Consider the following 57,671-nt stretch of genomic DNA (forward strand, 5'->3'; position numbering starts at 1 on the left):
ATTGTGAAAGGCGGGCAGGAAGCGGCTTGGCGAGTGGTGGATGCGACCCAAATGCTCTCCATTACCGCGAATCTGGGGGATGCGAAAACCACGATTACGCACCCTGCCACCACCACGCACGGGCGTTTAACCCCGGAGCAAAAACAGCAAGCAGGCATCGCCGCCGGTTTATTGCGGGTGTCGGTGGGCTTGGAAAGTGTGCGTGATATTCAACGTGATCTGGCTCGCGGCTTGGATGCGCTTTAAGGCAGGCGGAAGGTGGGAAGTTTAAATTCCCGCCTGGCTTCGTTCAGTTCTAAAAACGTTGGCGAATTCGTATCATAAGTGCATAGCCCGTTAATCGAGGCGGGATGCGATTTTCCTCATCAGGTCAGCGGCAAGATGTGGTAAAAAGCATCCCGAAAAACCACTGACAGGAGAGCTTCATGGCTTACACACACCTTACCTCTGAGGAGAGGCATTATATCGAAACCCGGCACAAGATGAAGGAATCGACGGCAACAATCGCGTTAACCTTGGGGCGCAGTCAATCGACGATCAGTCGTGAACTGACCCGCAACCGAGGGCAACGCGGCTATCGGCACAAGCAAGCGCACGCCAAAGCGCAACAACGCCATGCGGACAAGCCCAAAGCGGTCAAGTTGACCCCGGAACTGGCGGTCAGCATTGATACGCTGCTGGAACAGCAATGGAGTCCTGAGCAGATCAGCGGTCGACTGAAAGCGGAAGGCAAAACGACTATTTGCCATGAAGCCATCTACCAGCATGTACTCAGGGACAAGCGTGCGGGCGGCAAGCTGTACCTGAACCTGCGCCGCCATACGAAGAAATACCGCCAGCGTTACGGCAGTAAAACGGGCAGCGTCAAAGGCATCCCCAACCGAGTGGACATTGACGAACGCCCAGCGGTAGCCAACCAGCGTGAACGGCTCGGTGACTGGGAAGCCGACACCATGATCGGCAAGGGACACCAAGGCGCACTGGTGACACTGGATGAACGCAAATCCAAGCTACGCCTAGCTTTTCCAGTGGCAAACAAGACCGCAGAAGCCGTAACCAGCAGCATTATCACCTTGCTGGACAGCTTCAAGGATTGGGTGCACACGCTCACCTTCGACAACGGCAAAGAGTTTGCCAAACATGAGCAAGTTGCCCAAGCCCTTGGGTGCGAAACGTATTTCGCCAAGCCCTACCATTCGTGGGAGCGTGGGCAAAATGAGAACGCCAATGGGCTGTTACGCCAATACTTCCCCAAGGCAATGGGGCTATTGGACGTGACCACCCGACAGGTACTGGAGGCTGTACATAAACTCAACAACAGACCAAGGAAGTGTCTGGGATTCAAGACACCTTACGAGGTGTTCCGAGAACTATCCGGCATAGAGGCCGAAAAGTTGGTGGGTTATGCACTTATTACTTGAATTCACTGTTTCTAATTCTTCAGGAACCAAGCGGAAGCGATAGCCGTTATCACCGGGGTATGGCTCGGTATGGTCGCATTTGCCATCCATGATGGCGCTTGGTATTTCCACAAAGGCTTGGCACTCTCGGTCAGGGTCATCTTCCAAGAAGTGCTGACAAAATACGCAGACGGGAGGGAGTACACAGCTCATGGTTCTGCCTCTTCTTCAGCCGGATCGTCTGGCTGTGTGTTGGGGATACGGTATTTTTCTAACAAAGCGTCGTGTTCCTTCTCTGCCAATTGACGATTAATAACTACCTGATAACTGGTTTCATTTTCCAATACAATGGTTTTTTGTGAGCCATCTTTGACTAAAGATTGAAAATATGTCCAGCTACTGAAGGTTTCACCATTGATGGTACTAAGGGTCATGGGGGCGACATCATGAAAACCAATATTACTCGCCGCAGGAAGCACTTGCACGATTTGTACGGTGTCGGCTTCGATAGGTGGTGCGCCGGTTTCTTCTTCGGTGGCGGGTACACATTCGGGCAGTTTGCGGCTGGCTAGGAAGACAAAACCACTATTCAAGCGCTCAAGGAATGGCAGAAAAAGAAGCCAGATTTGTTCAAAAAGAAAGTCTATGATCTATCGGGACTTGACAAGATGGCAGATACCTTGGACATTGCCGAATCCACCGTCAAGATTCACGTATCCAAACTAATTGCGGCACTAGCGGTTCACAATCGGTTGGCGTGTGTGATGGAAGCGCAGCGTTTAGGCATTCTGTAATTCAGGCAGCGGTGTGGTATTGCTTGCCCAATTCATGCACGGCATCTACCAGCACGCCGACATTTTCGGGGTTAATATGCTGGTGAATCCCGTGCCCAAGATTAAACACATGCCCGGAACCTTGCCCGTAACTCGCGAGAATATCAGCGACTTGCTGACGAATCACCTCCGGTGACGCATACAGCACACAAGGATCCATATTGCCTTGCAGCGCAACTCTGTCACCCACACGGGCGCGAGCATCGGCAATATTAATCGTCCAATCCAGCCCTAAGCCATCGCAACCGGTATCCGCCATCGGTTCGAGCCATTGCGCCCCGCCTTTGGTGAACAGAATGACAGGAACTTTGCGCCCGTCGTTTTCACGGGTCACGCCATCGACGATTTTCTGCATGTAACGCAGGGAGAATTCACGGTAAGTCGTGGGTGTCAACGAACCGCCCCACGTATCAAAGATCATGGCGGCTTGCGCCCCGGCTGCAATCTGCGCATTCAGATAGAGGATAATGCTGTCTGCCAGCTTGTCTAGCAACAAGTGCAGGGCTTTGGGGTCGTCATACAACATGCCCTTCACCTTGGCGAATTCCTTGCTGGAACTGCCTTCCACCATGTATGTCGCCAGTGTCCACGGGCTGCCGGTGAAACCGATCAAGGGAACACGCCCGTCGAGTTCGCGGCGGATGGTGCGTACCGCATTCATTACGTACTGCAATTCGCCTTCGGGGTCGGGAATGCCGATCTTTTCAATATCCGCCATGCTTTGCACGGGGTTGGTGAAACGCGGGCCTTCGCCTTCCGAGAAGTACAAGCCTAAGCCCATGGCATCAGGAACGGTGAGGATGTCAGAAAACAGGATGGCCGCATCCAGCGCGTAACGCTCCAGCGGTTGCAGGGTGACTTCGCAGGCAAGATCGGCATTTTTGCACAAATCCATGAAACTACCGGCGCGGGCGCGGGTAGCACGGTATTCAGGCAAATAACGCCCAGCTTGACGCATAATCCATATGGGCGTGGTATCGACTGGCTGTTTCAGGAGTGCGCGTAAGAAACGGTCGTTTTTGAGTTCGGTCATATCGACACCCCTGAATGCGTAAAAGATTGGCTGGTGTTAGCCGCCGAGACGGGTTTTGATGAGTCCGCTCACTTGCCCCATATCCGTGCGACCTTGTGCTTTGGGTTTTAGCCACGTCATGACTTTGCCCATATCACGCACGGATGTCGCGCCGGTTTCAGTAATCGCTTGTTGAATGAGGTCATCCAATTCGGCGACGCTGAGGGGTTGCGGAAGGTAGGTCTGGATAATACCCAGTTCATATTCTTCCTGCGCGACCAAATCGGTGCGACCTGCGTCACCGTATTGGCGGATGGATTCGCGACGCTGTTTACACATTTTGTCCAACACCACCAAGACGGCGGTATCGTCCATTTCGGCACGCGTATCCACTTCCTGCTGCTTAATCGCAGCGAGAATCAGACGGATAACACCAAGCTGCGCCTTTTCATGCGCACGCATGGCAGTTTTCATGTCTTCGGTGATTTGTGCCTTGAGGCTCATATCAGAACAGACGCACGCGACGGTTCAGGTCACGGGAAATGCGCTTCAGGTTGCGCTTAACAGCCGCAGCACGCATACGCTTGCGCACCGAGGTAGGCTTTTCATAGAATTCACGGGCGCGGACATCAGCTACAACGCCAGCTTTTTCACAGGTGCGCTTGAAACGGCGCAGAGCAACTTCAAAAGGTTCGGTATCACGTACTTTTACACTAGGCATACAAATCTGTCTCAAATCCACAATTGAGTAAAGCGCGAGATTATACCCGCCTGCCAGCTAAATGCAAAACAATAAGTAGACGACGGGTAAAAGTAGTGGGGGCAACCTTGCCCCCACTGTATCGCCTTGTTAATGCTGCTGGTTAGCCAAACAAGTGTCTGGTTTCCTCGCAAGACTTGGCGGAAAGTGCCTGAAGTTGTTTCAAGCCTTCAGCCGTCCCTTCCAGCAGGTGTTTTTCCAAGCGCTCTGGCTTCATTTCCAGCATGAGTTTTAGCCCAGCTTCTAAGCCACCGCCATTGGCGAACAGGGCGGCTGACGTCGCCCGGATAGCACCGCCCAATATTACAGCTTCGAACAGTTCCGGTGGCGGGCAACTCAGGCAAGGGTCAGGGCGGGGCGGAATCGGGCGGTTAGGCATGGGCAGCAACAGGTAGCGCTCAATCAAGCGTTCCCGCAACTTCAGGTCTAACAGACCCAGCCAGTCGAACACGAATTGTGTGACCCAGCACGGGCCATACAATCCGATTAAGCGTTTGCGGAATACCAGCCCGGCATCCAACAGATTGACTTTGGGGTGGAATTCTTCAATGCCGGGGTAAGAATACAGGCTTTCCAGCGTATGGAAGAAGAAGCAATGGCGCGGAATTTCCGGTGGGGCTAACCAGACCGCCAGATTCAGGTAATAGCGTTTGATCTTTTCCCAGTTAGCGCCGCCAGCCGCTTCGATTTGGGTGATATTGATATTCATCCAGTGATGCCAGGTGGAATCGGTCGCTACCCGCCCGACATTGGCACGATGACCGTCATACACATTGATCATGGCAAACCGCTTGGCAGGTGAATCCCCTTTTTCATGCTGCAAGGGTGGGTCAGCTAAGGTTGTCCCGTGCGCAATGACCATCGGCAGGGGTTGTACCCCGCCTGCTGTGGGGTATTCTGCTCCCGTAACCCCCGCCCCGAAATTGTAGTTATTGCCCAAGGTGATAGCCGCTAACCGTTATTTCAAACCTACCCAAATCTACCTATAGCTAACTAAAAGTAGTCATGGTGTTGAATTCCTGCTTCACGGGGGCTGGTTTCGTCTTCGGCTTGCGCCCAAGACCAGAGCCTTCCCCTCCACAGGCAGACACCGTGTAACTCACGGCGTATTCTTCTAAATTCTTGGCGGCATTTACGTCACGGTCATGGACTGCACCGCAAACGGGGCAAGTCCATTCACGTACCGACAGTGGCAGCTTCTCCACTTTATGCCCACAGCCAGAAGCAGAACAGGTTTTGCTGGAGGCAAAAAACCGATCAGCCACCACGACCACCGCACCGCGCATTCCCGCCTTGTATTCCAGTTGCCGCCGGAACTCGAAAAACCCCATATCACTGATGGCACGGGATAAATGACGGTTTTTCACCATGCCCGACACGTTCAAATCTTCAATGCCGATGGTGTGAAAACGGCGGGTTAAATCCGTAGTGAGTTGGTGCAAACTGTCTTGGCGAATGTTGGCAATACGTGCGTGAAGTGTTGCCAGTTTTTGTTTTGCCTTGTGGCGGTTGGCACTGCTTTTGACCTTGCGGGACAGGCTGCGCGAGAGCCGTTTTAGGCGGGAAAGCAAGGCTTTATGCGGCTTCGCCCCAACCACTTTTTCCCCCGTTGATAGGGTTGCCAGTGCAGATACGCCCAAATCCACCCCTACCGTGCCTTGGTTTTTGGCAGGCGGGAGGTGGTTTGAGGTGGTGTCCACGGTGATGCTGGCGAACCACTGATCAGCGGTGCGGGAAATCGTGGCAGAGAGAATTTTACCGGAAAAGCGTAACGTTTCCCGCATCCGTACTAACCCAAGGTTGGGAATGCGGATGCGGCAACCGTCAAGGCTGAACTGGTCGTTAGTGAGGGTGAAACTGTCGCGGCTTTTACCTTTCTTTTTGAATTGCGGGTACTTGGCTCGTCCCGCAAAGAAGTTTTTGAAGGCTACGCCGAGTTGGATAATTGCCATTTGCGGGGCGTTTTTGGTGACTTCCAGCATCCAGGGGAATTGTTCGCGTTTGATGGCGTTCAATTGGCGGCGCAAGCCCATTTGGTTGGGTTTTGGCTGGGTGTTATCGTCTTTCCATGCGGCGTATTGGGTTTGCCATTCTGCCAACGCCCAGTTGTAGGCGAACCGTGCTGTGCCTGCGGCTTTCGCCAAGTACGTCGCTTGCTTATGGTTGGGGTCAAGGCGGATTTTGTGGCTGATGATCATGGCAAACAGAATGCAGCACGGTGTGATAGTTGTCTAGTCATCCGTGCTTTTGCTGCTATCGTTTACGGATAAACGGCACTACGCTTTTATAAACCTAACCAAAATGATAAAGTTTGAATAGATTTATATAGATTTTATGGTAACTGTTTCAAACCCCACATCGGGTTGTGGCACATGATCAAACACCACCCCTTCATGAGGATGGTCGGGCATCACATCAATCGGGCCTAAAGTGGGGTGGCACAATACCGGATGCGGGCGTTTGCGGATATGCAAAGGGGAAGAGGAGAAGGATAACCACGCCTTCCATTGAATAGGTTGTGGTACTGCATCGCTTTGACGGTCGAATTCAATGGTTTCTGTACCTGCCATTTCTGCGGCATTGGCAGGGCGATTGGTATCAATCCGCAACGCTGTACCAATCGGTGGTACGCCCTGCGCATTTGTCCAGGCTCGCATAGTGCCGACACGCGGAATGCGGTGACACATGGAAGCCCCTAAGTAATCATGGTCGCCAGTGGCAAATACTCCGCCTTTACGGTTATTCATCCAGGTGGTCAGCACGGCTAATTCGGCGTTGCTGGCAGGTAACGCGCCCGGTGCGGTGATATTTGCATCAGAACCGCCGAAATTGTCCGGTTTGAAGCCAAAGCACCACACCTCATCATACGCATCAATCACCCGCCCACCGGCAGGCAGCGTGCTGTCAAAGCGAAACCCCAGGTATTTAGCCGCCGTGCCAACGGGACTGGCAACGACGCTAAAGGGTACATTGGAACGTACCCCAACATCGACCTGGAAGTGCATACAACCAACGGATGTGTCACGCAGCAAACGGATCACGCGCTCAATCCCGAAGGCATTTGCCCCCGGTGACAGGCTGATTTCGTTATCCACAACGATTAAAATATTTACCCGGCTACGCAGGTATTTCAGCAAATAATCAGACAATGCCGGGCGGGCAATGTCTATCACATGATGTAAGTCCATTCGGAAAGCCCTCGCATTAGTGGTGAGAAAGGTGCAGGTTGACCTGCCCTTGCATTATCGGTTGCTTTAGCGAGGTAAAAAATGACGCAAACACGGGATTTTTCAGGCGGCTTATCCCTAGGTTAAGGGAGGTGTTTGCTACGGCTGTCCCATAAAAAAACCGCCACACAGTTACCCATGTGGCGGTCAAGGTGCAGATTGTTGTATTCCCCAATACACGCTGTTCGTATGGATAACAATAGCATTCGTTTGGTGGAGAGCGAATCCCCCATCCTAGTGAAATGCGCGTCGAGAAAAATACCTAGTATGCGTGATAACCAACCGGGCTGCTGAATGCTTAAACTCAGCTAGACTTAAATGATCAGCCACTACCCAAGCCGCATTACTATGAGCAAGCCCATTAGCATCATTGTTGTGGAAGACGATCCGTTAGTCCTCAACCGTTTCATGACCATGTTTACGACTGACCCTGCGTTTCGTCTGATTGCGGCGTGTAGCAATGCCACCAGCGCCCGCAGTGTCATTCACAGTGAACAGGCTGATGTGTTACTCACCGATCTTGGGTTGCCGGACGGTAATGGCTTGGATTTGATTCGTTTAAGCAGCCAGTTATACCCGGATACCCACGTTATGGTGATCAGCGTATTTGGTGATGAAAAACACGTTATTACCGCGATTGAAGCCGGTGCAACGGGTTATATCCTCAAAGATGATGATTCGATGGAAGTGGTGCAAGCTATCCAGCAAATGTGCGCAGGCGGTGCGCCCATCAGCCCGGCGGTTGCCAGCCACCTGCTCAAGCGTCTTCGTCCCGAAGCGGATGAGGTCAAACTGACAAAATCGGAAATAGACATTCTCCGTTTCATTGCCAAAGGTTATACCGCACAGGAAGCCGCCGACCTCAAACACATTTCCTACCACACCGTCACGTCGCATATTAAAAGTATCTACCGCAAGTTACACATTACTACCCGTGCTGAAGCGGTTCACGAAGCAGTGAAAAGGCATTTGCTGTGAATAGCGTGGTGCGGTTACGGATTTTCTGGTGGTTGCCGCTTTACCTGTTGCTGTTGTATTGGCTCAGCCTGCAATTGGATCATCTGACGTTTGCACCTGATCCACGTTGGCAAGCCGCTGTTCGTGTGGATGAGCAGGGAGTAGCGCGTACCCATGGAACTATCCGTATTCCGGATACTATTCTCAGGCTTGATGAGCCGATGTTACTGATCCTCAATGTGAGTCAGAATCTGGTGGTGCGTTACCCGGATGGTGATATTGTCGGTACAGGCGGCAGCATGGAAACCCCCATTGCCCGCAATAAACACCGCCCACTCTTGTTCCGTCTGCACCAGCGAGCCATGCTTCCCGGTGATAATTTGCACTTTGAACTGGCAGCACCACGCGGCGCTGCTAGGGTCGCTAATGCCTACATCGGCCCCGCCGCCGCCTTAGAAACCGCTTGGCAATACAATAACCTGATGCGTCAGGGGGTCGTCAAAACGGTCGCTATTGTGTTGCTGATTACCGCCTTGTTGATTAGTAGCATCTGGCTGTTTTATCCGCATCGGAAGGAATACCTGTGGTATGCGCTTGGCTCGGCGCTGTGGGCAATACACAGTACCAATCACCTCATTCGTGACATTCCGGTCAGTGATCGCTTATGGGCAGCCTTGATTCCTTTCACCATTGGCTTGAGCATTCTGTCGATCATGACCATGATCTATTACTACATGCCGTTGGGGGCAAAAGGGGAACGTCCGTATAGCAGCTCACTGCGTTACTTATGGGCAGCATCATTGTTACTGGCGTTGCCGTTGTTTTTATTGCCTTATGAATCTGGCGCACAAGCACGCTACCATAGCGTTTGGTACGGTCTATTGGTCATCTTGTTCGCTTTGGTGTTGGCGTATGTGGTGCAATTGTATTGGGAGCAGCAAACTACCAAGCGTTTGTTGTTTGTGCTTTGCGGCTTTGCGATGTTGGTCTTTGGTATTCATGATATTTGGGTGTTTGATAATGCAGAACTGACACGTCCGTACTTGCTGCATATTGCGGCTTTGTTCACACTGCTGAGCCAGTATTTTTTGTTGGTGCGGCGTTTTGTGCTGAGTTTGCGTGAAACCCAGTATTACGCTCACCATCTGGAGGAGTTGGTGGATGAACGTGAGCAAGCCTTAGCGGCCAATTACCAGAAAATGCGGATGCTGGAGCAGGAAAAAGCGGTGGTGGACGAGCGCGAGCGTATTATGCGTGACATCCATGACGGTTTTGGTGGGCATCTGGTTTCCACCTTGGCGATGTTAGAACAGCCCAATGCGGCATTACCTGCGGTTAAGGAAAACATTCAGGATGCGCTTAACGATTTGCGCTTGGTCATTGATTCACTGGATTTCGATTCACAAGACATTACCACGGCATTAGGAATGTTCCGCAGTCGCAATCGGCGCAAGATCAAGCAGGCAGGGTTTGAATTGCACTGGGTGATAGATGACATTGACACCCCAACGGGGTTCGGTGCGGAAAAAACCTTGCAATTGTTGCGTATTGTGCAAGAGGCGATTACCAACAGCATCAAACACAGCGGCGGGGATCGGATCACGGTGAGTACCGGGATGGAAGCTGACGGCAGTAGTTTCGTGCAAATTGCTGACAATGGTCGCGGTATTGCCGACACTGACCAACCCGGTAAAGGGTTGGCGAGTATGCGTAAACGCGCAGAGCGTATTGGTGCACAGATTGTTATCAGTCCTAATCTGACAGTTTCTGGGACCCGCGTTCGTATTAGCCTGAGGTAGGCGCTATGCCTGATTCTCCTCTTCTGAAAATTCACCGTAAATAATCAAGGAATGGTCTTTGATGCGGAAGTTATGCAGCTTGGCGATTTCACGTTGGCGTTGTTCGATAATTTCATCATAGAACTCGACGACTTTGCCGGTTTTCATGCAGACCATATGATCGTGATGTTCTTCTGTGGCGAGTTCAAATACGGCTTGCCCGCCTTCAAAATGGTGGCGATTAACTAAGCCAGCCGCCTCAAACTGGGTCAGTACCCGATAAACGGTAGCCAGCCCGATTTCTTCGCCATTACCCAGCAACGACTTATAAATGTCTTCAGCACTGAGGTGATGTTCGTGTGCACTGCTCAATAGATCAAGAATTTTCACTCTCGGTTGAGTAATCTTTAATCCAGCACGTTTAATATCCTTTTCTTCCACCCTGCACTCTCCATCGTGAATAGTCTATTATGATGCCCATGTTTACTTTGGACAATGCAAGACTAACATGATAAAGCCTATCATTTCACTTACCCTTAGCAGCGTTTTGTTGTTAGGCGGCTGTAGTTCGTACAAAATGGAAATTCAGCAGGGTAATTATATTACCCGTGAGGAGCTGGCGCTGGTGCAGCCGGGTATGAGTGCTGCGCAAGTACAGGATACACTGGGGACGCCATTACTGGTGGATGATTTCCATAAAGACCGTTGGGACTATGTGTTTTACCTAAAATCACCCGATGGAACTGTACAGCGTAGTAGCTTAACAGTGTTTTTCCAAAATGGTGTGGTGCGTGACATTCGTAATGAGGTGGTACCTGTTCAGGTAAAACCTAAATAAACGCTGGTGTTATAGCCACTGCCGCAAGTAAAAAATGTATTGTCCTTCAGAAGATTTAGAGGGACCTTGCACCATGGCGGCAAAACGTTTGTCATCATGACGGGCTGCGTCAACGGCTTCCTGCGCGGTTGCATACAATGTAATGCAACTGGCCGGAAATCGGTTGCGGCTGGCTTTGAATTTGGGCATGTAAACCGTGGCGTAGGCCGTTTGTGAAACGCCTTCACCCGATGGATCAGGGGGAACCATGCCGTGCATTAGCTTTCACCTTTTTTCATGGTTTTGCCCTCGGCGGCACGCTGTTTGCGCACTGCTTTGGGGTCAGCAATCAAGGGGCGGTAAATTTCGATGCGATCACGTTCGCGTAAGGGGGTATCCAATTTGGCGAGTTTGCCGAAAATACCCGCTTCCAGTGTTTCAAGATTGAGCTCTGGGTAATGCTGCAAAATACCGGAGGCTTGAATACCCTCACGGATACTGCTGCCTTCTGGCACTTGTGCTTTCATGAGTAATTGCTCATGAGGCAGGGGGTAAACCACTTCAATATGAAGAGTATTAAGCGTTTCCATAAACTTTCTTCGCTCTTTCGACAAAAGAATCGACCAATGTGTTGGCGACTTGGTTGAATATCGGGCCAACGACAAGGCTAATAATCTTGTTGGAAAACTCAAAGTCGAGATCCAGTGAAACTTTACACGCGCCTGCTTTCAACTCATCAAAACGCCAGAAACCGTGTAAGTGTTGAAAAGGTCCGTCAACCAGACGCATTTCAATGGTTTTGTTTTTTTGCAGGCGATTGAGGGTGGTGAACTGCTTGTTCACTGCTCCCTTGGCAATTTCAATACTGGCTTTTACTTGATCGGCATCGCGTTGGTGTTCAACCGCTGTCCTGCACCATGGCAGGAACTGCGGGTAAAGCTTAATGCCATCAACCAGTTGGTACATTTGCGCCGCGCTATACGGTACTAATGCACTACGACTAATGTGTGCCATGTGTAGACTTATTGTGCTGTGGTTGCCGGAGCTGGTGCAGGGGCAGTTGTCGGTGTTGGTGCAGCCGCTGCTGGTGGCGGTGGAGCATCAGCAGGTTCAAAGATGCTGAAACCAGTGGGGACGCTGAAATCAGCATCTACCAGTGCTTCTTTGGATAAATTGCTAAGTTCACTACGCGGCCCTTCGGGAAGTGCCTGAATCCGTAAAGCTAGACCTTCACGGTGTAGGCTGGCAGAACCTTCGGAGGGTGGGGTCATGCCTTGTGCTTTAGCAGATTCAACCGCAATGCCATCCATGTATTCAAACATGGTGACGAGCATTTTGTGATCGGCAGGATCCATGCTGCCAGCGCCTGCAATACAGACATCACGTACTGGTTTATCATCCATTTTGACAGTAGAAATAGTGCATTCCATGCCCTGAATGGTTTCTTTGCGCTCGGTTTTTTCTAACTTAATCGCAGGAGCAGGGGCTTTCATGGCTGCTTCGCTTTGCTGGATGCGTTCTTCTAAGGCTTTGCGCTGATCTTCTGGCATAGAAGCCATTTGCTTTTTCATTTCTTCTTTGAACTGATTTTGCATTTCGACCACTTTGGTCATGCGTTCGCGGATTTTGTCGGGCGTGGTTTCAATGAATTGTTTGGTTTTGGTGTTGACGGTGTACAGGGTTTTTTTGCTGTCGTCATACAAAGAATAAATGTCGTTGCCCACTTCCCCCATACGGACTTTATCGCCGTGAATCTGGATGACCGTTTGGCGTTCTTGGGGGGCAAACCCTGTATCGGTATAGGTTAATTTGGTATCGGCGTGAGCGGTGCCGATGAGGCTAATGAAAAGGGCTGTCATCAGGCAAACTGACAAAGGATTAAGGTGCATTTTCAACTCCATGTTTTTCTGAGCAATCAAGCAGCGCTTGAATCCTCGCTAACGGTAAACTTTCATTGAAACGAACTGTTACATAAGGTTCATTATCCTGCAATGGTTTGTAATGAGTTAATTGCTGCTGCAACACAGCAATATCGGCATCGGAGGCATCATTGCCTGCTTGTTGGCGGCGCGTAATGTTTGCTGCCAGTTGGGCGGGTGTGCCACTAAAATGCAGAATCAGAAACGCCACGTGTTGTTGTGCGGCTAATGTCCGAAAGCGCTGACGTTGCTCGATAGACAGAAAAGTGGCATCAATGACCACTGAGTAGCCGCTTTGCAGGGCAAGCGTTGCCAGTTCCGCTAGGTGTTCATAGGTGCGGATGCTCATGTCATCGCTGTAAAGATCTTGGTTCAACCCTGCGCTAGAATTCTCGGTGGCTTGCATGGCAGCGAGGCGTTTGCGCTCCACATCCGAACGTAATTGGATGTAGCCCAGTTGTTCCACCAAGGGACGGCAGCCCCACGATTTGCCAGAACCGCTTAAGCCATGTGTAATCAACAACGCGGGATGACTTGCTTGAGTATAGGATGCAGCCAAATTCAGGTAGTTAACACAATGGTGTAAGCAATCGGCACGTGCAGCGGCATCTTCAACTTGAGTGAGGCGCAACGCATGGACTTTGGCACGTACCATGGCGCGATAGACTTTGTAAAAACGCAGAATGGATAAAGCTGCATAATCCCCGGTTTCCGTCAGCCAGATATTAAGCAAACGGTTTGCCCATGCGGGCTTACCCTTGTCTTCTAAATCCATCAACAAGAATGCGCAGTCACTGGCGGTATCGATCCAGCGTAACGCCTCGCTAAATTCAATACCGTCGAAAAAAGTGATTTCACCGTCAATCAGGGCTATATTCCCCAGATGTAAATCACCGTGACAGGCGCGGATATGGCCTTTTTGTTGACGCTGGGATAAGTGAGCATGGCAACGGGAATATTCCTGTTGTGTCCAATCTTCCAGTAGACTCAGGCGCCTTAGAAGTGCGGTGTCAGATAATTGCTGACGCAACAGCGTGAAGTTTTGTTGCATGGGTGTGAGAATATTAGCGGGTTTCCCCCACGGACTTTCTGTTGGTGCAACCTCTGCTTGCTGATGAAATTGGGCGAGTCGGGTGGCGATGTTGTCCACTTGTTCTACAGCCAACAAACCAGCGGATAGCAAGCGATCCAGTTGTTGAGTGGGATCAAACTGCCGCATTTTGACAGCATATTCGACCACAGTGCTACCGGCATTCAGTGTTGCTGGATCCAGTTGGAAAGTATTACCTATCTGTACAATGGGGACAACTTCTAGGTAAAGTTGTGGTGCAAGACGGCGGTTAAGGCGTATTTCTTCTTCACAAAAATGTTGCCTGGCTGCCAGTTGCGTAAAGTCTAGAAAACCGAAGTTGACTGGCTTTTTTATCTTGTAAGCGAACTCGCCGGTCAGGAAAATGGTCGATATGTGGGTGTGAATTACTTGTATATTGTGTGTTGTATGGGGGTAGAATGCGGGGTTACGCATCGCCGCCCACAGAGTGTCGGATGTAGGTGAGGACATGCCTTGTCTCTATATATGACCCGAAAATATAAGCATAGCAGGAAAATAGTTTGAGTCAGGAAGTAAAACAGGAATCGGCATTGCGGCGTTTCTTCAGTGGGTTATGGTTTGCTATGACACTGTTTGGGCGGGTGTTTCGTATCCTGCTATTGGTCGCCTTGGTACTCGGTTTGTTATTGGGGATTGTCTACGCCTTGGAGCTGGACGAAAAAGTTCGAGAGCAGTTTGAAGGACGGCGTTGGGAGTTACCGGCGCGGGTGTTTGCGCGGCCTTTAGATCTTTATGAGGGGCAGCAATTATTTGCCGATCACTTAGAGCAAGAATTGAAGCTACTTAATTACCGTTCCGTTGATAAACCTGTTGAAACCGGGCAATACCAGCGGCAAGGCAGCAAGTTTGTGATCAATACCCGTGGTTTCCAGTTTGCGGATGACAAGGAGCCTGCGCGTAGCATCAATGTGAGTGTTGCTGACGGCAAGATTTCAACGCTCGCTTATGCTGATGGTAAAAACCCGCTGGATCTTATGCGCTTGGAGCCGGTATTGATCGGCAATTTCTACCCGCGTCAAAATGAAGACCGGGTATTGGTGCGCCAACAAGATGTTCCGCCGCTGTTGCTGAGTGGTTTGGTGGCTGTTGAAGACAAAAAGTTTTACGAGCATCAAGGTGTTAATCCGATGGCGATTGCCCGTGCCTTGGTTGCTAACCTCAAGGCAGGCCATACCGTGCAGGGGGGCAGTACCCTGACACAGCAGTTGGTAAAAAACTTTTATCTGACCAACGAACGTAGCTGGCATCGCAAGCTCAAGGAGGCCACCATGGCTTTCCTGCTGGAAATGCGCTACACCAAGCAAGATATTATGGAAGCCTACCTGAACGAAATTCATTTGGGGCAAGATGGCGACCGTGCGATTCACGGTTTCGGTTTGGCAGCACAGTTTTACTTCAATCGCCCGGTTTGGGAATTGAAACCTGACCAAATTGCCTTGTTGATTGGTTTGGCGAAGGGAGCGGGCTACTACGACCCCCGTTTGCACCCTGATCGGGCATTGGCGCGGCGTAATCTGGTATTGCAGGTCATGCTTAATGAAAAAGTGTTGACCCCTGCTGTGTATCAGGAAGCTCTGGCTCAACCGTTGGGTGTCAATGAGAAAAAACCTTCTGGCAATAGCCCATTCCCGGCTTATTTGGATTTGGTGCGTCAACAGTTGCAGCGTGATTACAAGGAAGAGGATGTCCGTAGCCAAGGCTTGATGATTTTTACTGCAATGGAGCCTATTGTGCAGTTAACGGCTGAAACTATCTTGCAAAATCGGGTGCAGCGTTTGGAACGTGCTGAGCGTATTCCGAAGGGTAAACTCAATGGGGCGCTGATCATTAGCAGTGTCCAGGGCGGTGAAGTGATGGCCTTGGTGGGCAGCAGGGATGTCCGTTATGCGGGGTATAATCGTGCTTTAACGGCACAACGTCAGATTGGTTCCTTGGTCAAGCCCGCCATTTACTTAGCAGCATTGCAGAACGCCAAAAAATACAACCTTGCGACACGTATCAGCGATGGGCCTGTGACGGTGAAACTGGGTTCCAAGAAATTCTGGCAACCGCAAAACTACGACCGTTCCAACATGGGAGCCGTCACCTTGCTGAAAGCCATTACACTGTCACGTAATACCCCGGCAGTACGGGTTGGCGTGGGAGTTGGGTTGGATACTATTGTGCAAACGCTGCATGATTTGGGGATTGCGAAGGAAATACCGGCTTATCCTTCCATTTTGCTCGGAGCATTGGAAATGGCACCGATTGATGTGCAGCAAATGTACCAAACCTTGGCGTCGGGTGGTTCCTATTCCCCACTGAAAGCGATTCGCAGTGTGATGAATCCGCGTGGTCAGGTGCTAACCCGTTACCCGTTGACTGTCAAGCAAGTCGCCAGCCCGGAAGCCGCCGATTTATTGGCTTATGCCTTACACCGTGTGACCGTTGAAGGAACAGCGAAAGAACTGGCTTCGACGTTGCCTGCTTGGAAAAAAGTGGCAGGTAAAACGGGCACAACCAACGACAAAAAAGATAGCTGGTTTGCAGGCTTTTCGGGTCAGCATGTCGTTACCGTATGGGTGGGACGTGACGATAACAAGCCTACTAATATGACTGGCGGTACAGGGGCGTTGAAAGTCTGGTCAGACTTATTCAAAGTTTTGCCGACTAAGCCGCTGCAAGTCGCCAGTTCCTCACGTCTGGTCTGGGTTGATGTTGATCAGGCTACCGGATTACGGTTTAATCCCGCGTGCGGTAAGTCGGTGCGAACCCCCTTTATCAAAGGGACACAGCCCCAAGAAACCAATTATTGTGCACCGCCGCGACCTGTGGAGCCGGTTGTGCCTAGTACGCCAGCGTCGCCTGCTGCTGCGCCAGTGCCTGCACCACCTACAGGACGGCCTGACCCCTCCGGTTGGATCGATAATTTGATGCGATGAGAGTAAATATGACCCTGAACCCCCGTTGTTCCGTAGCATTCACGGCTTTGTTAGCCATGCTGTTGTCTGCTTGTTCACCTAACCCGACTGTGCTGCAAGATCGCGTTTATGGTAGCCGCTCAGTGGTGATTCCGCCTAAGGTGGTGAAGCAGGCTCCTGTTAACGTTCCTGTACCCGCTAAACCTAAGCCTTCTGCATCACCGGTGATTACGCAATCTGCACCGGTGAGCAAACCCGTGATAAGCCATCCACCAACGCCGCCAGCGCCTGTCGTTAAGCCTGAGGATACAAGTGCTGCTGCACCTGAGGTTGTGGAGGTATTAACCCCTAAGGTTTACCCGTCTTCACCTGCGGTCAAAGCCTTGATGAGAACGGCTGATTCTGAGATGGCTAAGGGTAATCTCGACAAAGCAGCGGATACCCTTGAGCGAGCCTTGCGCATTGAAGCTGACAATCCAGATTTATGGATGAAATTGGCAACAATCAATGAACGCCAAGGCAACCATGATCAAGCCGTCAATATGCTCAGTAAAGCAAAAGCCTACCAGGAGCAGCTCAATTAGTTCGTCAGACACGCTGTCAACGGGACTGGATTTGCCGGATTTATTGGGTGAATCCGGGCCGTTTGCACAACTGATTGATGGTTTTCAAGCCAGACCACAACAGCAGGCGATGCTGCAAGCGGTGCAAACCGTGATGCAAACGCAAGGCACTGCGGTGATTGAAGCCGGTACTGGGGTTGGAAAAACGTTTGCTTACCTTGCGCCTGCGTTGTTGTGTGATGAGCGCGTGATCATTTCCACTGGCAGTAAAACCCTGCAAGATCAGCTTTACCACAAAGATTTGCCCTTGGTACGCAAGGCGTTGAAAAGTGCGGTCAAGACGGCTTTGCTGAAAGGACGTGCAAACTACCTGTGCTTGCATCGTCTGCAAGCTACTTTGGATGAAGGGCGTTTGCCTGACCGTAAAAGTGTCACTTGGTTGCACCGGATTCGTGATTGGTCGGAATTGACCGGCAAGGGTGATATTGCTGAATTGTCCGCAGTTCCACACGATGCTGAAATCTGGGGGCGGGTTACGTCTACCACTGAGAATTGCTTGGGCGCAGAGTGCAACGAGTATCAGGATTGTTACGTGGTAAAAGCCCGGCGAGCCGCACAGGAAGCCGATGTGGTGGTGGTCAATCATCATCTGTTTTTTGCGGATATGGCGCTTAAGGAAGAGGGTTTCGGGGAGTTATTGCCGCTTGCCAATGTCGTGGTATTGGATGAGGCACACCAATTGCCGGAAATCGCTTCAACATTTTTCAGTGATACGTTTAGCAGCCGCCAGTTGCATGACTGGAAGCGTGATACCTTGGTAGAGGTATTGGCAGATGCTTCGGATATGCCGCAAATCCGCGATCATTTGGATCGTTTGGAAAAGGCAGTGCTGGATTTGCGGCTGGCAATGGATATACCGGGGCAGCGTGCACCGTGGGTACGCATCAGCCAAAAGCCTGCTATTGTCCAGCACATGCAAGCGCTTCAGGATTGCTTGGTTGATTTGGCGGCGTTGCTGGAACATGCGGCAGAACGGAGCAAAGGCTTGCAGTCGTGTTACGAGCGTTTGCTGGAACAACGGGCACGGCTGGGGCGCTTGCATAACCCGCCGCCCGATACCGTGCAGTGGTTTGAAACCTTTACCCGTGGCTTTGCGATTACCACGACCCCGTTGGATGTGGCTGTGCCGTTCAAAAAGTGCATGGATGAATTGCCGTGTAGCTGGGTGATGACCTCGGCAACGTTGGCGGTGGGGTCATCGTTTGAGCATTTCAACCAGCGTATGGGGTTGGATACGGCGACGACCTTGCAACTGGATAGCCCGTTTGATTATTGGCATAACTCGTTGCTGTATTTACCGGCAGGCTTGCCTGAACCGCAGGATGCGGGGTTTGTTTCCGCGTTGGTGGAAGCGGCGATTCCAGTAATCAAAGCCTGCGGAGGGCGCACGTTTATGCTGTTCACCAGCTATCGTGCGTTGAATGAAGCGGCGGAATTGTTGCAAGACCGTTTTGAATATCCGTTGCTGATTCAAGGGGAATCGCCGCAACGCGATATGATTGAGCGCTTTCGCGAGTTGGGCAATGCGGTCTTGTTAGGTACGGCGAGTTTCTGGGAAGGCGTGGATGTGCGCGGTGAAGCGTTGAGTTGCGTGATTATCGACAAGCTACCGTTTGCTGCCCCCAACGATCCGGTGATGGAGGCGCGGCTGGACAGTATTCGCAAACGCGGCGGTAATCCGTTCGGTGAATACCAGATTCCGCAGGCGGTGATTACCTTGAAGCAGGGCGTGGGGCGGCTGATTCGTGACCAGCAGGATCGCGGGGTGCTGATGATTTGCGACATCCGTTTGCGGACGCGCAGTTATGGTAAGACTTTTTTGGACAGTTTGCCGCGTATGCCGCGTACCCAGAAGTTAGACATCGTGGAACGTTTTTTTGCTGGAAATTTGAATGAAACTACTAGTCCTTGATACTTCAACCGAAGCTTGTTCTGCTGCTGTGTATGCGGATGGTGCGACCTTTTGCGAATTTGAACTGACCCCACGAGCGCATACCCAACTGATTTTGCCGATGGTGGAGAAAGTGCTGGCGGCGGCGGGGCTGCGGTTGGCGGAGGTCGATGCGCTTGCCGTCGGGTGTGGCCCCGGTGCGTTTACCGGCATTCGTATTGGCGTAGGCGTGGCGCAAGGCTTGGCGATGGCGGCGGATAAGCTGGTGATTGCGTTGTCTACGCTGGCGGCATTGGCGCAGCAAGCGTATATGCAACACGGTGCAACGCAGGTGTTGGCGGCGCTGGATGCTCGCATGGGTGAGGTATATTGGGGGCAATATGCGTTGCAAGATGGTTTGATGCAGTTACAGGGTGTGGAGCAAGTGTGCGCTCCGGCGGATGCGCCATTGCCTGCAACGACGGAATGGTTTGCGATTGGACACGGTTGGTCAGCGTATGCAGATGCTTTGCAATCGCGGTTTGGCGATAAATTCAGTGGGGTGGATACGGAGTCGCTACCTGCTGCTGAATTTATGTTGCCATTAGCTGTTGCTGCGTGGCAAGCGGGCAGGGCAGCCGCACCGGAAGAGGCGCAGCCGGTTTACTTACGGAATAAGATTGCGCTGACCACGCAAGAACGCTTGGCTGGTCAACACTGACAGTTGATGGCATGGTTAAGTCATCAGATCACAGTGCTACAGGGGGGGTGATGATTGAAATCAGGTGTGGCAGTATTTTTGACATAAACGCAATGGCAATGGTTAACCCTGCCAATATCAGCTTGTTACAAGGCAGCGGGTTATGTGGGCTGATACACAAGCGGGCTGGCAGGGAGTTGGAAAACCACTGCAAAACATTGGGCAAGCGCCATGTCGGTGATGTGGTGATTACGCCATCTTTCCAACTGGAGGGGGTCGATTGGATTATTCACGCTTGTGGGCCGCGCTGGATGGGGGGCAACAAGGGTGAGGCTGATATGCTTCGACAAGTGTACCGGAACCTTTTTAACGCTTGTGTCGAAGCGGGTATAACCAGTGTTGCCATACCCGCCATTGCGACGGGAATCTACCATTTCCCGCTGCAAGAGGCGACCGAAATTGCTTTGCAGCAGGCAATCAAATATCGGGACAATCCAGAACTGAGGATTGTTTTTGTCAACGCTGACCCAGAAAAACATGAAATCTATACAAAAATGTACGCCATGATGTAAATGGTGTCACGAATCAATGAGTGGCTTACTATCCGTGCCTTTTGTCGGCTTACCTTTTCTTGGGTTTGTAAGGTGCGATACTCTTAATGCCAGTAAAAAAATCGCCAAAATAATGGATAACAATATGAAAAATTTAACATTTCATCCCTGGGTGGGAAAAGTCTACCATAATGGCGGAATCTTTCATGGGCGGAAAATTCTGATTTTAGGTGAATCTCACTATGGTGCAGATGATGACGAAGAAACCGTAGAATACACCCAAAATGTTGTGGACTGGTATGGAATACAGAATGGTGATGGTGCAGGCAAGGCATTCTTTTTAAAAATTGCTGTATCAATGCTGATGAAGAATGCTTCTTGGGATGTATCAGATAAGGAAAGGATTGATTTCTGGAATTCCGTGGCATTCTATAACTACATTCAAGGATTCGTTGGTGACAAGCCAAGGATGAGACCCACTAGCCCGCAGTGGGAAGAGGCAAAGCAGCTATTCATTAATGTTTTAGATGAGTTGAAACCCGATTTTTGTATTGCTTTTGGGTTTTCTTTATGCGGGGCATTGCCTGATTTAAATCGCTCAGTACAGGATATTAATGATTATGAAACCTTCATTTATAAGCGTAATGATGGTGGCTCGACTTATGTAGGATGTGTCAAGCATCCTGCTGGTGGATTAAATTATAAAGATACGCAACACCGTATTCGAGCTTTGTTTGATTGCCAAGCCCTAACGGATCAAATGCTTGAACCCGCATTATGATGGGGGCTGCCGCATTCTGTGTGGTATAGCCACAAGGGATGCGGCATCAGGCTTACTCTCTATGCTTTATTGTCGGTTCTGAGATAGCCTATTCACCCACAACGCTGTGCCACCCGCAACCCCAACGGGCATGGCAAAGAAATTCAGCACTGGAATCGCCGTCATCAGCGATAACAACCACCCAAATCCTAACGCTTCGCCGCGATTTTTCTTCAACGCCACCAGCTCATCCTTGAAAAATAAGTTGTGGTTGCCCATCGGGTAGTCGGCGTATTCAATCGCCAGCATCCATGCGCCAAACAGCGTCCACGCCACGGGTGCGATGATATTGACTACCGGAATCACGGTGATAATCAGCAGCAGGATGAACCACTTACCCATGTACCACAGCTTGCCGAGTTCGCTGCGGAAGGTGCGCACGATCAGTGCGGGCAGGCTTTTGTAGCCTTCAAATTCGGGGACGGGTTGCCCGTTAAGACGCGCTTCTACCCGCTCTGCTAGTACCGAGTTGAAGGGGGCGGCGAGAATATTCGCGACGATGGAAAACACGTAAAATACCACGAAGAAAATCAGCACGGCGAACACAGGCCACAGCAACCATTCCAGCCATGTCAACCAGTTGGGCAGCAGACGTGTCATCCAGTAGTCGAGTTGCGATTTTGCTAGCCAAATACCGCCAGAAAACAACACGATATTGATTAGCAGCGGCACGACCACAAACGGGCGGATGCCTTTTTGTGTGATGAGTGATAGCCCGCTAAACACGTAGCCGAAGCCTTTGAACAATCCCGTTATCATTATCCTATTTCCTTGTATGACGCTGTGGCTATACTGTAGCGCATTTAGCGAACCGTTTTAAGTTAAGGAGTTTTAACCATGCAGCCATTCCTGCAAGCGATGATGTTCCGCCATGCCTGTAAAAAGTTCGACCCGAATCGCCAGATTCCGGCGGATGAGTTCCAACAGATTCTGGAGTTCGGGCGTTTGTCGCCGTCATCTTTCGGGATGGAACACTGGCATTTTGTGGTAGTACAAACGCCGGAATTGCGTGAAAAATTGCGCGAAGCTTGCTGGAATCAGCCGCAAATTACCGAAAGCAGCCATGTGGTGGTGATTCTGGCGAAAACTGCTGCGGTCGAGCCGTACAGTGAGTATGTGCAACGTTTGTTTGGGCGGCGCGGTTTGCCCGCCGATGCCGAGCAGGCGTATTTGGCACGTTATGCGGCGCACAATGACAGCGAAATAAAGCCGTATTTGAACACCTTCGCTTGGAGTTCCAAACAGTGTTATATCGCGCTGGCGAACATGATGACGGGGGCGGCAAGTTTGGGGATTGATTCTTGCCCGATTGAAGGCTTCTCGAAAGTGGGAGTGGAAACGTTGTTGGGTGTTGATACGAGTCAGTACGGTGTGGCAGTGGTGGTGGCGTTTGGTTATCGTGCGGGTGAACAGCCGCCGAAGTTGCGGCAGACTTTAGAGGATTTGGTGGAATACCGTTGATTTTATTACTCGCCGCGAATTCACTACTTTTTTCTGTCTGATTTCTATGCTAAATGGGAATTAAATCACTAATTTGCAGGTCAATAGCATCTATAAGCATGGAATTGTAGTATATGTCAATAACAGCGTATTCCAGCAGGCACTTCTTCTAGCCTGTGCCTGCGGAACACCGTAGGAGTGAGCTATGCGTTTCACCGACTGGTTATGGAATAGAGGTATTGAGTGGCTCAATACCATCCCCCGCGAAGAAGACTTCAGCGCCCTGTGTAATTTTGAGTTCCTCGAACGTGAAATCCGTCCGGCTGACGTTATTCTGTTTGCGGGGCAATCGCGTGTCAGCAAAGTTATCCAAACCGTGGTGCTGTCGCCCTGGACTCATGCCGCTTTATACGTCGGGCGGCTGAATGACATCCGTGATCCCAAAGCGCGTTCTCGCCTTGCTGCTTATTATGACGGTGATTTGAGTGAGCCATTGGTAATCGAATCCCTGCTTGGCAAAGGTACGGTGGTGACGCCGTTACGTCATTATCGCAAAGAGCATTTACGCATTTGCCGCCCTGCGAGTTTGACATGGCAAGATGCAGATAAGGTGGTGAATTTCGGGATCGAACACCTTGGTATGGGTTATGACGTGCGCCAATTATTGGATTTGGCGCGGTTTATTTTCCCCTATGCGATTTTGCCGCGTTGCTGGCGGTCGAGTTTATTTCAACACAATGCGGGGCAACCGACGCACATTGTGTGTTCCAGCATGATTGCGCGGTGTTTCCAGCAAGTGCATTACCCCATTCTGCCGATTGTGCATAACGCGCAACAAGATGAAGTACGCTTTTATGAGCGCAATTTCCGCCTGATTACGCCCAGCGATTTTGACTACTCACCCTACTTTACGGTCATCAAATACCCGGCATGGAATACAGGTCACGAACCGGCGTACCGTACTTTGCCTTGGCATCAAGATAAGGAGGATTCCCATGAGTTGGCTAACAAAATACCGACAGCAGTATCTCAGTCGCCCCGTTATGCGCCTGATGAAACAGCAATTGCCGCCAATCTCGCAGACGGAACAGGACGCACTGGACAGCGGCAACGTCTGGTGGGACTCCGAACTCTTTTCCGGCAAGCCGGATTGGTGTCGTTTGCACGATCTCTCTATTAGCAAATTAACGGTTGAGGAACAGGCTTTTCTGGATGGGCCGGTGGAAGAACTGTGCCGCCGTTTGGATGACTGGCAAATCACGCACGAACTGTACGACCTGCCGCCAGATATTTGGGATTTCATCAAGCAACAACGTTTTCTGGGCATGATTATTCCCAAGGAGTACGGCGGTTTGGGCTTTTCCGCACTCGCTCATTCGCAAGTCGTCATGAAAATTTCCAGCCGTAGTGTGACGGCTGCCGTCACCGTGATGGTTCCCAATTCGCTTGGCTCCGCTGAATTGTTGCTGAAATACGGGACACAGGCGCAAAAGGATTATTACCTGCCACGTTTGGCAGATGGGCGTGAATTGCCATGTTTCGGGCTAACGGGGCCGGAAGCAGGGAGTGATGCCAGTTCGATTCCTGATAGCGGGATCGTCTGCCGCCAGGATTTCAATGACGAAACAGCGGTGTTGGGCATTCGTTTGAATTGGGAGAAACGTTACATCACTCTGGGGCCAGTGGCGACGTTGCTGGGGTTGGCTTTCCAATTGTATGACCCTGAGCATTTGCTGGGCGATAAGGAAACGCTGGGGATTAGCGTGGCGTTGATTCCCACCAATCACCTCGGTGTGGTGATTGGCACGCGCCACTACCCCTTGGATATTCCGTTCCAAAATGGCCCCAATTACGGGCGCGATGTCTTTATTCCCATGGATTGGTTGATCGGTGGGCAAGCACAGGCTGGCAAAGGCTGGCGCATGTTGGTGGAATGCTTGGGTGAAGGGCGTGGTATTTCCTTGCCTGCACTGTCAACGGGGGCTGCGAAAGTGGCAGCGCGTTATACCGGCGCTTATGCACGGGTTCGTCAGCAATTTGGAATGCCGATTGGGCATTTTGAAGGGGTGGAAGAGCCACTGGCGCGTATTCTCGGTAACACGTATTTGATGGATGCGGGGCGTATTCTCACCGCCACCGCGATTGACCAAGGGCAACGCCCCGCCGTCATCACCGCTTTATTGAAATACCAGTTGACCGAGCGGATGCGGCGGCTGATCAATGATGCGATGGATATTTCCGGCGGGGCGGGCATTTGCATGGGGCCTTCTAACTACTTGGCGCGGGCTTACCAGTCGATTCCCATTGGGATTACGGTGGAAGGCGCGAATATCCTCACCCGTTCGCTGATTGTGTTCGGGCAGGGAGCCATGCGTTGCCACCCTTGGTTGCTGAAGGAAATTCAGGCTGCCAAGGCGGATGATGTGGCGGCATTCGATACGGCATTCATGGGGCATGTCAAACACCTTGCCAGTAATCTGGGGCGTAGTGTGTGGTATGGGTTGAGCAATGCGCGTTTTGTGGTATCGGGTTCGCCACTGACACGCCATTATTACCGTCACTTAAGCCGTCTGAGCAGCCAGTTTGCCTTACTCGCCGATTATGCCGCACTGTCTTTAGGGGGGAATTTGAAACGGCGCGAACGTTTGTCGGGGCGCATGGCGGATATTCTTGCCAATCTCTACCTGTGTTCGGCGGTGCTCAAGCATTTTGAGGAGGAGGGCGAGCCGGAAGCCGATGTGCCATTGATGGAATACGCTTGCAAACTGACGATTCACCGGGCGCAACAGGCGATGTTAGCGGCCTTTCATAATTTACCGCATCCTTGGCTGGCGAAAACGTTGCGTACCTTGATGTTCCCGTATGGCAAGCCGTTTAGCCCACCGAATGATACCTTGATTCACCAAGTGGCGCGGTTAGCGCTGGAGCCTTCTGCCACCCGCGACCGTTTGACGGCGGGGATTTACATTACCAACGACCCGGCGGATCGGATGGGGCGGATTGAGGATGCTTTGCATAAAACACTGGCAGCAGCAACGCTGGAAAAGCAGTTACGCAAGCTGATGAAAGAAGGCAAATTGGTGGCGCATACGGTCGCAGCGGCGATTGTGGAGGCAGGGGAGAAAGGTCTGCTGGATAAGTTTAGCGTGGAAAAATTGCTGGCGGCACGGCGGGCAACGGCGAATGCGGTGCGGGTGGATGATTTTCCAGCGGAGTATTTTCGGAAAAGAGAATATTCAGGGCTGAATACACTCACGGATGATCTGCCTTTACCGGTGCGTTCTCTCCCGCGTGCTGCGCCTGATTTTGCCGGTGATTAGGCATGGGAGTGTTGCGAATATGCTGATAGTATCCAGCGGTAGGGACAAAACCTGATGCTGGATTCTACATGACCAAACCTCGTTATATTTTTCTAAGCCACAATAGCACCGACAAGCCGGAATTAATGCGTTTTGCTGAGGCATTGGTAAAGCGTCCATTAGCTCAAGCTCATAACCTGCAAGTGTGGTTGGACAAAACTAACCTTGAGCATGGTGTTCAGTATGTCAATCAGTTTGCGGCGAATATCAATCACCCGGATACCTGCGCGTTTTTGCTGTTCATGCCGCGTGAGCCAATTCGGGCTTATGTGGCGTATGAAATCGGTATTGCTCTTGACCGTCATCTAAATGACCAAAATCTTGGTAAGCGTTTCCCCATTTTGCCGGTATATCCGGGGGCGCATTCCGGGCGAGTTGAATTGCCACAAGCCATTTGTACCTTCAATTACCGTGAATATGTTTATGATGATGTGCAACAGATGGATGCCATCATCATGGATGCCCTCGGTAATATTTCCCCCGTAGGAGCCAGCCCCGCTGGCGATTCTTCTGATTTTATTGAAACAGGGAAAGAATCGCCTGCGGGGCAGGCTCCTACAAGGGAGCAGCGTGAGGGGTATGATGTTTGGTTGTCGTGGGTGCTGACGAGGCGGGGTAATGAGCTACAAGCAGAGGATGATGGGCGCAATATCAGCACTTTGTTTTGTGCTGGGCTGCCGGGTATCGACGCTACGCCGGAACAGTTGCTACCACTGGCGATTTGGTTATTGGGTGAGCAAGCAATAGACGGTATCAAAGGTCGGGTGCGCATCCTGACCGATGACCCTGAGCTTGCCCTGTTGCCGTGGCATCGTTTGCCGCATCCGCAAACTGGAGTTCCACTATTAGAAATAGGCTGGATAGTGGAGATAGGTGCAGTCCGCAGTTATTCCCCAAAGTTTTTCAGTCTTACGCTAAATACACCGTTGTTGGTTATTCCGTCTCACCAGCGACATGAAATTGCAGGTGACCGACATTATGCACTGGTTCAACGCTTTTTTGAGGCATATTTAAATATTCATGTAATACCACGTGTTACTAGTCCGTTCGCATTGAAGCGTGAATTGCAGCTTCATAAACCTGATTTGATTTATGTGTTCTCAAGATTTAATGGCGTATTTCTAGAGTTGGATTATGGTATAGACAGAGAGAACTCTATTTCTTTGGAGTATTTTGGTTTGTTAATAGAGGGTTTAGAAAAGCCTCCAGTTGTAGTAATGTTTTTAATCGGTGATTGTCTAAGTCATTATCCTTCTTTATTAATAAAGTCTTCTCGAATAGTGTGGATTCAAACCACATCTAGACCTAATAAAAAATCAGGAGATTTTGATGGGGATTTTGAAAAAGTATTAAATAAAATTTCATCTAAAAATGGAGATTTTATTGATTCGATATTAAAAGAAACCAATAAGGATAATCTTGGTGTGCATAACTTTGTGTGGGTTACTGGAAGAAGCCCTTGGGTTCAAGTAGTTGATCATAAAAACAAATACGCACTTATATTAAAAGCTGCATTATTGAAGGTTATATTAGGACGTGAATCATTAAAACATCATGTGGCTAGTGTGGTTTCTACACACTTATCTCAGCGTATTTCACTAAGTGCTTATCTTGTGACGGGGGATGTAAATGCTTGTCCGCATGACGTACCAGCACAAGTTCAATATCGACTTCAGTGGGGAGATAGAGAAAATAGTATTCCTACTATACAATTTTATTTTAATTTAGATATTGATGGCTCCGGTAAATATGTTAACTCATTAGATCAATATGTTTACAATATGCTAGATGATGCTATTGTTCAGGGGATATTATTTCGTTTTCCAAATGCTGAAGAAGTAATTAAACATGAATTGAAAAAACGAGGTTTGAATGAACAAAAATGTTGTGTATTTTTAAATTGGTTCTTATTGATTAATAAGAGCCAAGAATCCTCAGTGTCTGAGTGGATAAAGGTTTTGGGAAGAGTTATAAATGAATACTTCTCTCATGTTAGCTTGGATGAAGTGGTTTTGTTAAATGCTATTTGTATACAGGTACAGGATGAGAAAAGTGTACAGGATGTACAGTCATTGGGAAACAATGCTTTAAGACATCTTCGTAATCTAAAAGGCTCTTCTATTGAGCCTATTATTATCAAAGAGGGACTTGGCAGGCTAGATGCTGGTGATATTAGTGATTTTCTTGATGCTAATCAAGGTTATTGGCGGGGTGAATTAAGATTAAAAGATTTCAATGTCGATTCGTGGGGATTTGCGCAATGGGTTGTTTCTAAAACTAATGGGGTTTTTGATGGAACAGTGAATCTGATTTGGCAGCAATATCAATGTAATTATATGGAGTATTTTTTAAATGAATGATTTTTTTAATATTATTAATAAACCAGTGGATTGGAAAAAACATGATGAGGAGCATCTTGCTGATAAATTGAAAGCATTAGCTGCCAGTGTCTCTGTTGTGGAACAACGTGATTTAGATAGTGCCGCCGAACGTTTTCAACCTTCGCAAAATTTACTGAATGTAATCAATGCTATGTTAGCTGCCAGAGTTCCTTTATTGTTAACAGGAGAACCTGGAACAGGAAAAACACAGGTGGCATGGTTTATTCGTAGATTTTTTAAAATCCCATTGTTTGCTTACCAAGTTCATTCTAATAGTAAAGCAGCAGACATGAGATATGATTTTGATGCAGTAGCTTATTTGCGAGATGCTTACTTGGCTAAGTATACAGAAGCTGATGAGAATGTATTATATGATAATGAGTTTGACTGGCGTTCACAGCCAAAATATTTGAAGCAGGGGGTTTTATGGAAAGCCTATGAGTGTGAGAGTGAGTGTGTTTTGTTGATTGATGAAATTGATAAAGCACCACGCGACTTTCCAAATGATTTATTGCAAGAGTTAGATCAAAATAAATTTGAACATCCATTTCATGGTGGGAAATATATTTCCCGCAGAGGAATGCCTCCTATTACAATTATTACAAGTAATGGAGAGCGGCGTTTACCTGATGCTTTTCTGCGTCGATGTATAGTGTTTAATATTGTTTTAACTAAAGATTTGCTGTTGGATATTATGACTGCTTGGCAGAGTACATTTCCCTATTTAGATCAAAGTGTACAGAATATAGCATTAAGACGATTTTATGAAATTCGTAGTATTCCACAATTAAGTAAAAAGCCAGGAGCAGCAGAATTACTTTTATGGCTAAGTGTTTTGTCAGCACAAGGGGTTAAAATTAATCAATTAAAAGACGATGTGCCATTGAAACTATTACCAGCGCTTGCTTGTTTGATTAAAGATTATGATGATTATCAATTTCTAGGAGGCTAGATGCAATACAACATTAGTCTGGAGGTTTTTTTGGAACATGTACGTTTACGAGGTGTGTATGTTGGGCTATCTGAAGTACGAAAAATGCAAGCAATTTTCTCTCGAATGCCGCATTTATCACGTATAGATCTTTTAAGTGTTCTGCAATCTGTTCTGGCTAAAAATGAATTTCAGTTTGATATTATAAAAAATGTATTCGATCAACTGATTCCATACGAAATGAATGCCTCTGTAAGTATGTATGATAACCAAATAATTATTGATGCGAGTAGCACCCTAGGACAAGAGGTGAAAACTCATCACATGGATTTGAAACAAAAAAAGTCTAAAGATAAAAGTCTGTATATTCTTGTGTTTTTGACAGTTGTTTTTTTCGTTATTTTTAGTGGATGGGGGATGTTTGAGAATAATATAGTACAACCAGTAAATAATGTTTCTAATTTTGATACTGAGAATAATATTGATTTCATATTGTTGGTGTTGAGTCTGATATGTTTAGTTGTTTTGAGCTTAAAAATTTATAAAAATATAAACATAGAACCAGCAATGCTTGTTAAAATTAATCATCACGGTAAATCATTTATTCCACCCGTAACAAATGGATTGAAAACCTATTTACTTGATGCTACGTCAAGAAAAAAGATTGAGTGGGAAATTGAATGCTATATTAATAATGATTTGTCTGCATCATTAAGTATGGATGAGACTGTTCGCCTCTCAGCGATAAAGGGTATGCCAGCTATTTGTTTCAATCATCCTACTCATCAAAAAAAGCTTTGGTTATGGCAGGATCAGTTTAGTCAAAACTCTAATCTGTTTAATTTAGTAGATGAAATTTCAATATTATTAAAAAACATGAATATCCATTTTGATAGAGGGTATTTTCGAGGGGGTCTATCCTTCGTGAATAACCAACGAGGCGAGGTTATATGGTCATTATCAGCAAGGCAACAACATTTTAATGATTCAGATTTAATATTGGTTTTTTGTGATTCTGATAGTTTATTGTGGATGCGATCAGGAAGAGATGCAGCTTTTCAGGCGATTTCTAAAATGGATAATTTAGCATTTGTTAATTGTGATTCTCATGGGTTAGATATATGTAAGCTCATTGCTGATGATGGAGTAAGATGTTTATTGCCAAATCAAATAGGAGATTGGATTGCTGGTAAAATTCATTATGCTAAAGTAAATAATTTAAATATATTTGATGATTTACATCGTCTGGCAGTGGCATGTTCATTACCTGAACGCCAAGTTATGGAGGATGAAATACGAGCTTTGCATGAGATATTGAAACTGAATTGCATATGGTTTTATGATGAGTTACAGCGATATGCTGAGAAAACTAGCTTTGGACTAGATTTTGAAAAGAGTAGAATGAGTTTGATGCAAGATTTTTCAAAAATGGCATTAATTGATAACAATGATTTTTATAAAATTTTAGACTTTTGGATAAAGCGTAATGTTGATATTAATGTTCAGTTGTTAAAGCAGGAGACTCCTCATCGTCCTTGGTCTGATTCACGTAGACAAAAGCTATTGGAGTTAGATATTGCTCTGTTAGAAATGTGGATAGATCCTGAAAAAGCGGCTAAAAAAATTTATGCTTTATGGTGTAATTCCGATCTTTCAGAGGTTGTTGAAAGTAGAATGCAGCCATATTCCTGTCAAGTTGTGAGTTCAATAGTACCCGCAAAAAATGAAAAGCCGTTAGGTATTGAACTTCCATTTTCCTGGGCTGATTTGTCTATTGAAACACAGAAGCAGCTTGTATCGTCTGGTTTTAGTGGCATGAGTGATGATGGTTTTTGGTCAATTGATAAAGCAAGCCAAATAATACTAGGTATTTTGTTTGGTATTGTAATTATTTCCATAATACATATATTTATAAGAGTCTTTTTGATAGAGTCCTAATCCGCCAGAAATACAGTGCAAAACCCATTAGGAAGGTTAAGAAATTAGTAACATCTTGAAAATGACCAACATGCATTGCTATACCTAAAACTGCAAAAAATGCCGATAAAGTGAAAATTCTCAAAAGTGCCATGCGCTTATCATGCCCGAGTTGCAATAGAATATGATGAAGATGTGTACGATCTGCCTTTAGGGGTGATTGCCCATGAATGAGTCTAACGATGATCACTCTCGCCATGTCCATCAAAGGAACAGCAATCAGCCATAAGGCGGTGGTAGCGGAAAAACTCAGTTTGCCTTCTGCCTGTGGCTGTGATCCTTGGATAAGCAGCCACACCACAGTAAATCCAATCAACATTGAGCCGGTATCGCCCATAAAAATCTTTGGCAATAATTTCTGATTTATCGACAAATTAGAAATTAAGTAAGGTATTAACGCACTAGCTAAGATTAAAGTCAGCTTCATGTTTGTTATATCGGCACTTAGGAAGAATAGGAAACCCATGCTAACAAATGTCACGAGTGCGGTAGTTCCAAGTAAGCCATCAATACCATCAATCATATTATAGGCATTAATAGCAGCAATGACCGCCAATACCGTCACTGCATAGCCCAGTGCTCCCAAATTCACCTCACCAAAACTTAGAATATTTCCCAGATTATGAATGTAATTATCACTCCCCACGCACATTAGCACAGCCACCAGACTTTGTACGAGCAATCGGAATTTAGCTGACAAATCTTTTGCATCATCAACTACCCCTAGGACAACAATTAAGCTACTACACACAAGATAGGTCAGAGAGTTAGAATCAAGTGTCATAAACAAAAAAACACCAATTACTATGCCAATATAAATTGATGTTCCTCCAATTAATGTAATTGATCCGCTGTGATATTTTCTGTCTTTGTTGAAATTATCGACTAATCCTAATCTTTGTGCTATGGGGTTCAAAAATAAGATTGAGAACAAAGTAGTCAACATGACAACTACTATTAAAGTAATAGTGTCTTTTAATATTGGTATCGCCATGTCTTTTGTCACTAAAATAATAAGTAATGCCAACATCATTACCATTAAAATATAAAGTAGTTTTATATTAAAATTTATTATCATTTTTAATATGTTAAGAAGTATTTTTCTTGAAATGGCAGAGAGTGATTCTGTTTTGTATTGAATGGATTGCTTATGAGCTATGCTTGTTAATAGGATTAGAACTGTGAGTGTAAATGCTATATAAATAGAGTTGATTTTTATTAATGCTAGGCCAATCAATATTCCTAATATCATACTCAATATGAGAGTTTGATATGTACTTTTCCTATTTTTCATTGCTTTTGTTACCAGTCTTGAGTTAGTGAAAAGTATGTCTCTTTGAGAATTTAGCAAAGCGCCATATTTGTTGTTGCGACTTCTCAATTTTTAGATGGTGTTTCATCAAGTTTCACCCGCTCGTTCTAGCACAGCCAGATAAACCGATTGTGAATACCACCGACCTTTGGCAATCATTTCATCCAGAATTGGCTTCACTGCCACAATTGAACCTTCATCTTTCGCTTTCAACAGAATCGATAGCGTCCTGACAACATGCAACCCTTCTCGGCGGGCAATAGCATAGCCAATGTTTTCATCAATGATGACTCTGGTAGCCTGTATCTCTTTTGCTAGAAGAATGGTTTCTGCCTCACCATGATCCAGCTCTTCCCGCAAACGGCTGCGTTCTGCCATATCCTGTACTGCACATACAGTAATAAAATCGGCATCAATTTCCCGATAGCCGTAAGATTGCTTTGCCTTGATTTCCCGATAAACCGCTTCAGCGATGATGATTTCACCAAAAACATCCCGCAGCAAATCAAGTCTGCCAACCGAACTGAGCGAAATGATCGGGGTGCTGTTACAGACAGTTATGGTCATAATTGTTTGGCATCTGCAAAAATATCATCAATTTCCTTATCCGTATAATCAAACACAGGTTCCCCTTCCCGTTGCAGCTTTTCGATGAAATCCAGCTTCGCATAGCCAGCCAGTTCTGCGGCCTTGCCCAGCGACAATTTGCGCTTGCGGTAAAATAGCAGGGCTGACGAGAAGAGGATGTCCCGGATGAATTCATCCTTGTCCTCCTTAAGCGACGCTAAAATATCGCGTCTGATAGGGAAAGAAATATTGATAAAGCGTTCTTCTAAAGCATTTTCCATGACAGTCCCCTGTAGGAGCCAGCCTTGCTGGCGATAATCAAAGTAGCCTACACCCACCGATACCACTTCTCAATCCTCCGATTCTTTCCCCCACGGTACACAAGCTAATCAAGTCGGGTTAGTTAGCAGCGCATACTGTGAAATGCGGTGCGGGTGGATGACTTTCCGGCGGAGTATTTTCGGGAAAAATTGCATACAATGAATGCGTTGCCTACAATGTTTAATACACACACTGTATGAGGTATTCGTTATGGCAATGCTAACGATCCGTAATTTGGATGATGATCTTAAGGCGCAATTGCGCATCCGTGCCGCGCAACATGGCTTGTCGATGGAGGAGGAAGTACGCCGCATCCTGCAACAAATTTTGTCGCCACAGACTCCGCAAAAAGGTTTTGGAACACGTGTACACCAGCGGGTAATGGCGTTGACGGGGGGCGTTGATTTAGTGTTGCCGGTGCGTTCTAGCCCACGTGCTGCCCCTGATTTTTCTGGTGATCAGGCATGATCTTACTGGATACCAATGTCATTTCCGAGTTGATGAAGGCAAAGCCTGAACCCAATGTCTTGGCATGGGCAGATCAGCAACTGGATACGGATTTGTATTTTTCCGCCATTAGCAAGGGTGAGGTGGAATGGGGTATCGCATTGCTGGCAGACGGCAAACGCAAGCAGCACTTGGCGGATGCGGCTGTCGAAGTGTTTGCGATGTTTGAGGGGCGTTGTCTGGATTATGCCTGCCACGTTTCATCGTTTTACGTGGCTATTGCGCTGCATTCAAAGCAAGTTGGTCGCCCGATGAGTATTGAGGATATGCTGATTGCAGCGGTTGCGCAGGCTAATGGTGCAGTGCTGGCAACGCGCAATGTGACCTATTTTGATTTTCTGCCGGGGTTGGTGTTGGTGAGTCCGTGGGTGTGATGCCAGCATTTTTGAATACTGTAGCACGCAGGGAATTTCCGCTATAATCACCCCCTTTCCAACAGCCCAAGCCCGTGGACACCATGACCGACCGCCTAACCGAAACCGCCCGCCGCCGCACCTTCGCCATCATTTCCCACCCGGATGCGGGTAAAACCACCATGACCGAAAAAGTGCTGCTATTCGGGGGCGCAATCCAGCTTGCAGGCACGATCAAGGGGCGCAAAGCCGGTCGCCACGCCACCTCTGACTGGATGACGATGGAAAAAGAACGCGGCATTTCCGTCACCTCATCCGTGATGCAGTTCCCCTACGACGGGCGCATCGTTAACCTGCTCGACACGCCGGGGCATGAAGACTTCTCGGAAGACACCTACCGCGTCTTAACCGCCGTCGATTCCGCCCTCATGGTCATCGACGTAGCCAAAGGTGTCGAAGAACGCACCATTAAACTCATGGAAGTGTGCCGCCTGCGCGATACGCCGATCATGACCTTCATCAACAAGCTCGACCGCGAAGGCAAAGAACCCATCGAGTTGCTGGATGAAGTCGAAACCGTCCTCAATATCCAATGCGCCCCGATTACTTGGCCTATCGGCATGGGCAAACGTCTCAAAGGGATTTACCACCTCTACGCCGACAAAGTAATTCTCTATAAACCCAGCACCGAACGCCGTCAGGATTACGACGAAATTCAAGGGCTAGACAACCCCGAACTCGACAAACTGCTCGGCACGCAAGCCGACGAATTACGCGAAGAAATCGAGTTGGTGAAAGGTGCCAGCCACGAATTCGACCTGCAAGCCTACCTCGACGGCAAGCTCACCCCGGTCTATTTCGGCACGGCGTTAAACAGCTTCGGCATCCGCGAATTGCTGGACGGTTTCGTGGAAAACGCACCCGCGCCGCAAGCCCGCCCGACCACCACCCGCAAAGTCGAAGCCGCCGAAGAACCATTCACCGGTTTCGTCTTCAAAATCCAAGCGAATATGGACCCGCAACACCGCGACCGTATGGCATTCATGCGCATCTGTTCCGGCAAGTTTGAAAAGGGCATGAAGGTCAAACACGTCCGTATCGGCAAGGATGTGAAAATCCCCGACGCGCTCACCTTCATGGCATCCGACCGCGAACACGTCGAAGACGCTTACCCCGGCGACATTATCGGCTTGCACAACCACGGCAGCATTCGCATTGGCGATACCTTCACAATGGGCGAAAACCTGCAATTCACTGGCATCCCCAACTTCGCGCCGGAACTGTTCCGCCGTGCGCAACTCCGCGACCCGCTGAAAATGAAGCAACTGCAAAAAGGCTTGGAGCAGTTGTGCGAAGAGGGCGCAACCCAGCTTTTCAAACCCGTCAATAACAACGACCTGATTCTCGGTGCGGTCGGTGTGTTGCAGTTCGACGTGGTGGCGCAACGTTTGAAAGACGAATACAAAGTCGATGCCATGTTTGAAGGGGTGAACGTGCAAACCGCGCGTTGGGTCACATCTACCAACGAGAAGAAGTTCGAGGAATTCAAGACTAAAGCGGCGCAGAATCTGGCTTATGACCATGCTGGGGAACTGGTCTACATCGCCCCAACCCGCATCAACCTGCAAATGGCGCAGGAAAAATGGCCGGACATCAAGTTCCATTCCACCCGCGAGCATGGCGTGGCAACAGGCTGATCTTTTGAGCTAAAAAAAAGCTACACAGGGGAACCGGTAGCTGTAACTTGCGAGGGATTTTTGTGTTTTTATGACGAATTTAAACCAGAGTCCTGCACGACTCTGGTTTAAATTCTAGCAGCATAGTGTAGCGCCCGTAAGTAACGGCTGGCTGTTACCGTAAGTTCTGGGGTAGGTGTGACCAGATTTGCTGGATAATGCGGTTCGTTTGTTGCGGGAAATCGTGTGTCAGTTTACGACTGGTCTGCGCAAAATTAGGGTGTTTATTCTGCAACTGCCGGTATTCCTTCGCTCCTTGTTCAAGCTTGTGATTACATTGATAAAATGCCGTGCGTAGCAGCGGTGTCCAGAGGTGGTTGAATCTGACCTTGTTAATTTCCTGCATGGCTTTTAAATACTCAACAGTCGTGACATTCCCCCAAAACCAAGCATGATGTTAGGCAGCAGCCTTACTGAACTGCTGTTTTAACACCTTGATTATGGGTATTTTCCCGCTGTTAGCGGTTCATGTTTGCCTATCATCGTCCTCATCGCCGTTGACGGCCGCGTTAATTCGCCACCAGAAGGCTTTGGGGGGAGAGCGCAGTAATTGCCGTGCCAGTAGTGGTGCTAAAATCTGTCGCACGGTGTTCTCGGAAGGCAATTCACGGGAACGGGTGCGCAAATACAAGACCTGCTGCTTCCAAAGCCCCTCATGGTACTTGAGGGAAAACAGTTGTAGCAAACCGGTGGCGATGCAGGCACACAACACAAAGGTTTCCATTGCCTGCCAGCAGGCCACCACCGTGGGGAGGTGCTGTGCTTGGGGGGCTTTGAGATGCCGATTGGCGGTAGGTCGCCGGGAATGGCGCGGCAGGTAACGGCTCCAGAAGTGGAAGCGGAATGCGCCCATGGTATTTTTCAGGGCATCAAACAAGGTTTCAATCCGGGTGCGTCGGCAGTACAGGGTGAGGATGGTTTCCGCGTCCAGCACCAAATCCGAACACATCAGCAGGATGGGGCCACGGGAAGTGACTGCCCAGACAAATTGCAGCGGCTGCCCTAACGGTTTCCACCACAGGGTATGGGACATCAGGCGTACCGACTCCTCCTTGCCATAAATGCACAGGGTCACTTCACGGAAAAAATCAGCATGGTCAAAGGCTTCCCACAACACCAGCTTCATCCCGTACTGGCGTTGCCGCCCACGCCTTCCCGGCGGTTTGGGTGGCGCAGGGAAGTAGGCCACATAGTTCTTTTTAGCGCGGGTGATGACCTGCACCAGTGGTTGTTGTAACGCCACCGACCAAACCGAGCGTGCCAGCCGGAACACCGAAGCCGTGGCAAAGAACGCATCCAGCACCAGCCACACCGGGCGGTCATTCACCTGCGCAAACGACAACGCCATCTGCACCACCCGTGTCCCCAGTTTGAGTGTCGGGTCGTTAGCATCCTCTTCCCCCAAATGCCGAAACCCCTGATGGATTTGCAAACTCAGCGGCAGGCAGAAACAGGCGGACAGGCTCCCCACCAACAACCCCACGGCTCCCCAACACTGCCCCCGGAAATAGTCCGGTTTGCTTTGGGTTTCCGAGGTTTCCCGCAAGGAAACGACCCCCGGCATCCGCCCACCATCCTTAACCACATGGGTATGGTCGCCCAGCACCACCAAACGCCCCGCCACCTCAACCAGCGGCGCATGGGACAACACCCACCGCTGCCAGCTCGCCCGTAACCGCTCAGGATGGTAAGACCCGGCACGAAAAAAATGGAGCAACCGATGGTAGCCCCGTTCATCCGATAACCAGTAACGGCACATCGACGTGACCCCGCTCATCTCGGTCGCCGCTAAAAAGCTCAGGATGATGGCGCAAAACAATAGCCATGCTCGCTGGCGCGAAAATTCACTTTTAAAGTGGTGAAGGCTCTGGTATAGATCAACTAGCATGATGTCCCTTGGATAATAGGTCGCTGGTAACGCCTACTCTAAGGGATTTCGTGCTGCTTGGGGGAATGGGGAGAACTTATGACTGTTGAGTTAAATAACGCCCCTCCCGATAATGGCAAATTGACAGGGGAATGTGATACCAGTTGGCGTAGGTTGGGCTGATGTCGATGCTATCCTGCATAAGCTGCGCCCCGGTTTGCCATTTACCTAAGCCGATGTAAATCAAACCGAGGTGAATATTCAGGTAACTGTCTAGTGTGTTGAGCGCCTGTGCCTTTTCTAAGGCTATCTGGCAACATTCGCTGTCCCCGTTAAACAAGCAGGCTGCTGCGTGGTATGCGTGTGAATAAGCATTAGCGGGAGCCAGTTCCAGCAAGGCATTCACCGCATGAACCACCTTGGTTTCAACGGATTCAATGACGTGGTATTTCAAGCCATATTCTGTGAGACAATGATTGATGTAGACAAATAAGGCTGGTACGTCATTGGGGGCTTGCTCAATCCGTCGTCTGCAAGTTTCCCAACTGGCTCGAAAGGTTGTGGGAGATGGCTTCCATAAGCATTGGCGTACTGCAACCAATACCTGATGCTGGGCAGCAATGGGTTTTCCTGAATCTAGTTGCTGACGTACCCAGTAGTGATGCGCCACACCTGTTTCGTAGTTGAGGGTATCGTGAGCGATTCGCTTGAATATCGGGTTAATGCTTGCCGGTGTTGGGTAGCTTTTCTCCAATGGAAAATGGTGTCCCCATATAATCTGCCGATTCAACCCATGCACTAGACTGCATTTGAGGCTATAGCCTGATTCGGTGGGGTAAAGGTCAAAAAATAAAATGAAATCTGCGCCGGATTGTTGCCAGATGTCAGACTGCCACGATGTGTTTGCCAGTGTTACCTGACAAAAACTGAATTTTGCCAAGGCTGCTACATAATCATGAGCCAGACGGACGATGAACGGCTCACTGCTTGCCTCTGTCATGAAACTGCGGGGGATGCAGACAATATTGGGACCTTGTGTCGTGCCATCGTCAACTTCAAGCGGGGCAGGTATAGCCTTGTTCTGCTGTAGGTGTTTCGTGAAAATCGGTTGGTAACTGCCGGTAGGAAGCGTGATACGTACTGCGTTAAAACGCCCCTCGGTTGCGTAATAGTCTGCTAATTGTTTGCGCAAACGGCCTGCTTGTATGCGTACCAGCGGATTGTCGATGTCGTCAAAATGGGTACTTTTGCCTAGCCCTTGTACGGCGATGCAATGCTGAGTGAGATGATCGGTGTGGCCTGCGAGGGTTTCTGTCACAATATAATGCAGAAATTTTTGCAAGGCTTTGCTGGAGCGAAAACAGCGGCTAGTGAGGATGCGCTCTAACTCTGATTGTACAGCGCTATGATCCGGCTTCATGGTGTGTAGGGGTAACATCAGCACTACTTACTCTATAAATCATGGCGATAAGTATAACACTATTAGGAAAATGACTTGAAATTCAGGAAAAATTGCATTGACGAAAAAAAGGCTATCAGTCGGGGCTGATAGCCTTCAGGGCTTGCGAGGGATAGTGTGTTTTTTAAAATTAATTACTAATAGAGTGTTAGTGTGTAAATCTTAACAACAGGTGAACAGTAACATCGTGTAACCGTGAACAATAGTAACCAAAACATGTTACCCAAAATGTTCACGACTAGGGGAGATCTATTCTCCCCTAGTAATTACTGTTCAGTTGCCACTATTTGGGAAGCCCTCCATTAATGACATAGTTGGCCGCAAAAGTGGCATTGCCTGGGTGTAATAAGACGTTGCCCAACAGTGGGTTAATGTCATTATTGGGGCCTGCGTATAAGGTCAGACCGTCCAAGTTCACGTCGGTATTGTAGTACCCTTGCAAGCTGTAGTTGACGTTGGCGTCTGCATTGCCTGTCTGGGTCAGGATAGTTCCCAAGATCAGGTTGCTGTCATTACCAATGCCGTTAGCAATGATACTGCTGCTGGTATTGGCATCACCTGCCCACATCAGCGCCACTGTTTTGCCATCCATACGGTCATGGAGACCAAACGTGATGGTTGCTGGTAAGGTGAAGTCTACTAGCTTCGCCGTATCACTGGATAATACCTGAGGCAACTTGGTGTTGACACCCAAGTGGTTACGGTGGCGTACCGCGACGTGGTAGAGACCTGCTTTGATGCCGCTGAAGCCCAACGTTGCCGTGCCTGTGTCAGCATCCACAATGTCACCGTCCCGTTGTACGACCGCCGCTTTTGCTGCCACTACCTTGGTTGCCAACAGCGGGTCGCGCAGTTCCACCAGTACCCAGTCCGTCATGGCATCGTTGCCCGTTATGGCTTTGACGGCAGTGCTGAGTTTTTCCGTACCGACATGATTCCAAAGTGCACCACTGTAAGGTTGGTTATCAGGGATCAGCCCTTTGCTACGCAGCTTGTCGTGCATCGTGCCATCGAGGCTATTGTAAGCCCCTTGCAGGAAGGCGCGTACCTCAATCTTGACATTGGAGGTATTGCTACAATCCTGTGGTGAGCCGTAATTGCCAACATAGTGGTTTTCACCCGCCGCCCCCCAGCCTACGTTGTTGAACTGGTTGCCGGGGTTAGTATTGGCAGAGTTTGGCAAGGTGTTGAAGGCATCCGTGTTCTCCATCACGCTGACATTGCCGCTGCAATCGCTGTTGTTGGTGAAACTGAATACCTCGATTTCCTGTCCGGCTTTCCATCCAAAGGCACTGCTGCCGGTGGGTGAGAAGGTGAAGGACAGGTAGTCAGCTCCCAATGCCTCGGTCGGCGCATCACTACGGGAATTCAGTTCCCATTGCACACCGCTGACAGCACTCTTCAGGTCAGTGACCGCAAACTGGTTTGCGCCTGTTCCATGTGGCACTTTCAGGGTGATTTGCCCGGTCATGCTCAGGTTGTTGCTCGGTGTCGCTTGCGGGCGCATATACACACGGTAGCGGTTGGAACCGGCATCACGGCGGACAGTGTATTCCAGTACCGGCTCGGATTCGCTGGTCACAGTCACGATGATCACGTGTGATGTACAGACATTGCTGCTGTCGCAGGCTTTTAGTACCACGATGTAGGCATTGTCCTTGTTGGCATCCTTGGGGGCTTCATAGTCCGGTGGGGCTTTGAAGGTCAGTATGCCAGTGGTCGGATCAAGGTTGAACAGGGCGTTATCCGTTACCCCGCTGTTGTCCAGCGTGTAGGTGACAGAACCATCGTCGGTTGCCTTGACTTCCATGACTACACCCGTGCCGTTTTCACCATAAGCCACGCTGTTGCCGGAGGTGAATTGCGGGGCAGTGTTGGGCTTGCTGTTGGCATCCAGCGGGTCAGTGCCTGCGGTTTTTTCCGCAAGATTGCCGTAGCCATCAGCGTCGGAGTCGTTGTTCGGGGCAAGGTCATCGGCATCCAGCTCATCCTCTACGCCGTCGTTGTCAGCGTCAAGGATGGCGGATTCGAGCGCGTCGATTTTGCCGTCACCATCGGTGTCAATCGGGCTGGCAGGGTTTGCACCTACTTCCTCGCCGTCTTTTTTGCCGTCACCATCGGTGTCGTCTTTCAACGGGTCAGTACCTAGGGTCTTTTCACTGATGTTGCCGAGACCGTCCCCATCGGAGTCATTGTTGGGGTTGGCATCGTCGGCGTCGAGTTCATCCACCACGCCGTCATGGTCGCTGTCGGCTTTGGCGGATTCGAGCGCGTCGATTTTGCCGTCACCGTCGGTGTCCACTGGGGCGTTCAGGTTTGCGCCTACTTCGGTTTTGTCGTCCTTGCCGTCGCCATCGGTGTCAGCCAGCAGCGGATTGGTGCCAAGGGCGGCTTCTTCCGTGTCGAGCAGACCGTCGTTGTCATCGTCAGTGTCTACCACATCGGCAATACCATCCCCGTCGGTGTCCACCGGCTTGCTGGTCGGGTCGAGTGGGTTGCTACCGGCGGCTTTTTCCACGCTGTTGGGGAAGCCGTCGCCATCACTGTCGTTGTCAGGGTTGGCGTCGTCGGCATCCAGCTCATCCACCACACCATCATTGTCACTGTCGAGGATGGCGGATTCGAGCGCGTCGATTTTGCCGTCACCGTCAGTGTCAACCGGGTTGCTGGGGTTTGCGCCCACTTCGGCTTTGTCGTTTTTGCCATCACCATCGGTGTCAGCCTTGCTTGGGTCAGTGCCAAGGGTGGCTTCTTCCGCGTCGGTCAGACCGTCACTGTCGGCATCGGGCAGGTCAGCATCCAGCTCATCCATAATGCCGTCACCGTCGGTGTCGATAATGGCGGATTCCACCGCGTCGATTTTGCCGTCACCATCGGTGTCAATCGGGCTGGCAGGGTTTGCACCTACTTCCTCGCCGTCTTTTTTGCCGTCACCATCGGTGTCGTCTTTCAACGGGTCAGTACCTAGGGTCTTTTCACTGATGTTGCCGAGACCGTCCCCATCGGAGTCATTGTTGGGGTTGGCATCGTCGGCGTCGCGTTCATCTACCACACCGTCGTCATCGGCATCGAGGATGGCGGATTCGAGCGCGTCGATTTTGTTGTCACCGTCGGTGTCAACCGGGTTGGCAGGGTCTGCGCCCACTTCGATGCCGTCTTTCTTGCCGTCACCATCGGTGTCAGCCTTCAGCGGGTCAGTGCCGAGGGCTTTTTCTTGGTCATTGCTCAAGCCGTCATTGTCAGTGTCATTCGTGCCAGTGGTATCGTCGGCATCGAGTTCATCCACCACGCCGTCATTGTCACTGTCGAGGATGGCGGATTCGAGTGCGTCGATTTTGCTATCGCCGTCGGTGTCAATCGGGCTGGCAGGGTTTGCACCGACTTCATCGCCATCCTTCTTGCCGTCACCGTCGGTGTCATCGCTCAGCGGGTCAGTGCCGAGAGCTTTTTCCTGGTCATTGCTCAGGCCGTCATTGTCGGAGTCGTTGTTAGGGTTGGCATTGTCGGCATCGAGTTCGTCCACTACGCCGTCATTGTCACTGTCGAGGATGGCGGATTCGAGCGCGTCAATAATGCCATCACCATCGGTATCCCCTGGTGAGTTGACATTAGTGCCTACTTCGTCCTTGTCGCTTTTGCCGTCACCGTCGGTGTCTGCCAGATTTGGATTGGTGCCAAGGGCGGCTTCTTCCGCATCTGTCAGGCCGTCGCCATCGGTATCGGTGGCTGCGGGTTTGCTGTCGGAGTCGCGGGGATCCGTACCCGCCAGCTTTTCGGTTGCATTGCTGAAACCGTCACCATCCGTGTCGTTGTTGGGGTTGGCGTCTTCAGCATCGAACTCATCCGCCACACCGTCATTGTCAGCGTCAAAGATGGCGGATTCGAGCGCGTCGATCTTGCCGTCACCATCGGTGTCAACCGGGTTGGCAGGGTCAGCACCGACTTCCGCCGCATCCATTTTGCCGTCACCGTCGGTGTCAGGGTTACGGGGGTTAGTCCCCAGGGTTTTTTCCTGGATGTTGCTCAAGCCGTCAGCGTCGAAATCGTTGTTGGGGTCAGCATCGTCAGCGTCGAACTCATCTGCCACACCGTCATCGTCGGCGTCGAAGATGCTGGATTCGAGTGCGTCAATCTTGCCGTCACCATCGGTGTCGAGTGGGGAAGCAACATTGCCGATTTCAGCGAGGTCGTTTTCGCCGTCAGCGTCGGTGTCAGGGTTACGCGGGTCAGTGCCGAGGGCTTTTTCCTGCGCGTTGCTCAGACCATCGCCGTCAGTGTCGTTGTTGGGGTTGGCGTCGTCGGCATCGAACTCATCTGCCACGCCGTCAGCGTCGGCGTCGAGGATGCTGGATTCGAGTGCGTCGATTTTGCCATCACCATCCGTGTCGGTAGGCGTGGCAATGTCTGCCCCGACTTCTACTGCATCCAGCTTGCCGTCGCCGTCGGTGTCATCGCTTAGCGGGTTAGTGCCGAGGGCTTTTTCTTGCGCGTTGCTCAGGTCGTCGCCGTCGGAGTCGTTGCCGCCAGTGGTGTCATCGGCATCCAGCTCATCCATTACGCCGTCATTGTCACTGTCGAGAATGGCGGATTCGAGCGCGTCGATTTTGCCATCACCATCGGTGTCAATCGGGTGGGCAGGGTCAGCACCGACTTCATCACCATCCTTTCTGCCGTCAGCGTCGGTGTCGTCTTTCAGCGGGTTAGTGCCGAGGGCTTTTTCTTGGGCATTGGTCAGACCGTCGTTGTCAGAGTCGTTGCCGCCAGTGGTGTCATCAGCATCCAGCTCATCCACCACACCATCATTGTCGCTATCGAGGGTGCTGGATTCGAGCGCATCGATTTTGCCATCACCATCGGTGTCAATCGGGTTGTTGATGTCTGAACCGACTTCTTCGCCGTCGGGTTTGCCGTCGCCGTCAGTGTCTGCCAGGTTGGGGTCAGTGCCGAGAATGGCTTCTTGGCTGTCAGTCAGACCGTCACTGTCGCTGTCACCATCAACCGCAGCCTTGACAGTCACGGTGGTGGTGTTGGATTTCAGGGGCTTGGGCATGAAAGCCGTGGGGCTGTCTTCCGGGGTGATTTCTGCCGCTGTCACCATCTGGGTATCCAGTGCCAGGTCGTTGCTGTTGGCCTGGATGGTCAGGGTGGATGTTCCCACAGGTACGGTCATGCCGACGATTTGCAGGTTGCTTTCGGCTGCGTAATCACCAATCACAGTACCGCCGTTGCTGTTGGTCAGAGTGTTGGCAACGAAGCTGGAGCCTGCCCAAGGTGCAGTACGGAAGTTCACTTTAACCGGGTTACTTTCAGTGTTGTTGAACGTAACCGTGTAAGTGAACGTGCCGTTTTGTGGCACGGTGGCTTTGTCCGCTGTCATGGAAACGGCAACGTTAGCGGTCGCGTAAGGTTGCGCACTGATCACCACCGGGGTGGGGTCAGCACCGCCTGCCTGTGCCGGGTCATCGGACAGGTAGTGGTTGCCATTGACCGTGAAGCCCGCCTGGTTTTGGAATGTGCCTTGTGCCGCAGCGGTAGCATCCAGCATCAGATAAGACTTGCCGGGTGGCAGGGTAATGGTGGTGCTGAAGTTCTGGCTGTCTTTGTAGTCATTGGTATCAGCCAATGTCAGACCTGTTGCCAGTGAATCATCCGCCCATTTCAAGCCTGCGGGCAGGGTATCGCTGAAGTTAACGGTTTTTGCACCGCAACTCAGGTTTTCCAGCTCGAATTTGAAGGTGACATTATCGCCCACGAAATTGCTGCCACCGGATACCAGTTTACGGATGTAAACATTGTCCGGGGCTGGCGGCGGTGGTGCGGTCTGACATTGCACATCAATACCTTTCACCTGAATGTCGTTGAACATGTGGGAAATGTTGTAGGTGTTGATGAGGGTGTAGTCGATCTGCACGGTGTCTACCGGGCGGTCAAAGTTGATGAACACGCGCCCAGGATTCAGGCAATTCCAGCCCAGTGTGCCGCCTTTGGCTTCGTCAATCGCGGGCAAGGTTGCCGCCCACTTGGTGTAGTATGGGGTTTTCGCCAGTGACAGTTTGGGGGAAACGGTAGTGCCGCCCAGTTTGCCGGTGATTTTCAGGTGATCCTGGTTGACGTAGTAGTCCACGTCGCACACTTCCATGCTGACACTCATCGCCGGTTTGTCCATCGCCATTTTGAAGGTGATGGGTTGTGCGCCTTGCGCAGACGTTGACCAACGTGGAATCCAGATGCTCTTCCAGTATTGGACGGGGTAATAGTCCACCTGTTGCAGACCGAGGTTGCCCGCTTTGCCGTACCAGATGTCATCGCCTGCTGCATCAATGGTAAAAGTAAAGGTTTGGTCGCCTTTGGTGATGGTCTTGCTGTTCGTACCCCAAGCCCAGCCTTCCGTAAACCAGTCGATGCTCTTGTTGCCGCCAGTACAGATATTGGCAGGCAGGGAAGTATTGCCCGCAAAGGTGATGTACTTGGCGCTGTTGGCCGGGAGGTTGTAAGAGGTCAGGAACTTGCCATCCACAGTTGCCGTAACCGGCACGGATTCGTAGGTGGTGAAGTCGGCATCGTCAGATACCAGCATGAAAATCTGGGCGCTGGTGTTGAACGGCAGGGAATCCAGTTGCAACTGGACACTGCCCACATTGCCGGTTTCCTGCACTTTCCAGATGCGCTGGACACGCTTCTCGGTGACACCGGGAGGCGCACACTGGGCAACGTTCATATCCACCAGCACGCTGTCATCGAGGCCGTTGTCGCCCCACACCAGATAACTGGCGTTGTTGGCGAAGCTGTTGGCATTGTCAGCGTTGGTGGCGGCAATGCTGCCCAGGCCAACGGTCAACTGCCTGCCAGCATTGACGGATTTGGACTGCTTCTGGTTGAGGTTGGAAGCGTCGTCGCGGGCAATACCGGCCACGTTGTTGTGGTAAGCAGTGCTGGCGGTTTTGTCCCATACCTTGGTCGTGCCATCTGCCGCGATGTAGTCATCGGTCAGGGTGATGCCGTACTTGATGGCGAGGTAAGTGTTTACCTGCATCATTTCGGTATCGCTCAAGTCGCGGTTGTAGACGATGCTCTCGGTCATCAGGCCGTTCAATGGTTCACCTGCGCCGTCGGTTTCCGCACCGATGTTCAGGTTGTTGTTGCCACCGGAAGCCGGGAATGTACCGTCCGCGCCCGTGAACGTTTGCACATTGGCAAGGCCGTCGTAACCCAGACGCACATCCTTGGGGCTGGCGTTGTTGGCACGGGTGTGCATGATGGTGGGCGTATTCACGGTAACGCTATTGGCGTGATCCATGTGCAAGGTGGTGATGTCGTCAATGTAGGTGTTGGGTTTGTCGTTGTACCAGTGCATCGACGGGTAATCCGCCGCACCAGAGAAGGACACCAGCGTCTTGTAACCACCCGACGTAGTGCGGTTGGTGGAGACAGATACCATCGTGACGGGATCAGTCTGGCTGGTCAGGGTCTTGTTGCCGCTGTTGGTGGCACTCAATACCTGCGCACCAGCAAAATCTACCGCTGGGTTGAAGTTCAACGCATTGGCAATGTAGTTAGGCTGGCGGGTTACAACCGCTTGGCTCACATCGTTCTTGGCTGGGCTGCTGTCTGCCCAAGTGGTGACATCCGCGTTATTGATGGTGGTGGATGTACCGGAATCGGCTTTCAACCATAAGCCTAAGCCATTGGCAACGCCGCCCGGTGCAGTTAGTTCGGCACCAAAGGTGAAATATTGCCCATTGGCAAAGTCCACCGTAGCAACGCCGTTGCTGGTGGCAATTTCAGTTACGCCCGTAGCGAAGGTTGGGTCATTGCTGACCAACAAGTGTTTTGCACCTGCTGCTTGCACTTTGACTTCCCCAATCGTGCCGCTTTCTTGCACTTTCCACACGCGGTTCATGCGGTAGTAGCCGGTAGTCGGGGTATAGCTGTTAGGTGCGTAAGTGGTGGCGTAGCCTGTTGTGCCGTTGTTGCCGCCCCAGACCAGATAGCTGGAATCTGCTGCAAAAGTGCCGGTATTCGCCGCATTGGTTGCGGCAATTTCCCCTAGCCCGATGACGGGCTGGAAACCGGCGTTGACAGAACGTGACTGTTTCTGCTTCAGCGCGGAGGCATCATCACGCCCGATACCGGCGATGTCATAACCGTAAGCCGTGTTGGTGGTGGCATCCCAGATTACGCTGCCATCGTTGGCGACGTAGTTGTATTGGTTGCCGTTGTTACGCACATGCCCATTGCCTTGCCCCAAAGTAACGCCGTACTTGATGGCGAAGTAGGAGTTGACCTGCGCCATTTCGGCAGCACTCAGGTCACGGTTGTAGGCCGCAAATTCGGGGATGCGCCCTTTCCACAATTCCACTCCCGTGCCATTCAGCGGGCGGTCTGCACCGATGGTGGCATTGGTGAGCATATATTGCTGGAAGGTTAGGCCATCAACGATGGGGCTCCAGTTCGGGTCATCCTTGAAACCGTCCGTCCAGGTATAGAAACGGTCTGTTGTCGCACTGTTTTTGGAATGGAAACCGACGATTTGTGGTTGCGCATGTTGGGTACTGCCATCGCTGGTGAAGTTTGTGCCGTTCCAGTAGCCGTTTGCTCCGCCTGCTGGAGAATATTTGGTGCCTTTACCCATGCTGCCGCGATCACCCAGATGAGGGGCACTGTGGGATTGCCCACCAACAGCATAAGGGATCCAGCCGTTGTCCCCGGTTGCGCCACCTTGCTTGTAGAGGCCGAAATAGTCCACGAATTTTTCAGCACCGAAGATTTTACGGTAAGCGGTGCTTGGGTCTTCGTCCACACCGACCGACATGAAAGTGTAAGGGGAATTGCTGGCCATCAGGGCTGTATCGTTGCCCAGATAGTCGCCTGTGCCGTCGAAATCCACTACAGGGTTGTAGTTCAGCAGTTTGCTGGCATCGGTGCTGTAGAAGGTCGGCTGGGCGGTGGCAGTGGCTTGCGTGAAGTTGTAGCTATTGGCAGATTGGTCAAGCCAACTGGAGACGGCGGCACCATCGGCACCGCTGATGCCTGCATCGGCCTTGACCCAGCTCGCCAGACCGTCAGCTACGCCGCCCGGTGCGGTGCTGACTTCGCCGTTAAGGGGCGTAACCGCTGGGTTGTTGTCCGGGTCATTGCTGGTAACTTCCAGGCTGGCTGACTTTTTGCCAAACACGGTGTTGGTGAATTGCATGTCCACAGTACAGGCTTCATTGGCATTGAGTGTTAATCCATCGCTACACGTGGTGTTGGTAATACTGAAAGTGGCAGCATTCGTGCCTGTGATGCTAAGTGGAGAACTGCCCAGCACCAATGGAGCTACGGTATCAGCAACCGATGCACCCGATGTGAAATTGGTGACATCAACAGGGTAAACGGTCATTCTAGCCCGTCGTTGATATCCGCAAACAAATCCGAGCGCAATGGCTTATCCGCAAACCGTTGTTTCCAACATCTTGGCGTAAGGTCTTGCACCTGAGAAGCGGGATGCTCACTAACGCGCAACAGAACATCCATCAGATAGACATACGGGTTAATGTCATGCAGGCGGCAGGTGGTGATCAGGCTTTGGATGATGCCCACGTGTTCCGCGCCGAGTTCTGTCCAGCAGAACAACCAGTTTTTCCTGCCCATGGGGATGGGCCGCAGGGCGCGTTCGATGTGGTTGGTATCCATTGGCACGTCGGGATCTTCCAGAAACACGCGCAGTTCGTGTTCGCGGCGGATGACATAACCAAGGGCTTTGGTCAGCGGGTTGGAGGGGACTAAATCGGTACGTTGTAATTGGGTTTGGCACCATTCAAAGAACTGGTCGACCAACGGCTTGCTGTGGGTGAGGCGGTAGGTACGTTTGGCTTCCCCGTCGAGTTTTTTCTCGTTAATCTGGGCTTCGTGCTGATAGAGTGCCGCGATAGTGTCAAGGGCTTGGCGTACTGCTTGTGGTTCAGCGGTTTCGGCGGCAATGAAGGTGCGACGGCTGTGTACCCAGCATTGGGCATGGGTAATCTTGTCATTGGCGTTGACGTAACTGGCATAAGCACGGTAACCGTCGCTGAGCAGTGTGCCGCTGAACTGTTGGCGAAGAGTCTTTTCAATGTGTTGCCGCCCACGGCTGGCGGAGAAGGTGAAGACGATTTCGTCCTGATCCCCGTACAGCGGCCAGAAGTAGCCTTGCTTCATCTTGCCGTTGCCTGCGGGGCTGGCTTTGATGGGGGTTTCGTCCATCGCCAGCAGCTTGCTTTGCAGTACACTGGCGAGTTGCGCTTCGGCAATGGGTTTGAGCAGGTCGATGGCACGTTTCACCGCATTGGTCAGCGTCGTGCGGCTGAGGGTGATCCCCGCTTGGGTCAGGCGTTGGTGCTGGCGGTACAACGGCAGGTGGTACTGGAACTTGTCCACCAACATCCCCACCAAAAAGCTGACATCGGTGACACTACGTTCCAGCACGTTGGCGGGTGCAGGGCTGGGAAGTGGTGGGTTGCTGAGCGAAGCCGAAGCACTGCCCTTACGTTTGATGACCGGGCGCTCGTATTGCAGGATGAGGTAGCTGGCAGGGCGTTGCGCCACCCGATGGGTCACCTGGGTGCCGATCACCTCATACTGGTCAGCCTCTTCCCCCTGAAGTTCCGGCGGGGTGAGGTGAATCACCTTGACCGGGACATCGGCGGTAAAGCGTAACCCGCTGTCATTCACGCAGTCATCGGGGCGCAGCTTGGGGGCTTTGCCGCGTTGGTAGGTGACGGTAATGCTTTCACCCTCGGGTGCGGCAACTGGGGCGACTGCGGGGGCAAACAACGGCAACTGCGCCACCGGTATCTCAACCGGACGCTTTTCCGATTTGCTGCCAAAGACATGTTGCCTGAACCACGCCAATTGGCGTTTCAATTCAGCTATATCCTGTTTCAGGGCAGCATTTTCCTCACGCAACGCCAGCATTTCCGCCACAATCGGCGGCATGGGAACGCTGGTGTCAGACGGGGTGGATGGCTTTAAAATCATGGGCTTATTGTACCAGAATGTGGCTGCACAGGATACTGGTAACGCTTGAATTGTCTGGATTTTTGCACCTCAATGCCCGCCAAAATCAACTGCAAATCCGTCCGGGTCAGTTCGCGCTGCCCGCTGGTTGTCGGCTGCACCCGGTATTGGCCCTGCTCCAGGCGTTGGCTCCATAAGCAATAGCCGCTGGGTTCAAAATAGAGGATCTTCATCTGGGTTTTACGTAGGTTCACAAACACGAAATAATGCCCACTCAGGGGATTTTGCCCTAACTGGTTTTTCACCAAAGCGGTCAGCCCCGTAAAGCTTTTGCGCATGTCGGTGGCTTGGGTGCATAGCCAGATGCGGGCGGTGGCTGCGGGGGCAAACATCAGCGTTGGCTCAGGCGTAGTTCAACACCATTCCCCAAACTCAGCACAATGTGCCAGCCTTGCCCCAGCGCGGCATGACCCGCCGATAATGCTCCCAAGTCGATGAAGGTATTGGCGGGAACGGCTGGTTCCTCCACGCCATCTGCGGAGCGTAGACGCTGCCGCCATTGGCAAAAACTGGCGTAACCGATACTGTGCTGTTCACAAAATGCCGGGGCGGATAAGCCGCTGGCTTGCCATTGGCTGATGAGGGTTTGCCATTCGCTGGCACGGCGGTGAGGGCGTTTCATTGAGGTTTCCTTCGGTTGTTCAGGTTGGAAACCAGTTTAGGACGTGGAAATCGCGAGGGCTAGACGTGCTGAAATGGTCGCTTACTCAACAGGCGCAGTGCGTTGTGTTGCTGTGCCGTCACCCAATTGGTTGTAATCGTTGTAACCCCAGCATTTGATACCGCCAGCGGTGGTAGTGGCACAGGTATGGGAGGCATCCGCAAAGGATTCTACATCAATATCGCTAATACCGCTGGTCAGACCCGATACATCAACGGGGGCGTTACGACCTGTCGTCGTGCCATCACCCACTACACCGTAAGCATTGTAACCCCAGCATTTAGCGCCACCGTTTACCACGGCACAAGTGTGGCGACGGCCGGTATCAATGACGGTTACGCCACTGGTCAAACCCGTTACCTGTGTCGGGGTTAAACGTTCCGTGCTAGTACTATCACCAATGGCGCCATGTTCGTTATTACCCCAGCACTTGGCACTGCCACCCAGTTCAATCGCACAAGAGCGCAGTTGCCCCGCACTGACGGCAATGGCATTGCTTAAACCGCTAACCACAACGGGGACATTGCTATTGGTTTTTGTGCCATTACCCAACTGCCCGTAGGCGTTTTGCCCCCAGCATTTCACCGCACCGTTATCACGGGTCACAGCACAGGCATGATCACTACCGACTGATAAACTAAGCACATCGGTCAAACCCTGCACACTAACGGGCGTTATCCGTTGTGTGGTTGTGCCATCACCTAATTGACCAGAAGGGTTACGTCCCCAACACTTAACGGTTTCATCGGCTAATAGCGCACAGGAGAAGCGTTCACCTACACTGATAGCAGTCGCATTATTGATCCCTGACACACTGACCGGTTTTGAACGTTGTGTGGTCGTGCCGTCACCCAATTCACCGTTAGCATTATTACCCCAGCATTGTACTGAGCGATCTGCCAGTAACGCACAGCTATGGTAAGCCCCGGAAGCGACTTGTTTTGCGGTGGTAATATCGGCAACAGGATTCGCGGTAGACCGCTGTGTGGTCGTGCCGTCCCCTAACTGATTGTAGTTATTCAACCCCCAGCATTTTACCGTGCCATCAGCCGCGACCGCGCAGGAATGCAAGTAACCCGCGCTCACTGTGGCAGGCATGGGGTTGTAATTCAGTACCCTAGCAGTGAGAGCACTATCGCCACCTTTACCGATGAAGCCGAAATCTGCGGTGGCAGGTTGCAGCACAAGATTCGGTGCTTGCGCAAAGGCCAGCACCGGAAACAGGACGGTAGTGAACAGGAACAGGAGGGAATGCCACAGCGACACCCTCCTGCTCTCTGATTGCTGGGATGGTAATGGTTGTTTCATCATGCCACCTATACGCTTTACTTATTGCCAGATGATTCGATCAAAAATTTTTACTTCTTCTAACCATTATTTAATCAAATGCGCGTGATCGGCAATAAAAAGCCGACGAACGCTAATAATTTTAATTAATTGATTGTGGCTGGATACTAATTGATTTGTTTGTTTTGGATAAGTAACGCTTATTTGTTACCAATGTGGGCTATTTAGCGTGCGTTTTTGGCTTGCGTTGACAACATATTGTGCAAGGACGTGTCCCACACATGCTTCAATTTGATCTTCTGCGCCTCTTGCCGTGCTTCCAGATAACGACCTTCACGGTAGTGAAGCTGGCTCAAAGGAATATGATACCAGTCTGGGTAAAAAGGACTGATTTCTATGCTTTGTTGGATAAGTGGTAGCCCTATTTGCGTTTGACCTAAGCCAAGGTGGATGACGCCTGCCAGCACATTAAGGTGTACATCCAGAGGGTTGATGGCTTGTGCTTGCTGCACTGCTTCCAGACACATGTCGTGTTCTTCTAACAACAGGCAAGACAGCGCATAGTATAAGTGTGAGTAGGCATTGCCCGGTGCCAGTTGCAGCAATGCATCCGCTACATAGGCAAGACGTTCCTCCAGCGTTTCAATTTGCTGGTATTTCAATAAGTAGTCGGTACGGCAGTAGTCGGCATACACAATCATTGCCTGTACGTCATTGGGTGCTTGTGCCAAACGTTTTTCGCAGATTTGCAAACTGGTGCGAAACGCTTGTGGTGATCTCTCCCATGATTGTTGACGTAAGGCCAGCATCACTTGATGGTGCGCTGCTATCGGTTTACCTGAATCCAAGAGATGACGCGCCCAAACATGATGTGCCACGCCTTGCTCATAGCCTAAGGTATCGTGAGCGATACGTTTGAAAATAGGTTCAAGCAATGTTTGCGAGGTGTCATGCTGATTCAGAGGGAAACTTTGCGCCCATACAACCTGTTCGGTTGGGGTGTGTATTAAGCTACATTTTAGGCTGTAGCGTTCCGCTGGTGCGGTGTGTAAGTCCAAAAATAAAGCAAAATCCGTGTTGTATTGCTGCACCGTGGCATTGGTTTGCCAGCGTGTTTCATCCGCAAATACCACTTGGCAACCATTAAAGCGCGTGAGTATATTCACGTAATCGCGGGTTAGGCGTGCAATGAATGACCAACTAGTGGCATCATCCATGACAAAAGTACGCGGAATACAAACGATGCTAGGTCCTTGAGATAAGCTGGAGGGAATCTCTTCTAACGTTATCGGTTGATACACGGCCTAGGTTGTTTGGTGGGTAAACGTAGCATGGTAGCCCCGTGTTGCCATCTCAATACGGATGGGATTAAAACGACCCTCGGTTGTATAATATTCGCCCAGTAACTTGCGCAAACGCCCCGCTTGTATGCGGATTAGGGGATCGGTCGCACTGTTAAAATCAGAAGATTTCCCTAAACCTTCTACAGCAATGGTGTATTGAGTGATTTTTGCGGCATTATCGGCGAGTGTTTGGGTAACGACGTAATGTAGAAAAAGTCGTAATATTCTCCGTGAACGAAAATGACGGCTTTTTAAAACACTGAGCCACTTGCAAAATTACATTTTCAGCGTAAACCTTCCTTCATCTGAAGGAAAAAAGAAGTGTGGGCTGCCGTTTTCGGCGATAATAGAAGCGTCAAAACAACCATTAAGCCCACGCTATGAATTCTACCGAACGCGCCCTGATTGCACAACGCTGGAGTTTGCTGCAAATTGAAATACTACCTTGCTTCAATGATGCCTTTGGCACATTGACCCCCAAGCTTGAAAAACTCATTCACGTACTGGAGCTGACGCGCATTGAAGATTTTGTGCGCTCTTTTCGTGATGGGTCTGGACGGCCAGCGACGGAGCGATCTTGGTTTGCCAATGCTTTTGTCGCCAAAAGCGTGCTCAATATTGTCAATACGCGAGCACTCATTGACCGGCTGCAAAACGATCGCTCCCTGCGACGCATCTGCGGGTTTCCCCTGACCAAGAAACTGCCTTCCGAATCCACCTTTTCACGTGCCTTCGCTGAATTTGCTGAACAGCGTTTAGCGGAACGTGTGCATGAAACGTTGGTGAAAACGTATTTGGGCGATGCGCTGATCGGCCACCTGTGTCGGGATTCAACAGCCATTGAGGCACGTGAACGGCCTGTTGCCGAGGAAAAGCCAAAGAAAAAACAAGGGCAAACACGGATTCAGCGCCAACGGGAACAGTCACTTCAGCAAGCACTCGATGAGATACCGGTTCAGTGTAACCGGGGGACGAAGAAGAATGCCCAAGGCTACAAGCACAGTTGGAACGGCTACAAACTGCATATCGATACCGCCGATTGTGGTGTCCCGATAGCAGCCATTCTGTCTTCCGCCTCGTTTCACGACAGCGGGGCAGCCATCCCACTCTCTCAAATCAGTGCCCAACGTGTCACCAGTCTCTACGACCTGATGGATGCAGCCTATTGCAGTGCTGATTTGCACGAATACAGCCGTCATCTGGGGCATGTCCCTCTGATTGATCACAATCCTCGCGGCGGACAGAAAGAAGCGTTTGAACCTGCTGATGCCGAGCGTTACAAAATTCGCAGCACCGTAGAACGAACCAATGCCCGCCTGAAGGATGAATTTGGTGGTCGGAATGTGTGGGTGCAAGGTGCGCAAAAAGTTTACAGCCACTTGATGTTTGGGATTTTGGTGTTGAGTGCTGATCAACTGATGCGTGTCTTGTTATAAAGCGACTGGGTTTGAAAAAACACGGGAAGACTGACTGAAAAACAGGAGCAGTCGCATCGGTATGGGTGAAATTTAGCAAAAGTTACGGTAAAACTGAAAAAGCTCAGGTTTCGTTGGTCAAATTGAGTAAAAAATCGGCTGAATATGCGGCGTTCGGTCAATGCTGAAAATTGAGCAACTCAGTTTGTCGGATTTTGCAAGTCGCTCCACTGTCTAGTTCCGATAACGCTAATTCTTTATTAATACTCATTTAAGCTTCAAGACTTTTAATTAAATTAAACGCTGACACACCCAATGATGTGTCATGATTAATACTGTTTTTAATTTATCTTGGTATAGAAACAGCCAAGCGCCAATGCGGTAATAGTTACAAAACAGATGGGGCTATATAAGTAACCGCAAATTGTTACTAAAGCTTAGAGCAATTGTGGTGTCATCGACACGTTTTTTAGTGCTGTTTTTGATTAAGTGTGGGGAGGACAACTTCTTGCACAAGCTGTTTGACGACAGGGTTCGTCGTTTGGGTGAAACCATAGGATAACTGTTGACCTTGCTGGATGAGATCGGGGTAGTCTTGTGCCAGGGTCATTAGCTCTTTGTCCGCTTTGCCCCATTGCTGATTGCGTTGGCAGAGTGCGCTACGCAAGAGTGACCCCCAGATATTTTTCAAGCGAATTTTACGGGCTTCTTTCAGGGCAATGGCGTAATGACCCAATCGGTAATGGTGTACGCACAGCGGGATGTGATACCAGTCGGCATAAATGGGGCTGAGGTTAATGCAATCCTGAATGTATTGTCCTCCTGTTTGCCACTCGTCTAAGTCCATGTAAATTAAACCAATGGTGACGTTCAGGTGGGTATCCAGTGGGTTGATGGCTTGCGCTGTTTCGATGGCTTGTAAGCATAAAGCCCGTTCACCAACCAGAAGGTAAAACGCCGCGAGAAATACGTGGGAATATACATTGTTGGGTGCTAATTGCATCAGTGTTTGAATAAATTCAGCTAAGAAACCGATGGGTAACGACATTTCATTGAATTTTTGCAAGTACTCGTTGCGGTACATGTCGGCATAAACCAGCATGGCTTGCACATCGTCGGGAAATGCTTCCAACCGTTGCTCGCAGGTACGCAGAACCTGGCAGAATTGTGGTGCTGTCAGCACCCACTGATGCTGACGCAGGGCTAACACGACCTGATAATGGGAAGGGATCGGTTTACCACTGGCTAATAGTTGACGTGCCCAGAAATCCTGTGCCAAGCCACGTTCGTAGTTGAGAGTGTCATTGGTAATGCGCCGGAATATGGGGGTTTGAAACAGTTACCATAAAATCTATCTAAATCTATTCAAACTTTATCATTTTGGTTAGGTTTATAAAAGCGTAGTGCCGTTTATCCGTAAAAGATAGCAGCAAAAGCACGGATGACTAGACAACTATCACACCGTGCTGCATTCTGTTTGCCATGATCATCAGCCACAAAATCCGCCTTGACCCCAACCATAAGCAAGCGACGTACTTGGCGAAAGCCGCTGGTACAGCACGGTTCGCCTACAACTGGGCGTTGGCAGAATGGCAAACCCAATACGCCGCATGGAAAGACGATAACACCCAGCCAAAACCCAACCAAATGGGCTTGCGCCGCCAATTGAACGCCATCAAACGCGAACAATTCCCCTGGATGCTGGAAGTCACCAAAAACGCCCCACAAATGGCAATTATCCAACTCGGCGCAGCTTTCAAGAACTTCTTTGCGGGGCGAGCCAAGTACCCGCAATTCAAAAAGAAAGGTAAAAGCCGCGACAGTTTCACCCTCACCAACGACCAGTTCAGCCTTGACGGTTGCCGCATCCGCATTCCCAACCTTGGGGTAGTACGGATGCGGGAAACGTTACGCTTTTCCGGTAAAATTCTCTCTGCCACGATTTCCCGCACCGCTGACCAGTGGTTCGCCAGCATCACCGTGGATACCGACCAACATCATCTCCCGCCTGCCAAAAACCAAGGCACGGTAGGGGTGGATTTGGGCGTATCTGCACTGGCAACCCTATCAACGGGGGAAAAAGTGGTTGGGGCAAAGCCGCATAAAGCCTTGCTTTCCCGCCTAAAACGGCTCTCGCGCAGCCTGTCCCGCAAGGTCAAAAGCAGTGCCAACCGCCACAAGGCGAAGCAGAAGCTGGCAACACTTCACGCACGTATTGCCAACATTCGCCAAGACAGTTTGCACCAACTCACTACGGATTTAACCCGCCGTTTTCACACCATCGGTATTGAAGATTTGAACGTGTCGGGTATGGTGAAAAATCGCCATTTATCCCGTGCCATCAGTGATATGGGGTTTTTCGAGTTTCGCCGTCAACTGGAATACAAGGCGGAAATGCGCGGTGCGGTGGTCGTGGTGGCTGATCGGTTTTTTGCCTCCA

The 57,671-nt window shown here is 50.3% G+C and carries 49 protein-coding genes and 2 pseudogenes (2 of these 51 cut by a window edge); 23 read left to right on the forward strand and 28 right to left on the reverse strand.

Annotated features, from left to right (window positions below; translation table 11 throughout):
* Both QJT81_05890 and QJT81_05895 read left to right on the forward strand, forming a co-directional pair.
* On the forward strand, window positions 1-246 hold the end of the coding sequence (locus QJT81_05890; GenBank protein WGZ95517.1) for an O-succinylhomoserine sulfhydrylase. Its footprint begins 936 nt before the window's first position; 246 of the gene's 1,182 nt are visible here — the last part of the coding sequence; the start codon falls outside the window, past its left edge; the stop codon is at window positions 244-246.
* Window positions 247-425: 179 nt separating this feature from the next.
* Entirely contained in the window at window positions 426-1,421 is a 996-nt protein-coding gene (locus QJT81_05895; protein ID WGZ95518.1) for an IS30 family transposase, read from the forward strand.
* Window positions 1,422-1,432: 11 nt separating this feature from the next.
* Here QJT81_05895 and QJT81_05900 read toward each other — a convergent pair whose 3' ends face one another.
* Together QJT81_05900 and QJT81_05905 are read right to left on the reverse strand one after the other, a co-directional pair.
* Complete coding sequence (locus QJT81_05900) at window positions 1,433-1,561, reverse strand: hypothetical protein (GenBank protein ID WGZ95519.1); 129 nt, start codon at window positions 1,559-1,561, stop codon at window positions 1,433-1,435.
* A gap of 48 nt (window positions 1,562-1,609) precedes the next feature.
* Window positions 1,610-1,993: a hypothetical protein gene (locus QJT81_05905; GenBank protein ID WGZ95520.1), complete on the reverse strand. Its 384-nt coding sequence runs from the start codon at window positions 1,991-1,993 to the stop codon at window positions 1,610-1,612.
* 75 nt (window positions 1,994-2,068) lie between these two features.
* On the opposite strand from QJT81_05905, the gene QJT81_05910 reads away from it, so the two are divergent.
* A complete protein-coding gene (locus QJT81_05910; protein WGZ95521.1) occupies window positions 2,069-2,194 on the forward strand; it encodes a LuxR C-terminal-related transcriptional regulator in 126 nt (41 codons plus the stop codon).
* Window position 2,195: 1 nt separating this feature from the next.
* Here the strand turns inward: QJT81_05910 and hemE are convergent, their stop codons facing one another.
* From hemE to QJT81_05940, 6 genes are all read right to left on the reverse strand, one after another.
* Complete coding sequence (hemE, locus tag QJT81_05915) at window positions 2,196-3,266, reverse strand: uroporphyrinogen decarboxylase (protein ID WGZ95522.1); 1,071 nt, start codon at window positions 3,264-3,266, stop codon at window positions 2,196-2,198.
* 36 nt (window positions 3,267-3,302) lie between these two features.
* Window positions 3,303-3,749, reverse strand: a complete 447-nt coding sequence (locus QJT81_05920; GenBank protein WGZ95523.1) for a GatB/YqeY domain-containing protein — start codon at window positions 3,747-3,749, stop codon at window positions 3,303-3,305.
* Between the two features lies 1 nt (window position 3,750).
* A complete protein-coding gene (gene rpsU / locus QJT81_05925) occupies window positions 3,751-3,966 on the reverse strand; it encodes a 30S ribosomal protein S21 (protein WGZ95524.1) in 216 nt (71 codons plus the stop codon).
* Between the two features lie 142 nt (window positions 3,967-4,108).
* Window positions 4,109-4,945, reverse strand: a complete 837-nt coding sequence (locus tag QJT81_05930) for a hypothetical protein (protein WGZ95525.1) — start codon at window positions 4,943-4,945, stop codon at window positions 4,109-4,111.
* Window positions 4,946-4,994: 49 nt separating this feature from the next.
* Window positions 4,995-6,203, reverse strand: coding sequence for an RNA-guided endonuclease TnpB family protein (locus tag QJT81_05935; GenBank protein WGZ95526.1), 1,209 nt, complete (start codon window positions 6,201-6,203; stop codon window positions 4,995-4,997).
* 123 nt (window positions 6,204-6,326) lie between these two features.
* A complete protein-coding gene (locus QJT81_05940; protein WGZ95527.1) occupies window positions 6,327-7,193 on the reverse strand; it encodes a hypothetical protein in 867 nt (288 codons plus the stop codon).
* Window positions 7,194-7,580: 387 nt separating this feature from the next.
* Here QJT81_05940 and QJT81_05945 point away from each other — a divergent pair, with 387 nt between their 5' ends.
* Together QJT81_05945 and QJT81_05950 are read left to right on the forward strand one after the other, a co-directional pair.
* Window positions 7,581-8,210, forward strand: a complete 630-nt coding sequence (locus QJT81_05945; GenBank protein ID WGZ95528.1) for a response regulator transcription factor — start codon at window positions 7,581-7,583, stop codon at window positions 8,208-8,210.
* Window positions 8,207-9,988 carry a histidine kinase gene (locus tag QJT81_05950; protein ID WGZ95529.1) on the forward strand — a complete coding sequence of 594 codons (1,782 nt, stop codon included), beginning with the start codon at window positions 8,207-8,209 and terminating at the stop codon, window positions 9,986-9,988. The genes QJT81_05945 and QJT81_05950 overlap by 4 nt, the downstream gene beginning before the upstream one ends.
* A gap of 3 nt (window positions 9,989-9,991) precedes the next feature.
* Here QJT81_05950 and fur read toward each other — a convergent pair whose 3' ends face one another.
* Window positions 9,992-10,408 carry a ferric iron uptake transcriptional regulator gene (gene fur / locus QJT81_05955; protein ID WGZ95530.1) on the reverse strand — a complete coding sequence of 139 codons (417 nt, stop codon included), beginning with the start codon at window positions 10,406-10,408 and terminating at the stop codon, window positions 9,992-9,994.
* Window positions 10,409-10,475: 67 nt separating this feature from the next.
* On the opposite strand from fur, the gene QJT81_05960 reads away from it, so the two are divergent.
* The gene (locus QJT81_05960) at window positions 10,476-10,805 is read left to right on the forward strand and encodes an outer membrane protein assembly factor BamE (GenBank protein ID WGZ95531.1); all 330 of its coding nucleotides are present in this window, start codon (window positions 10,476-10,478) and stop codon (window positions 10,803-10,805) included.
* Window positions 10,806-10,814: 9 nt separating this feature from the next.
* On the opposite strand, the gene QJT81_05965 is transcribed toward QJT81_05960, so the two are convergent.
* The 5 genes from QJT81_05965 to QJT81_05985 are packed head-to-tail and all read right to left on the reverse strand — an operon-like array spanning window position 10,815 to window position 14,264.
* Window positions 10,815-11,063 carry a hypothetical protein gene (locus QJT81_05965; protein WGZ95532.1) on the reverse strand — a complete coding sequence of 83 codons (249 nt, stop codon included), beginning with the start codon at window positions 11,061-11,063 and terminating at the stop codon, window positions 10,815-10,817.
* Entirely contained in the window at window positions 11,063-11,374 is a 312-nt protein-coding gene (locus QJT81_05970) for an RnfH family protein (GenBank protein ID WGZ95533.1), read from the reverse strand. The genes QJT81_05965 and QJT81_05970 overlap by 1 nt, the downstream gene beginning before the upstream one ends.
* Window positions 11,361-11,798 carry a type II toxin-antitoxin system RatA family toxin gene (locus QJT81_05975; protein ID WGZ95534.1) on the reverse strand — a complete coding sequence of 146 codons (438 nt, stop codon included), beginning with the start codon at window positions 11,796-11,798 and terminating at the stop codon, window positions 11,361-11,363. Before QJT81_05975 ends, QJT81_05970 begins: the two co-directional genes overlap by 14 nt.
* An 8-nt stretch (window positions 11,799-11,806) precedes the next feature.
* The gene (locus QJT81_05980; protein ID WGZ95535.1) at window positions 11,807-12,673 is read right to left on the reverse strand and encodes a hypothetical protein; all 867 of its coding nucleotides are present in this window, start codon (window positions 12,671-12,673) and stop codon (window positions 11,807-11,809) included.
* Window positions 12,663-14,264 carry an AAA family ATPase gene (locus QJT81_05985; protein WGZ95536.1) on the reverse strand — a complete coding sequence of 534 codons (1,602 nt, stop codon included), beginning with the start codon at window positions 14,262-14,264 and terminating at the stop codon, window positions 12,663-12,665. The genes QJT81_05980 and QJT81_05985 overlap by 11 nt, the downstream gene beginning before the upstream one ends.
* A 50-nt stretch (window positions 14,265-14,314) precedes the next feature.
* Between QJT81_05985 and mrcB the strand changes: the two genes are divergently transcribed.
* The 6 genes from mrcB to QJT81_06015 are packed head-to-tail and all read left to right on the forward strand — an operon-like array spanning window position 14,315 to window position 21,239.
* Entirely contained in the window at window positions 14,315-16,735 is a 2,421-nt protein-coding gene (gene mrcB / locus QJT81_05990; GenBank protein WGZ95537.1) for a penicillin-binding protein 1B, read from the forward strand.
* An 8-nt stretch (window positions 16,736-16,743) separates the two neighbouring features.
* A complete protein-coding gene (locus QJT81_05995; GenBank protein WGZ95538.1) occupies window positions 16,744-17,298 on the forward strand; it encodes a tetratricopeptide repeat protein in 555 nt (184 codons plus the stop codon).
* Window positions 17,299-17,329: 31 nt separating this feature from the next.
* Window positions 17,330-19,249 carry an ATP-dependent DNA helicase gene (locus QJT81_06000; protein WGZ95539.1) on the forward strand — a complete coding sequence of 640 codons (1,920 nt, stop codon included), beginning with the start codon at window positions 17,330-17,332 and terminating at the stop codon, window positions 19,247-19,249.
* Complete coding sequence (gene tsaB / locus QJT81_06005) at window positions 19,230-19,928, forward strand: tRNA (adenosine(37)-N6)-threonylcarbamoyltransferase complex dimerization subunit type 1 TsaB (GenBank protein ID WGZ95540.1); 699 nt, start codon at window positions 19,230-19,232, stop codon at window positions 19,926-19,928. Before QJT81_06000 ends, tsaB begins: the two co-directional genes overlap by 20 nt.
* Before the next feature lie 50 nt (window positions 19,929-19,978).
* A complete protein-coding gene (locus QJT81_06010; GenBank protein WGZ95541.1) occupies window positions 19,979-20,479 on the forward strand; it encodes a macro domain-containing protein in 501 nt (166 codons plus the stop codon).
* A 16-nt stretch (window positions 20,480-20,495) separates the two neighbouring features.
* Window positions 20,496-21,239, forward strand: coding sequence for a hypothetical protein (locus tag QJT81_06015; protein ID WGZ95542.1), 744 nt, complete (start codon window positions 20,496-20,498; stop codon window positions 21,237-21,239).
* A 66-nt stretch (window positions 21,240-21,305) separates the two neighbouring features.
* Here the strand turns inward: QJT81_06015 and cysZ are convergent, their stop codons facing one another.
* Window positions 21,306-22,037 carry a sulfate transporter CysZ gene (gene cysZ, locus QJT81_06020; protein ID WGZ95543.1) on the reverse strand — a complete coding sequence of 244 codons (732 nt, stop codon included), beginning with the start codon at window positions 22,035-22,037 and terminating at the stop codon, window positions 21,306-21,308.
* Window positions 22,038-22,115: 78 nt separating this feature from the next.
* On the opposite strand from cysZ, the gene QJT81_06025 reads away from it, so the two are divergent.
* The 6 genes and pseudogenes from QJT81_06025 to QJT81_06050 all read left to right on the forward strand — a co-directional run bounded on the left by QJT81_06025 (window position 22,116) and on the right by QJT81_06050 (window position 31,327).
* Window positions 22,116-22,739 (forward strand): NAD(P)H-dependent oxidoreductase, encoded by a 624-nt coding sequence (locus QJT81_06025; GenBank protein WGZ95544.1) that lies wholly within the window; start codon window positions 22,116-22,118, stop codon window positions 22,737-22,739.
* A gap of 184 nt (window positions 22,740-22,923) precedes the next feature.
* Window positions 22,924-23,316 (forward strand): annotated as a pseudogene (locus tag QJT81_06030) (hypothetical protein).
* A gap of 397 nt (window positions 23,317-23,713) precedes the next feature.
* On the forward strand, window positions 23,714-26,038 hold the full coding sequence (locus QJT81_06035; protein ID WGZ95545.1) for an acyl-CoA dehydrogenase: 2,325 nt from the start codon (window positions 23,714-23,716) through the stop codon (window positions 26,036-26,038).
* Between the two features lie 68 nt (window positions 26,039-26,106).
* Window positions 26,107-28,437, forward strand: coding sequence for a toll/interleukin-1 receptor domain-containing protein (locus tag QJT81_06040; GenBank protein ID WGZ95546.1), 2,331 nt, complete (start codon window positions 26,107-26,109; stop codon window positions 28,435-28,437).
* Window positions 28,430-29,410: a MoxR family ATPase gene (locus QJT81_06045; protein WGZ95547.1), complete on the forward strand. Its 981-nt coding sequence runs from the start codon at window positions 28,430-28,432 to the stop codon at window positions 29,408-29,410. Before QJT81_06040 ends, QJT81_06045 begins: the two co-directional genes overlap by 8 nt.
* Window positions 29,411-31,327 carry a hypothetical protein gene (locus tag QJT81_06050; GenBank protein ID WGZ95548.1) on the forward strand — a complete coding sequence of 639 codons (1,917 nt, stop codon included), beginning with the start codon at window positions 29,411-29,413 and terminating at the stop codon, window positions 31,325-31,327.
* Here the strand turns inward: QJT81_06050 and wecA are convergent.
* From wecA to QJT81_06065, 3 genes are all read right to left on the reverse strand, one after another.
* Window positions 31,299-32,603, reverse strand: a complete 1,305-nt coding sequence (gene wecA, locus QJT81_06055; protein ID WGZ95549.1) for a UDP-N-acetylglucosamine--undecaprenyl-phosphate N-acetylglucosaminephosphotransferase — start codon at window positions 32,601-32,603, stop codon at window positions 31,299-31,301. The genes QJT81_06050 and wecA overlap by 29 nt on opposite strands.
* Window positions 32,604-32,765: 162 nt before the next feature.
* Window positions 32,766-33,245, reverse strand: coding sequence for a DUF3368 domain-containing protein (locus tag QJT81_06060; protein ID WGZ95550.1), 480 nt, complete (start codon window positions 33,243-33,245; stop codon window positions 32,766-32,768).
* A complete protein-coding gene (locus QJT81_06065) occupies window positions 33,242-33,526 on the reverse strand; it encodes a UPF0175 family protein (protein WGZ95551.1) in 285 nt (94 codons plus the stop codon). Before QJT81_06065 ends, QJT81_06060 begins: the two co-directional genes overlap by 4 nt.
* Before the next feature lie 250 nt (window positions 33,527-33,776).
* On the opposite strand from QJT81_06065, the gene QJT81_06070 reads away from it, so the two are divergent.
* The 3 genes from QJT81_06070 to QJT81_06080 all read left to right on the forward strand — a co-directional run bounded on the left by QJT81_06070 (window position 33,777) and on the right by QJT81_06080 (window position 36,123).
* Window positions 33,777-34,034 (forward strand): plasmid stabilization protein, encoded by a 258-nt coding sequence (locus tag QJT81_06070; GenBank protein ID WGZ95552.1) that lies wholly within the window; start codon window positions 33,777-33,779, stop codon window positions 34,032-34,034.
* Entirely contained in the window at window positions 34,031-34,447 is a 417-nt protein-coding gene (locus QJT81_06075) for a type II toxin-antitoxin system VapC family toxin (protein WGZ95553.1), read from the forward strand. The genes QJT81_06070 and QJT81_06075 overlap by 4 nt, the downstream gene beginning before the upstream one ends.
* 83 nt (window positions 34,448-34,530) lie before the next feature.
* On the forward strand, window positions 34,531-36,123 hold the full coding sequence (locus tag QJT81_06080; GenBank protein ID WGZ96454.1) for a peptide chain release factor 3: 1,593 nt from the start codon (window positions 34,531-34,533) through the stop codon (window positions 36,121-36,123).
* A gap of 154 nt (window positions 36,124-36,277) precedes the next feature.
* Here the strand turns inward: QJT81_06080 and QJT81_06085 are convergent, their stop codons facing one another.
* From QJT81_06085 to QJT81_06125, 9 genes and pseudogenes are all read right to left on the reverse strand, one after another.
* Window positions 36,278-36,508, reverse strand: a complete 231-nt coding sequence (locus QJT81_06085; GenBank protein ID WGZ95554.1) for a hypothetical protein — start codon at window positions 36,506-36,508, stop codon at window positions 36,278-36,280.
* A 120-nt stretch (window positions 36,509-36,628) separates the two neighbouring features.
* On the reverse strand, window positions 36,629-38,050 hold the full coding sequence (locus tag QJT81_06090) for a transposase (protein WGZ95555.1): 1,422 nt from the start codon (window positions 38,048-38,050) through the stop codon (window positions 36,629-36,631).
* Window positions 38,051-38,126: 76 nt separating this feature from the next.
* Complete coding sequence (locus tag QJT81_06095) at window positions 38,127-39,467, reverse strand: hypothetical protein (protein WGZ95556.1); 1,341 nt, start codon at window positions 39,465-39,467, stop codon at window positions 38,127-38,129.
* Window positions 39,468-39,771: 304 nt separating this feature from the next.
* Window positions 39,772-48,870, reverse strand: a complete 9,099-nt coding sequence (locus QJT81_06100; GenBank protein WGZ95557.1) for a hypothetical protein — start codon at window positions 48,868-48,870, stop codon at window positions 39,772-39,774.
* Window positions 48,867-50,405 (reverse strand): annotated as a pseudogene (locus tag QJT81_06105) (IS66 family transposase). Before QJT81_06105 ends, QJT81_06100 begins: the two are co-directional and overlap by 4 nt.
* 77 nt (window positions 50,406-50,482) lie before the next feature.
* Window positions 50,483-50,857 (reverse strand): IS66 family insertion sequence element accessory protein TnpB, encoded by a 375-nt coding sequence (tnpB, locus tag QJT81_06110; protein ID WGZ95558.1) that lies wholly within the window; start codon window positions 50,855-50,857, stop codon window positions 50,483-50,485.
* Window positions 50,857-51,147: an IS66 family insertion sequence element accessory protein TnpB gene (locus QJT81_06115; GenBank protein WGZ95559.1), complete on the reverse strand. Its 291-nt coding sequence runs from the start codon at window positions 51,145-51,147 to the stop codon at window positions 50,857-50,859. The genes tnpB and QJT81_06115 overlap by 1 nt, the downstream gene beginning before the upstream one ends.
* A gap of 81 nt (window positions 51,148-51,228) precedes the next feature.
* Complete coding sequence (locus QJT81_06120; GenBank protein ID WGZ95560.1) at window positions 51,229-52,494, reverse strand: hypothetical protein; 1,266 nt, start codon at window positions 52,492-52,494, stop codon at window positions 51,229-51,231.
* 203 nt (window positions 52,495-52,697) lie between these two features.
* Complete coding sequence (locus QJT81_06125) at window positions 52,698-53,690, reverse strand: tetratricopeptide repeat protein (GenBank protein WGZ95561.1); 993 nt, start codon at window positions 53,688-53,690, stop codon at window positions 52,698-52,700.
* A 506-nt stretch (window positions 53,691-54,196) separates the two neighbouring features.
* Here QJT81_06125 and QJT81_06130 point away from each other — a divergent pair.
* Window positions 54,197-55,252, forward strand: coding sequence for a transposase (locus tag QJT81_06130; GenBank protein WGZ95562.1), 1,056 nt, complete (start codon window positions 54,197-54,199; stop codon window positions 55,250-55,252).
* 448 nt (window positions 55,253-55,700) lie between these two features.
* On the opposite strand, the gene QJT81_06135 is transcribed toward QJT81_06130, so the two are convergent.
* A complete protein-coding gene (locus QJT81_06135; protein ID WGZ95563.1) occupies window positions 55,701-56,510 on the reverse strand; it encodes a hypothetical protein in 810 nt (269 codons plus the stop codon).
* A 203-nt stretch (window positions 56,511-56,713) separates the two neighbouring features.
* Here QJT81_06135 and QJT81_06140 point away from each other — a divergent pair, with 203 nt between their 5' ends.
* A protein-coding gene (locus tag QJT81_06140; GenBank protein ID WGZ95564.1) for an RNA-guided endonuclease TnpB family protein crosses the window boundary here: on the forward strand, window positions 56,714-57,671 show its 5' portion. The gene runs 251 nt beyond the window's last position; the window shows 958 of its 1,209 coding nt (coding positions 1-958); it begins with the start codon at window positions 56,714-56,716; its stop codon lies off the right edge, out of view.

The sequence above is a fragment of the Candidatus Thiothrix putei genome (genome assembly GCA_029972225.1).
Taxonomy (GTDB): domain Bacteria; phylum Pseudomonadota; class Gammaproteobacteria; order Thiotrichales; family Thiotrichaceae; genus Thiothrix; species Thiothrix putei.

Excerpts from the sequence above, each read along its gene's own strand:
- QJT81_06100 (WGZ95557.1), bottom strand. The coding sequence starts at position 48,870 with ATGACCGTTTACCCTGTTGATGTCACCAATTTCACATCGGGTGCATCG.
- QJT81_05995 (WGZ95538.1), top strand. The coding sequence starts at position 16,744 with ATGACCCTGAACCCCCGTTGTTCCGTAGCATTCACGGCTTTGTTAGCC.
- hemE (WGZ95522.1), bottom strand. The coding sequence starts at position 3,266 with ATGACCGAACTCAAAAACGACCGTTTCTTACGCGCACTCCTGAAACAG.
- QJT81_06015 (WGZ95542.1), top strand. The coding sequence starts at position 20,496 with ATGAGTGGCTTACTATCCGTGCCTTTTGTCGGCTTACCTTTTCTTGGG.
- QJT81_06070 (WGZ95552.1), top strand. The coding sequence starts at position 33,777 with ATGGCAATGCTAACGATCCGTAATTTGGATGATGATCTTAAGGCGCAA.
- QJT81_06120 (WGZ95560.1), bottom strand. The coding sequence starts at position 52,494 with ATGAAACAACCATTACCATCCCAGCAATCAGAGAGCAGGAGGGTGTCG.
- QJT81_05960 (WGZ95531.1), top strand. The coding sequence starts at position 10,476 with ATGATAAAGCCTATCATTTCACTTACCCTTAGCAGCGTTTTGTTGTTA.
- QJT81_05940 (WGZ95527.1), bottom strand. The coding sequence starts at position 7,193 with ATGGACTTACATCATGTGATAGACATTGCCCGCCCGGCATTGTCTGAT.
- tnpB (WGZ95558.1), bottom strand. The coding sequence starts at position 50,857 with ATGTTTGCCCCCGCAGCCACCGCCCGCATCTGGCTATGCACCCAAGCC.
- QJT81_06060 (WGZ95550.1), bottom strand. The coding sequence starts at position 33,245 with ATGACCATAACTGTCTGTAACAGCACCCCGATCATTTCGCTCAGTTCG.
- QJT81_06130 (WGZ95562.1), top strand. The coding sequence starts at position 54,197 with ATGAATTCTACCGAACGCGCCCTGATTGCACAACGCTGGAGTTTGCTG.
- QJT81_05910 (WGZ95521.1), top strand. The coding sequence starts at position 2,069 with ATGGCAGATACCTTGGACATTGCCGAATCCACCGTCAAGATTCACGTA.
- QJT81_06075 (WGZ95553.1), top strand. The coding sequence starts at position 34,031 with ATGATCTTACTGGATACCAATGTCATTTCCGAGTTGATGAAGGCAAAG.
- QJT81_05895 (WGZ95518.1), top strand. The coding sequence starts at position 426 with ATGGCTTACACACACCTTACCTCTGAGGAGAGGCATTATATCGAAACC.
- QJT81_06115 (WGZ95559.1), bottom strand. The coding sequence starts at position 51,147 with ATGAAACGCCCTCACCGCCGTGCCAGCGAATGGCAAACCCTCATCAGC.
- QJT81_05935 (WGZ95526.1), bottom strand. The coding sequence starts at position 6,203 with ATGATCATCAGCCACAAAATCCGCCTTGACCCCAACCATAAGCAAGCG.
- QJT81_05900 (WGZ95519.1), bottom strand. The coding sequence starts at position 1,561 with ATGACCCTGACCGAGAGTGCCAAGCCTTTGTGGAAATACCAAGCGCCA.
- cysZ (WGZ95543.1), bottom strand. The coding sequence starts at position 22,037 with ATGATAACGGGATTGTTCAAAGGCTTCGGCTACGTGTTTAGCGGGCTA.
- QJT81_06085 (WGZ95554.1), bottom strand. The coding sequence starts at position 36,508 with ATGCAGGAAATTAACAAGGTCAGATTCAACCACCTCTGGACACCGCTG.
- QJT81_05975 (WGZ95534.1), bottom strand. The coding sequence starts at position 11,798 with ATGGCACACATTAGTCGTAGTGCATTAGTACCGTATAGCGCGGCGCAA.
- QJT81_06065 (WGZ95551.1), bottom strand. The coding sequence starts at position 33,526 with ATGGAAAATGCTTTAGAAGAACGCTTTATCAATATTTCTTTCCCTATC.
- QJT81_06125 (WGZ95561.1), bottom strand. The coding sequence starts at position 53,690 with ATGGATGATGCCACTAGTTGGTCATTCATTGCACGCCTAACCCGCGAT.
- QJT81_05945 (WGZ95528.1), top strand. The coding sequence starts at position 7,581 with ATGAGCAAGCCCATTAGCATCATTGTTGTGGAAGACGATCCGTTAGTC.
- QJT81_06045 (WGZ95547.1), top strand. The coding sequence starts at position 28,430 with ATGAATGATTTTTTTAATATTATTAATAAACCAGTGGATTGGAAAAAA.
- QJT81_05985 (WGZ95536.1), bottom strand. The coding sequence starts at position 14,264 with ATGTCCTCACCTACATCCGACACTCTGTGGGCGGCGATGCGTAACCCC.
- QJT81_06095 (WGZ95556.1), bottom strand. The coding sequence starts at position 39,467 with ATGTTACCCCTACACACCATGAAGCCGGATCATAGCGCTGTACAATCA.
- QJT81_06050 (WGZ95548.1), top strand. The coding sequence starts at position 29,411 with ATGCAATACAACATTAGTCTGGAGGTTTTTTTGGAACATGTACGTTTA.
- QJT81_06025 (WGZ95544.1), top strand. The coding sequence starts at position 22,116 with ATGCAGCCATTCCTGCAAGCGATGATGTTCCGCCATGCCTGTAAAAAG.
- QJT81_05980 (WGZ95535.1), bottom strand. The coding sequence starts at position 12,673 with ATGCACCTTAATCCTTTGTCAGTTTGCCTGATGACAGCCCTTTTCATT.
- QJT81_06040 (WGZ95546.1), top strand. The coding sequence starts at position 26,107 with ATGACCAAACCTCGTTATATTTTTCTAAGCCACAATAGCACCGACAAG.
- QJT81_05965 (WGZ95532.1), bottom strand. The coding sequence starts at position 11,063 with ATGCACGGCATGGTTCCCCCTGATCCATCGGGTGAAGGCGTTTCACAA.
- QJT81_06010 (WGZ95541.1), top strand. The coding sequence starts at position 19,979 with ATGATTGAAATCAGGTGTGGCAGTATTTTTGACATAAACGCAATGGCA.
- rpsU (WGZ95524.1), bottom strand. The coding sequence starts at position 3,966 with ATGCCTAGTGTAAAAGTACGTGATACCGAACCTTTTGAAGTTGCTCTG.
- QJT81_06035 (WGZ95545.1), top strand. The coding sequence starts at position 23,714 with ATGAGTTGGCTAACAAAATACCGACAGCAGTATCTCAGTCGCCCCGTT.
- QJT81_05970 (WGZ95533.1), bottom strand. The coding sequence starts at position 11,374 with ATGGAAACGCTTAATACTCTTCATATTGAAGTGGTTTACCCCCTGCCT.
- QJT81_06080 (WGZ96454.1), top strand. The coding sequence starts at position 34,531 with ATGACCGACCGCCTAACCGAAACCGCCCGCCGCCGCACCTTCGCCATC.
- QJT81_06090 (WGZ95555.1), bottom strand. The coding sequence starts at position 38,050 with ATGCTAGTTGATCTATACCAGAGCCTTCACCACTTTAAAAGTGAATTT.
- tsaB (WGZ95540.1), top strand. The coding sequence starts at position 19,230 with ATGAAACTACTAGTCCTTGATACTTCAACCGAAGCTTGTTCTGCTGCT.
- QJT81_05920 (WGZ95523.1), bottom strand. The coding sequence starts at position 3,749 with ATGAGCCTCAAGGCACAAATCACCGAAGACATGAAAACTGCCATGCGT.